Origin of the sequence: Parasulfuritortus cantonensis, from assembly GCF_004337445.1 — a bacterium.
Lineage (GTDB): Bacteria > Pseudomonadota > Gammaproteobacteria > Burkholderiales > Thiobacillaceae > Parasulfuritortus > Parasulfuritortus cantonensis.
The window spans coordinates 1-55,550 of record NZ_SJZB01000014.1 but is presented as its reverse complement, the minus strand read 5'-3'; the positions used below and the strand labels follow the sequence as shown (position 1 = coordinate 55,550).

The 55,550-nt window shown below is 67.9% G+C and carries 56 protein-coding genes (1 of these 56 running past the window's edge); 26 read left to right on the top strand and 30 right to left on the bottom strand.

Features of this window, described 5'->3' with window-relative positions:
- From gltB to EZJ19_RS04075, 3 genes are all read left to right on the top strand, one after another.
- On the top strand, positions 1-1,054 hold the 3' portion of the coding sequence (gene gltB, locus EZJ19_RS04085) for a glutamate synthase large subunit (RefSeq protein WP_131445023.1). Its footprint begins 3,401 nt before the window's first position; the window shows 1,054 of its 4,455 coding nt (coding positions 3,402-4,455); its start codon lies beyond the left edge, outside the window; the stop codon is at positions 1,052-1,054.
- 4 nt (positions 1,055-1,058) lie between these two features.
- Positions 1,059-2,462, top strand: coding sequence for an FAD-dependent oxidoreductase (locus EZJ19_RS04080; RefSeq protein WP_131445022.1), 1,404 nt, complete (start codon positions 1,059-1,061; stop codon positions 2,460-2,462).
- A gap of 209 nt (positions 2,463-2,671) precedes the next feature.
- On the top strand, positions 2,672-6,085 hold the full coding sequence (locus EZJ19_RS04075; protein WP_131445021.1) for an autotransporter domain-containing protein: 3,414 nt from the start codon (positions 2,672-2,674) through the stop codon (positions 6,083-6,085).
- Positions 6,086-6,092: 7 nt separating this feature from the next.
- On the opposite strand, the gene EZJ19_RS04070 is transcribed toward EZJ19_RS04075, so the two are convergent.
- Both EZJ19_RS04070 and EZJ19_RS04065 read right to left on the bottom strand, forming a co-directional pair.
- Complete coding sequence (locus EZJ19_RS04070; RefSeq protein WP_131445020.1) at positions 6,093-6,989, bottom strand: penta-EF hand family protein; 897 nt, start codon at positions 6,987-6,989, stop codon at positions 6,093-6,095.
- 13 nt (positions 6,990-7,002) lie between these two features.
- Positions 7,003-7,584, bottom strand: a complete 582-nt coding sequence (locus EZJ19_RS04065) for a LemA family protein (RefSeq protein WP_131445019.1) — start codon at positions 7,582-7,584, stop codon at positions 7,003-7,005.
- Positions 7,585-7,731: 147 nt separating this feature from the next.
- Here EZJ19_RS04065 and fusA point away from each other — a divergent pair, with 147 nt between their 5' ends.
- The gene (gene fusA / locus EZJ19_RS04060) at positions 7,732-9,777 is read left to right on the top strand and encodes an elongation factor G (RefSeq protein ID WP_131445018.1); all 2,046 of its coding nucleotides are present in this window, start codon (positions 7,732-7,734) and stop codon (positions 9,775-9,777) included.
- A gap of 70 nt (positions 9,778-9,847) precedes the next feature.
- On the top strand, positions 9,848-11,368 hold the full coding sequence (locus EZJ19_RS04055) for a fumarate hydratase (protein WP_131445017.1): 1,521 nt from the start codon (positions 9,848-9,850) through the stop codon (positions 11,366-11,368).
- A gap of 36 nt (positions 11,369-11,404) precedes the next feature.
- Here EZJ19_RS04055 and EZJ19_RS04050 read toward each other — a convergent pair whose 3' ends face one another.
- A complete protein-coding gene (locus tag EZJ19_RS04050) occupies positions 11,405-11,827 on the bottom strand; it encodes a rhodanese-like domain-containing protein (protein ID WP_131445016.1) in 423 nt (140 codons plus the stop codon).
- Positions 11,828-11,969: 142 nt separating this feature from the next.
- On the opposite strand from EZJ19_RS04050, the gene EZJ19_RS04045 reads away from it, so the two are divergent.
- From EZJ19_RS04045 to ccmI, 16 genes are all read left to right on the top strand, one after another.
- On the top strand, positions 11,970-12,413 hold the full coding sequence (locus EZJ19_RS04045; protein WP_131445015.1) for an NfeD family protein: 444 nt from the start codon (positions 11,970-11,972) through the stop codon (positions 12,411-12,413).
- A gap of 1 nt (position 12,414) precedes the next feature.
- Positions 12,415-13,266 carry an SPFH domain-containing protein gene (locus EZJ19_RS04040; protein ID WP_131445014.1) on the top strand — a complete coding sequence of 284 codons (852 nt, stop codon included), beginning with the start codon at positions 12,415-12,417 and terminating at the stop codon, positions 13,264-13,266.
- An 81-nt stretch (positions 13,267-13,347) separates the two neighbouring features.
- Complete coding sequence (locus EZJ19_RS04035; RefSeq protein ID WP_240754643.1) at positions 13,348-14,463, top strand: serine hydrolase; 1,116 nt, start codon at positions 13,348-13,350, stop codon at positions 14,461-14,463.
- 219 nt (positions 14,464-14,682) lie between these two features.
- Positions 14,683-15,261, top strand: a complete 579-nt coding sequence (locus EZJ19_RS04030) for a c-type cytochrome (RefSeq protein ID WP_131445013.1) — start codon at positions 14,683-14,685, stop codon at positions 15,259-15,261.
- 10 nt (positions 15,262-15,271) lie between these two features.
- Entirely contained in the window at positions 15,272-16,627 is a 1,356-nt protein-coding gene (locus EZJ19_RS04025; protein ID WP_131445012.1) for an NAD(P)/FAD-dependent oxidoreductase, read from the top strand.
- A 270-nt stretch (positions 16,628-16,897) separates the two neighbouring features.
- Complete coding sequence (locus tag EZJ19_RS04020) at positions 16,898-18,229, top strand: multiheme c-type cytochrome (protein ID WP_131445011.1); 1,332 nt, start codon at positions 16,898-16,900, stop codon at positions 18,227-18,229.
- A gap of 63 nt (positions 18,230-18,292) precedes the next feature.
- Positions 18,293-18,745, top strand: a complete 453-nt coding sequence (locus tag EZJ19_RS04015) for a tetratricopeptide repeat protein (protein ID WP_131445010.1) — start codon at positions 18,293-18,295, stop codon at positions 18,743-18,745.
- A gap of 128 nt (positions 18,746-18,873) precedes the next feature.
- Positions 18,874-19,563: a cytochrome c biogenesis heme-transporting ATPase CcmA gene (ccmA, locus tag EZJ19_RS04010; RefSeq protein WP_131445009.1), complete on the top strand. Its 690-nt coding sequence runs from the start codon at positions 18,874-18,876 to the stop codon at positions 19,561-19,563.
- Entirely contained in the window at positions 19,548-20,216 is a 669-nt protein-coding gene (gene ccmB, locus EZJ19_RS04005) for a heme exporter protein CcmB (protein ID WP_131445008.1), read from the top strand. The genes ccmA and ccmB overlap by 16 nt, the downstream gene beginning before the upstream one ends.
- A 5-nt stretch (positions 20,217-20,221) precedes the next feature.
- Positions 20,222-20,965 carry a heme ABC transporter permease CcmC gene (gene ccmC, locus EZJ19_RS04000; RefSeq protein WP_131445007.1) on the top strand — a complete coding sequence of 248 codons (744 nt, stop codon included), beginning with the start codon at positions 20,222-20,224 and terminating at the stop codon, positions 20,963-20,965.
- Positions 20,965-21,138 (top strand): heme exporter protein CcmD, encoded by a 174-nt coding sequence (gene ccmD, locus EZJ19_RS03995; protein WP_131445006.1) that lies wholly within the window; start codon positions 20,965-20,967, stop codon positions 21,136-21,138. The genes ccmC and ccmD overlap by 1 nt, the downstream gene beginning before the upstream one ends.
- A complete protein-coding gene (gene ccmE, locus EZJ19_RS03990; protein ID WP_131445005.1) occupies positions 21,135-21,596 on the top strand; it encodes a cytochrome c maturation protein CcmE in 462 nt (153 codons plus the stop codon). The genes ccmD and ccmE overlap by 4 nt, the downstream gene beginning before the upstream one ends.
- A 53-nt stretch (positions 21,597-21,649) precedes the next feature.
- Positions 21,650-23,641 carry a heme lyase CcmF/NrfE family subunit gene (locus tag EZJ19_RS03985; protein ID WP_131445004.1) on the top strand — a complete coding sequence of 664 codons (1,992 nt, stop codon included), beginning with the start codon at positions 21,650-21,652 and terminating at the stop codon, positions 23,639-23,641.
- Entirely contained in the window at positions 23,638-24,156 is a 519-nt protein-coding gene (locus tag EZJ19_RS03980) for a DsbE family thiol:disulfide interchange protein (RefSeq protein WP_131445003.1), read from the top strand. The genes EZJ19_RS03985 and EZJ19_RS03980 overlap by 4 nt, the downstream gene beginning before the upstream one ends.
- The gene (locus EZJ19_RS03975) at positions 24,153-24,611 is read left to right on the top strand and encodes a cytochrome c-type biogenesis protein (RefSeq protein ID WP_131445002.1); all 459 of its coding nucleotides are present in this window, start codon (positions 24,153-24,155) and stop codon (positions 24,609-24,611) included. The genes EZJ19_RS03980 and EZJ19_RS03975 overlap by 4 nt, the downstream gene beginning before the upstream one ends.
- Before the next feature lie 62 nt (positions 24,612-24,673).
- On the top strand, positions 24,674-25,900 hold the full coding sequence (gene ccmI, locus EZJ19_RS03970) for a c-type cytochrome biogenesis protein CcmI (protein ID WP_131445001.1): 1,227 nt from the start codon (positions 24,674-24,676) through the stop codon (positions 25,898-25,900).
- A gap of 34 nt (positions 25,901-25,934) precedes the next feature.
- On the opposite strand, the gene EZJ19_RS03965 is transcribed toward ccmI, so the two are convergent.
- The 18 genes from EZJ19_RS03965 to cutA all read right to left on the bottom strand — a co-directional run bounded on the left by EZJ19_RS03965 (position 25,935) and on the right by cutA (position 43,467).
- Positions 25,935-27,254, bottom strand: coding sequence for a chorismate-binding protein (locus EZJ19_RS03965; protein ID WP_131445000.1), 1,320 nt, complete (start codon positions 27,252-27,254; stop codon positions 25,935-25,937).
- Positions 27,255-27,405: 151 nt separating this feature from the next.
- Positions 27,406-29,103, bottom strand: coding sequence for an ATP-grasp domain-containing protein (locus EZJ19_RS03960; RefSeq protein WP_131444999.1), 1,698 nt, complete (start codon positions 29,101-29,103; stop codon positions 27,406-27,408).
- A 107-nt stretch (positions 29,104-29,210) separates the two neighbouring features.
- Entirely contained in the window at positions 29,211-31,022 is a 1,812-nt protein-coding gene (locus tag EZJ19_RS03955) for a sulfotransferase (protein WP_165873452.1), read from the bottom strand.
- Positions 31,023-31,114: 92 nt separating this feature from the next.
- Positions 31,115-32,227, bottom strand: coding sequence for a porin (locus EZJ19_RS03950; protein ID WP_131444997.1), 1,113 nt, complete (start codon positions 32,225-32,227; stop codon positions 31,115-31,117).
- 358 nt (positions 32,228-32,585) lie between these two features.
- Positions 32,586-33,704: a porin gene (locus tag EZJ19_RS03945; protein WP_165873451.1), complete on the bottom strand. Its 1,119-nt coding sequence runs from the start codon at positions 33,702-33,704 to the stop codon at positions 32,586-32,588.
- 212 nt (positions 33,705-33,916) lie between these two features.
- Positions 33,917-34,708, bottom strand: coding sequence for an indole-3-glycerol phosphate synthase TrpC (gene trpC / locus EZJ19_RS03940; RefSeq protein ID WP_131444995.1), 792 nt, complete (start codon positions 34,706-34,708; stop codon positions 33,917-33,919).
- 74 nt (positions 34,709-34,782) lie between these two features.
- Positions 34,783-35,073, bottom strand: coding sequence for a type II toxin-antitoxin system RelE/ParE family toxin (locus tag EZJ19_RS03935; protein ID WP_131444994.1), 291 nt, complete (start codon positions 35,071-35,073; stop codon positions 34,783-34,785).
- On the bottom strand, positions 35,061-35,351 hold the full coding sequence (locus EZJ19_RS03930) for a CopG family ribbon-helix-helix protein (RefSeq protein ID WP_131444993.1): 291 nt from the start codon (positions 35,349-35,351) through the stop codon (positions 35,061-35,063). Before EZJ19_RS03930 ends, EZJ19_RS03935 begins: the two co-directional genes overlap by 13 nt.
- Positions 35,352-35,409: 58 nt before the next feature.
- Positions 35,410-36,477: an alanine racemase gene (alr, locus tag EZJ19_RS03925; RefSeq protein ID WP_131444992.1), complete on the bottom strand. Its 1,068-nt coding sequence runs from the start codon at positions 36,475-36,477 to the stop codon at positions 35,410-35,412.
- 30 nt (positions 36,478-36,507) lie between these two features.
- A complete protein-coding gene (gene dnaB, locus EZJ19_RS03920; RefSeq protein ID WP_131444991.1) occupies positions 36,508-37,884 on the bottom strand; it encodes a replicative DNA helicase in 1,377 nt (458 codons plus the stop codon).
- Positions 37,885-37,975: 91 nt separating this feature from the next.
- Complete coding sequence (rplI, locus tag EZJ19_RS03915) at positions 37,976-38,425, bottom strand: 50S ribosomal protein L9 (protein WP_131444990.1); 450 nt, start codon at positions 38,423-38,425, stop codon at positions 37,976-37,978.
- Between the two features lie 12 nt (positions 38,426-38,437).
- Positions 38,438-38,713 carry a 30S ribosomal protein S18 gene (gene rpsR / locus EZJ19_RS03910; protein WP_131444989.1) on the bottom strand — a complete coding sequence of 92 codons (276 nt, stop codon included), beginning with the start codon at positions 38,711-38,713 and terminating at the stop codon, positions 38,438-38,440.
- A gap of 4 nt (positions 38,714-38,717) precedes the next feature.
- Positions 38,718-39,017, bottom strand: coding sequence for a primosomal replication protein N (priB, locus tag EZJ19_RS03905; RefSeq protein ID WP_206199309.1), 300 nt, complete (start codon positions 39,015-39,017; stop codon positions 38,718-38,720).
- 1 nt (position 39,018) lies between these two features.
- Positions 39,019-39,402 carry a 30S ribosomal protein S6 gene (gene rpsF / locus EZJ19_RS03900; RefSeq protein ID WP_131444988.1) on the bottom strand — a complete coding sequence of 128 codons (384 nt, stop codon included), beginning with the start codon at positions 39,400-39,402 and terminating at the stop codon, positions 39,019-39,021.
- A 136-nt stretch (positions 39,403-39,538) separates the two neighbouring features.
- A complete protein-coding gene (locus tag EZJ19_RS03895; protein ID WP_131444987.1) occupies positions 39,539-40,288 on the bottom strand; it encodes a tRNA 2-thiocytidine biosynthesis TtcA family protein in 750 nt (249 codons plus the stop codon).
- Positions 40,285-40,821 carry a TlpA family protein disulfide reductase gene (locus EZJ19_RS03890; protein ID WP_131444986.1) on the bottom strand — a complete coding sequence of 179 codons (537 nt, stop codon included), beginning with the start codon at positions 40,819-40,821 and terminating at the stop codon, positions 40,285-40,287. The genes EZJ19_RS03895 and EZJ19_RS03890 overlap by 4 nt, the downstream gene beginning before the upstream one ends.
- Before the next feature lies 1 nt (position 40,822).
- Positions 40,823-43,138: a protein-disulfide reductase DsbD gene (locus EZJ19_RS03885; protein ID WP_131444985.1), complete on the bottom strand. Its 2,316-nt coding sequence runs from the start codon at positions 43,136-43,138 to the stop codon at positions 40,823-40,825.
- Positions 43,135-43,467, bottom strand: coding sequence for a divalent-cation tolerance protein CutA (gene cutA / locus EZJ19_RS03880; RefSeq protein WP_131444984.1), 333 nt, complete (start codon positions 43,465-43,467; stop codon positions 43,135-43,137). The genes EZJ19_RS03885 and cutA overlap by 4 nt, the downstream gene beginning before the upstream one ends.
- Here cutA and EZJ19_RS03875 point away from each other — a divergent pair.
- Positions 43,466-43,882, top strand: a complete 417-nt coding sequence (locus EZJ19_RS03875; protein ID WP_131444983.1) for an FxsA family protein — start codon at positions 43,466-43,468, stop codon at positions 43,880-43,882. The two genes, cutA and EZJ19_RS03875, sit on opposite strands and share 2 nt — an antisense overlap.
- Before the next feature lie 2 nt (positions 43,883-43,884).
- Here the strand turns inward: EZJ19_RS03875 and EZJ19_RS03870 are convergent, their stop codons facing one another.
- Positions 43,885-44,913: a polysaccharide pyruvyl transferase family protein gene (locus EZJ19_RS03870; RefSeq protein ID WP_131444982.1), complete on the bottom strand. Its 1,029-nt coding sequence runs from the start codon at positions 44,911-44,913 to the stop codon at positions 43,885-43,887.
- A gap of 4 nt (positions 44,914-44,917) precedes the next feature.
- Positions 44,918-45,961, bottom strand: a complete 1,044-nt coding sequence (locus EZJ19_RS03865; RefSeq protein WP_131444981.1) for an AI-2E family transporter — start codon at positions 45,959-45,961, stop codon at positions 44,918-44,920.
- Positions 45,962-46,002: 41 nt separating this feature from the next.
- Between EZJ19_RS03865 and purM the strand changes: the two genes are divergently transcribed.
- The 3 genes from purM to EZJ19_RS03850 are packed head-to-tail and all read left to right on the top strand — an operon-like array spanning position 46,003 to position 48,736.
- On the top strand, positions 46,003-47,034 hold the full coding sequence (gene purM / locus EZJ19_RS03860; RefSeq protein WP_206199308.1) for a phosphoribosylformylglycinamidine cyclo-ligase: 1,032 nt from the start codon (positions 46,003-46,005) through the stop codon (positions 47,032-47,034).
- Positions 47,031-47,675: a phosphoribosylglycinamide formyltransferase gene (purN, locus tag EZJ19_RS03855; protein ID WP_131444979.1), complete on the top strand. Its 645-nt coding sequence runs from the start codon at positions 47,031-47,033 to the stop codon at positions 47,673-47,675. Before purM ends, purN begins: the two co-directional genes overlap by 4 nt.
- Positions 47,676-47,680: 5 nt before the next feature.
- Positions 47,681-48,736, top strand: a complete 1,056-nt coding sequence (locus EZJ19_RS03850; RefSeq protein ID WP_131444978.1) for a DUF3108 domain-containing protein — start codon at positions 47,681-47,683, stop codon at positions 48,734-48,736.
- Here EZJ19_RS03850 and EZJ19_RS03845 read toward each other — a convergent pair.
- The 6 genes from EZJ19_RS03845 to EZJ19_RS03820 form a co-directional block, all read right to left on the bottom strand.
- Positions 48,725-49,108, bottom strand: coding sequence for a hypothetical protein (locus EZJ19_RS03845; protein ID WP_131444977.1), 384 nt, complete (start codon positions 49,106-49,108; stop codon positions 48,725-48,727). The two genes, EZJ19_RS03850 and EZJ19_RS03845, sit on opposite strands and share 12 nt — an antisense overlap.
- A gap of 13 nt (positions 49,109-49,121) precedes the next feature.
- Positions 49,122-49,481 (bottom strand): hypothetical protein, encoded by a 360-nt coding sequence (locus EZJ19_RS03840; protein WP_131444976.1) that lies wholly within the window; start codon positions 49,479-49,481, stop codon positions 49,122-49,124.
- Between the two features lie 130 nt (positions 49,482-49,611).
- Positions 49,612-50,742: a 5-(carboxyamino)imidazole ribonucleotide synthase gene (locus EZJ19_RS03835; RefSeq protein ID WP_131445123.1), complete on the bottom strand. Its 1,131-nt coding sequence runs from the start codon at positions 50,740-50,742 to the stop codon at positions 49,612-49,614.
- Complete coding sequence (gene purE, locus EZJ19_RS03830) at positions 50,742-51,230, bottom strand: 5-(carboxyamino)imidazole ribonucleotide mutase (protein ID WP_131444975.1); 489 nt, start codon at positions 51,228-51,230, stop codon at positions 50,742-50,744. Before purE ends, EZJ19_RS03835 begins: the two co-directional genes overlap by 1 nt.
- A 53-nt stretch (positions 51,231-51,283) precedes the next feature.
- Positions 51,284-52,237, bottom strand: coding sequence for a magnesium and cobalt transport protein CorA (locus EZJ19_RS03825; RefSeq protein WP_131444974.1), 954 nt, complete (start codon positions 52,235-52,237; stop codon positions 51,284-51,286).
- A gap of 1 nt (position 52,238) precedes the next feature.
- On the bottom strand, positions 52,239-53,615 hold the full coding sequence (locus EZJ19_RS03820; protein WP_131444973.1) for a phosphomannomutase/phosphoglucomutase: 1,377 nt from the start codon (positions 53,613-53,615) through the stop codon (positions 52,239-52,241).
- 294 nt (positions 53,616-53,909) lie between these two features.
- Between EZJ19_RS03820 and hemN the strand changes: the two genes are divergently transcribed.
- The gene (gene hemN, locus EZJ19_RS03815) at positions 53,910-55,280 is read left to right on the top strand and encodes an oxygen-independent coproporphyrinogen III oxidase (RefSeq protein ID WP_131444972.1); all 1,371 of its coding nucleotides are present in this window, start codon (positions 53,910-53,912) and stop codon (positions 55,278-55,280) included.
- Positions 55,281-55,341: 61 nt separating this feature from the next.
- Here hemN and EZJ19_RS15750 read toward each other — a convergent pair.
- Positions 55,342-55,550 (bottom strand): DUF302 domain-containing protein (locus EZJ19_RS15750; RefSeq protein ID WP_165873450.1); only part of this gene is annotated, 209 nt, incomplete at its 5' end.

Genomic DNA, 55,550 nt, shown 5'->3' with positions numbered 1-55,550 from the left:
GGAACACTTCGTCGGCCTGCCCGACATGGTGGTGAACTTCTTCACCTTCGTCGCCATGGAGACCCGCGAGCTGATGGCCCAGCTGGGCATCCGCAAGTTCGAGGACCTGATCGGCCGCACCGACCTGCTGGAACTGCTGGAGGGCGAGTCGGACAAGCAGAAGCGCCTCAAGCTGGACATCCTGCTCAGCCAGGGCAGCATCGCCGAGACCGAGCCGCGCTACTGCGTCGAGGCCCGCAACCCGTCCTTCGACAAGGGCGAGCTGGCCGAGCAGATGGTCAAGGACGCCATCGACGGCATCAAGAGCAAGACGCCGCAGCGCCTGGAATACGCGGTACGCAACGTCAACCGCTCGATCGGTGCCCGCCTGTCCGGCGAGATCGCCAGGGCGCACGGCGCCGACGGCCTGCCGGACGATTGCCTGCACATCAAGCTGACCGGCTCGGCCGGCCAGAGCTTCGGGGTCTGGAACCACAAGGGCCTGACCCTCGAGATCGAAGGCGACGCCAACGACTACGTCGGCAAGGGCATGGCCGGCGGCCGCCTGGTCATCTACCCGCCCAAGGGTTCGGCCTTCGAGTCGCACAAGACCACCGCGCTGGGCAACACCTGCCTGTACGGCGCCACCGGCGGCGAGTTGTACGCCGCGGGCATCGCCGGCGAGCGCTTCGGGGTGCGCAACTCCGGCGCCCTGGCCGTGGTGGAAGGCGTCGGCGACCACTGCTGCGAGTACATGACCGGCGGCTGCATCATCGTCCTCGGCGACACCGGCCTGAACTTCGGCGCCGGCATGACCGGCGGCTTCGCCATGGTCTACGACGAGGGCAGCCACTTTGCCGAGCGCTACAACAACGAGCTGATCGACATCAACCGCATCAACGACGAGAAGACCAGCGAACACCGCGCCTTCCTGCGCGAGAAGCTGGACAAGCACCTGCGCCAGACCGGCTCCGCCCGCGCCGCCTGGATGCTGGAGCACTTCAACGACGTGGTGAACAAGTTCTGGCTGGTCAAATCCAAGGCCCTGAGCCTGGATAGCCTGTTGAAGGATTAATGCGATGTCCGACGTCTTCCAATTTATCAAGATCGCCCGCCGCGACGGCGCCAAGACCCCGGCCGAGGTGCGCAAGGCCGAGTTCAAGGAGATCTACGCCCAGATGGACGTGGACCAGGCCAAGGAACAGGCCGGGCGCTGCCTGGCCTGCGGCAACCCGTACTGCGAGTGGAAGTGCCCGGTGCACAACTACATCCCCAACTGGCTCAAGCTGGTCGACGAGGGGCGCCTGTTCGAGGCGGCCGAGCTGTCCCACCAGACCAACTCGCTGCCCGAGGTGTGCGGCCGGGTCTGCCCGCAGGACCGCCTGTGCGAGGGCTCCTGCACCCTGAACCAGTGCGACTTCGGTGCCGTCACCATCGGCCAGGTCGAACGCTACATCTCCGAGACGGCCTTTGCCCAGGGCTGGCGTCCGGACATGTCCAAGGTGGTGGCGAGCGGCAAGCGCGTCGCCATCGTCGGCGCCGGCCCGGCGGGACTGGCCTGCGCCGACGTCCTGGTGCGCAACGGCGTCCTGCCGGTGGTCTACGACCGCTACGAGGAGATCGGCGGCCTGCTCACCTTCGGTATCCCCGAATTCAAGATGGAAAAGACCATCATGATGCGTCGCCGCGAGGTCTTCCAGGGCATGGGCGTGGAGTTCCGCCTGGGCGTCGAGATTGGCAAGGACATCCCGTTCCGGCAACTGGTCGACGAGTACGACGCCGTGTTCATGGGCATGGGCACCTACACCTTCATGCAGGCCGGCATCCCCGGCGAAGACCTGCCCGGCGTCATGCCGGCGCTGCCGTTCCTGATCTCCAACGTCAAGCACTGCCTGGGCATGGCCCAGGACGAGTTCATCGACATGCAGGGCCAGCGCGTGGTGGTCCTGGGCGGCGGCGACACCGCCATGGACTGCAACCGCACCTCGATCCGCCAGGGCGCCGCCTCGGTGACCTGCGCCTACCGCCGCGACGAGGCCAACATGCCCGGCTCCAAGCGGGAAGTGGCCAACGCCAAGGAAGAGGGCGTGCAGTTCCTCTGGAACCGCCAGCCGGTCGAAGTCGTCGGCAACGGCAAGGTGGAGGGCATCAAGCTGGTCACCACCACCCTGGGCGAGCCGGACGCGCGCGGCCGCCGCTCGCCGGTGGTGGTCGAGGGCTCCGAGGAGATCGTGCCCTGCGACCGCATCCTGGTGGCCTTCGGCTTCCGGCCCAACCCGCAGCCCTGGTTCGCCGACTTCGGCATCACCACGGACCAGGCCGGCCGGGTCATCGCCAAGGGTCACGGCCATGCCATGCAAACCGCCAACGCGAAGATTTTCGCCGGCGGCGACATGGTGCGCGGCTCCGACCTGGTGGTCACCGCGGTCTGGGAAGGCCGCGAGGCCGCCAAGGGCATCCTGGAGTACCTCGACCTGGCCTGATCCGGGACCGGGCGCTGCGATGTCCCGGATCGTCCCCCCGCACGCGGCCGCCTAGACGGCCGCGTGTGTTTTCGGCTTGCCGCGCGCGGGCCCGAAACGGGCCGCATGTACGGGATTCCCGGACAGGCTTGTCCGGAATATGGGGCTAGACTCTTAAGCATTTCTTAAGTTGGCCGGGCGCATTGCTTCGCCCGCAACGAGGTGATGCCATGAGCCGATTCCGTTCCTCGCCCAGTCCGATCGTTCTGGCGATCGCCCTGGCCTTCAGCCCGGTCGCGCATGCGCTCGATAGCCACTGGACCGGCGCGACCGGCGACTGGTTCGACGCCGGCAATTGGGACAACGGTGTCCCCACCGGCCTCGACAGCGCAACCATCGGCAACGCCGGAACGGCGCAGGTGCCGGATGGGACGGCCGCCGAGGCGCAATACCTCACCGTGGGCGGGAGCGGCACGCTGGAGATCGTTGGTGCCGGTACCCTGGCGACAAGCTATGGCGTCACCCTCGGCAGTGCGAGCAGCGACGACGGCACGATCCGCGTGACCGGCGCGGGCGCATCGTGGAGCAACGGCGGCAGTTTCTTCGTCGGCCTGTACGGGACCGGCACGCTGACCGTCGACGGCGGCGGCACCCTGGAAAACACCAATCCGTCCCAACACGCCTACGTCGGCTATGGCGCCGGCAGCAGTGGGACGGTCAACGTCGACGGTGTCGGCTCGACCTGGGACAACGTCGCGGACATCTATCTGGGTCGCGACGGCAGCGGCACGCTGAACGTCTCGAACGGCGGCCAGGTGACCAGTGCCTACGGCACCCTGGCCCAGAGGACCGGCAGCACGGGCTCGGCGACGATCACCGGAAGCGGCTCCGGCTGGTCGGTCGCGAGCGGCCTTTACGTCGGCTCGGCCTCGAACGGCGAACTCGACATCCTGGACGGCGGCGCCGTCTCCGCCAGTTGGGGATATCTGGGCAATCAGGCCGACTCATACGGTGCGCTCACCGTATCCGGGCCGGGTTCGACCTGGACCGACACCAACGGCCTATACGTGGGCTTCCAGGGTGAAGGCGTGCTTGCCGTCGAAGACGGTGCTTCGGCGAACGGCAAGAACGGTTTCATCGGCTACGAATCGACCGGGGTCGGCACGGCTACGGTCACCGGCGCCGATTCGACGTGGACGAACAGCAACTGGCTGGCCGTCGGCATGTACGGCAACGGGACGCTGCGGGTCGAGGCCGGCGGCCGGGCCGAGAGCTACCTCGGCTATATCGCCTACGAGGCCGGCAGCACGGGGGCGGCGATTGTGAGCGGCAGCGGCTCGACCTGGGCGTCGGACTACCTCTATGTCGGCTGGGGCAGCAGCGGCACCCTGACGGTCGAGAACGGCGGCACCGTGACCGGCCTGTACGGCTATGTCGGCCGGACCGGCGGCGACGGCACGGCGTTGGTGACCGGCAGCGGCTCGAGCTGGGCGATCGTCAACCAGCTCGAGGTCGGCTCCTACGGTACCGGCGCCCTGACCATCGCGGACGGCGCGACGGTCAGCGACACCGACGGCATCGTCGGAAACCAGGCCGGCGTCACGGGCACGGTCCGGGTCGACGGCGGCACCTGGAGCAACAGCGGCTTCCTGCGCGTCGGCAACCTCGGCACTGGGACGCTGGACATCGTCAACGGCGGCGTGGTCACGAGCGGCCGGACCTTGATCGGCCTGTTCGGCGACGGCGTCGGCAGCGTCGACATCAGCGGCGCCGGCTCCCTGCTGGACACTGGCGGCAACGAACTCTACGTGGCCAGCGACGGTACGGCGACGCTGACGGTCGCGGCGGGCGGCGAGCTGCGCAGCGGCACGGCCTATATCGGCAGCAACTCGGGCAGCCAGGGCGAGGTCAGCGTGCTGGGCAGCGGGTCGAGCTGGACCAATGCCGGTGCCCTCTACGTCGGCCTCGATGGAACCGGCACCCTGACCGTCGGCAGCGGCGCCGAGGTGTCCAGCGGCAGCGCCTATGTCCATGGCTTGTTGAGCGTGGACGGCCTGTTCAGCGCCGCGACGACGAGCGTCCGGAGCGGGGGTACGGTGGCTGGCACGGGCACCTTGGCCGGCGACCTCGGTTTGGCTGGCGGCACCCTGGCGCCGGGCAATTCCATCGGTACCCTGACCGTGGCCGGCAACCTGGATTTCGATGCCGACAGCGTCTACGCGGTGGAAGTGGACGCCGCCGGCAATTCGGACCTGACCGTGGTGACCGGTACGGCGAGCCTGGCCGGCACCGTGCATGTCCTGCCGGAGCCGGGCAGCTACCAGGACGCCACGCAGTACACCATCCTGTCGGCGGCCGCGTTGTCGAGCAGCTTCGACGCCACCACCATCGACGCCGATTTCGCCTTCCTGACCCCCAGCCTGAGCCAGGACACCGGCAACGTCTACCTGACCCTGGTGCGCAACGACGTCAGCTATGCCGAGGCCGGCGACAGTCCCAACCAGCAGTCGGTGGGCGACGTGCTCGACCAACTGGCCGACAGCGACCCGGCCGCCGTCTCGGATATCCTCGACAACCTCAACGTGCTCGACAACGACGCCGTCGGCTACGCCCTCGACCGCCTGAGCGGCGTCCAGCTCGGCTTCTTCTCCGGCTTCGGGAGCGGCCAGGGCTGGCGCTTCCTGTCCCTGATCCTGGACCGCCTGTCCTCGGACCACGGTCCCTGGCGCAGCGCGGACGCCGAACCGGTGCGCGTCGCCAGTGCCTCGGACGCCTCCTTGCGCGGGCTGCTCGCCGGCGCCCCGGCCGCTCCGGAGCGCGGCCTCTGGGTCAAGGTGTTCGGCAGCCATGCCGAGATCGACGCCACGGCCGATGCCTACGGCGCCGATTCGGACACGCGCGGCTTCCTGCTCGGCGGCGACCGCCGCTTCGACGGCGACCTGCGCGCCGGCCTGGCCGTCGGCTACGCCGGCAGCGACGTGGACAGCACCGGTAGCCGCCTCGACATGGACAGCTACCAACTGGCCGCCTACCTGTCCTGGACGCCCGCCGACTATTACCTGGATGCCTCCGTCGGCTACGGCTGGCATGCCGCGGACAGCCGCCGTTCGGTGGTCGTCGGCAGCTATGCCGAGACCGCGTCGGCCGATTACGACGGCAACAGCCTGGCGCTCGGCGTCGAGGCCGGCCGGCTGTACAAGTGGGGCAGGAACGGCACCGTCGCCCCCTTCGTCGGGCTCGGCTACAACCGCTTCGAACGGGACGGCTTCACCGAGCACGGCGGCGGCCAGGCCGACCTGGCGGTGGCCGGTTCCACGGACGAGTCGGTCCGTTCCAGCCTCGGCCTGCAGTTCGGCTACGCCTATCGGAGTGACGGCGGCACCGGCGTCTGGTCGTCTCTGCGCGCCGCTTGGCTGCACGAATTCGCCGACACCGCGTCCCGGGTGACGGCCGGCTTTGCCGCCGCCCCGGACCTGACCTTCAGCGTGGCCGGTCCGGCCCTGGACCGCGACCGCCTGCAAGTGAGCGCCGACGTGAAGCTGGCGCTGTCCCGGCGCGACTGGCTGTCGTTCGCCTATACGGGGGAATTCGCCGGCTCCGACCATGGCCATGGCCTGACCTTCACCTACCGGCGCGAGTGGTGATCGGGCCCTAGACCGCCGTTTGCAGGGCGACGGCCAGGCCGACCAGGCTGGCCATGCCCGCGAGGCCGTGCAACCAGACCCGCAGCCGGTAGCGGCCGGCGAGTTGTTCGGGCGGGAAGGCGGCGACCAGGAAGGGCCGGCCGAAGCGCGGCCGGGTCAGGCGGTGGTTGACCACCCGGGCCAGCGTCGCGGCGCGCCGCCGTTCCATTTCCCGGCGCGCCTCGTCGAGCGCGCGTTGCCACTCCCGGTCATCGATGACGCCATCCCGGTCGAGGTCGAAGCGGCGCTTGAGGTCGTCCGGATAGGCCTTCCAGTCGTTCAGGATGTCCGCCAGCTCCTGGCGTTCGTCGAAGCGGACCTGCTCGGCGCCATCGCTGCTGAACTCGCCGATGGCGTAGAGCGGGTCGCCGGCCAGCAGCAGTTCCTCCTCGACCTTGTTGTCGCCGTCCAGGTAGGTCTCCTTGCGCTTGGCCGAGACCTCGGCCTCGCTCGGGTCGATCTGGCACAGGCCGGTGCCGTCGTCGAGCAGGAAGGGCGAGACGCTCTCGTCCATCTCGGTCTGCCGCCACTTGTCCTCGTTGTCCTTCACGAAGTGCCGGTAGCGATACCACAGGCAGGGCAGGCGATGGGTCGGGCTGAGGACGGGCAGGTCGGCATAGGCGCGGCCGCTGCCGACCAGTTCCACGTAGCCCTGCGCCGCCGAGGCGATGCGCGAGGTCGGGGTATCGGCGATGGCGCGCTGGCGGCGCAGGTTGGCCAGCCAGGCGAGCACGGCGAGCACCAGGATGGTGGCGGCGATGCCGACCCAGGCGAGGGCCGACTGGAACTGCAGGCCGGCCACCAGGAGCATCAGGTAACCGCCGCCGGACAGCCAGTCCTGCCAGTAGCGGCGCAGCCGGGCCATCGCTCAGGCCGGCTCAGGCATGGCCTCCGAACAGCTGCTTGATGTCGACGTCGGCCTTCTCGGCCTCGGCGAAGCGGAGCAGCTGGGCACGCTGGAAGCGGAACATCCCGGCGACGATGGAATCGGGGAACTGCTCGATGCGCACGTTGTTGATGTTGACGCTGTCGTTGTACAGCTCGCGCCGGTCGGCGATGGCGTTCTCCAGGGCGGTGATGCGCTGTTGCAGCTGCATGAACTGCTCGTTGGCCTTCAGGTCCGGATAGGCCTCGACCACCGCGAACAGCTGACCGAGGCCGGCGCGCAGGGCCCCCTCGGCCAGGCCGAGGCCGGCGACGTCGTGGTTCTCGCGCGCGGTCTGGACGCGGCTGCGCGCCTCGGTCACCTTCTCAAGGGTGGCCTGCTCGAATTCCTTGTACTGCCGGCAGGTCTCGACCAGCTTCGGCAGCTCGTCGTGGCGCTGCTTGAGCAGGACGTCGATGTTGGCCCAGGCCATGCTGACGTTGTGCTTGATCTGCACCAGGCTGTTGTAGATTGCGACGCCGTAGATCAGGGCCAGCAGCAACGACCCGAGGACGATGACGGTGACGACCAGCATGGCGGGGCCTCCTCGTTGGCAATGCCCGCATCATAGGGCAATCGGCCAGGCCCCGGGCTATTGAAGATGCTAATGTCCGTTGAAGGCGGCAGGCGGCCTCCCTATACTGCGCGAAACCGCACTCACAGCCCAAGCAGGAAAAACAACATGACAAACTACACTCCCGATAACGTTCGTACCTTAGCTTTCGTCGGCCATGGCGGGGCCGGCAAGACTTCCCTGATCGAGACCCTGTTGGCCAAGTCCGGCGCCATCGCTGCCGCGGGCAGCGTGGCCAAGGGCAGCACGGTGTGCGACTACGATCCGCTGGAGAAGGAACACCTGCATTCGGTCAAGCTGGCCGTGGCGCACCTGGAACACCTGGGTACCCGCGTGCACATGCTCGACACCCCGGGCTATCCCGATTTCATGGGCCAGGCCATGTGTGCCCTGGACGCGGTGGAAACGGTCGCCGTGGTGATCGACGCCCAGAAGGGGGTCGAACTGACGGCCAGCCGGATGATGCATTGGGCGCAGACGCGCAAGCTCGACCGCATGGTCGTGGTCAACAAGATCGACGCCCCAGGCGTCGACCTGCCGGGCCTGCTGGCCGACATCCAGGCCGCCTTCGGACGCGAGTGCCTGCCCATCAACCTGCCGGCGGCCGGCGGCAGCCAGGTCACCGACTGCTTCTTCAACCCCGGCGGCGAGGCCGATTTCTCCTCCGTCGCCGATGCCCACCGCGCCCTGGTCGACCAGGTCGTCGAGGTGGACGAGGAGTTGATGAACATCTACCTGGAACAGGGCGAGGTGCAGCCGGAACAGTTGCATGCCCCCTTCGAGCAGGCCCTGCGCGAGGGTCACCTGGTGCCGGTGTGCTTCGTCTCGGCCCAGACCGGCGCCGGCACCGCCGAGCTGCTCGACATCCTGGTCAAGCTGCTGCCTAACCCGACCGAGGGCAATCCGCCCCTGTTCGTCAAGGGCGAAGGCGACGCGGAGGAGCCGTTCAACTCCGAGCCCGACCCGGCCAAGCACGTCATCGCCCACATCTTCAAGGTCGAGATGGACCCCTACGTGGGCAAGACCTGCGTCCTGCGCGTGCACCAGGGCACCGTCACGCCGAACAGCCAGCTCTACATCGGCGAGGGCCGCAAGCCGTTCAAGGTCGGCCACCTGTACCTGCTCCAGGGCAAACAGCTCAGCGACCTGGACGCCGCCGTCCCGGGCGACATCTGCGCCGTCACCAAGGTCGAGGAACTGGGCTTCGACATGGTCCTGCACGACGCCGCCGACGACGACCACATCCACATGCGCGCGCTCGACTTCCCGCATGCCGTGTTCGGCCTCGCCGTGCGGCCGAAGAAGCAGGCCGACGCCTCCAAGCTGTCCGAGGTCCTGCACAAGCTGACCGCCGAGGATCCGGGCCTGCACGTCGAGCACGACGCCACCACGCACGAGGCGGTGATCCGCGGCCTGGGCGAGATGCACCTGGCCAACGTGCTGGAAAAGATGCGCGAGCAGTTCCGCCTCGAGGTCGATACCCATCCGCCGACCATCCCCTACCGCGAGACCATCCTGGCCCCCGCCGAGGGCCACCACCGGCACAAGAAGCAGTCCGGCGGCGCCGGCCAGTTCGGCGAGGTCTACCTGCGCGTCGAGCCGATGGAACGCGGCCTGGGCTTCGAGTTCGTCGACGCGGTCAAGGGCGGCGTCATCCCGGGGACCTTCATCCCGGCGGTGGAGAAGGGCGTGCGCCAGGCCATGGGCCTGGGCGCGGCGGCCGGCTTCCCGCTGCAGGACATCCGGGTCACCGTCTACGACGGCAAGAACCACCCGGTCGACGGCAAGGAGATCGCCTTCGTCACCGCCGGCAAGAAGGCCTTCCAGGACGCCATGGCGAAGGCCAAGCCGATCGTCCTGGAGCCCATCGTCAACATCGAGCTGACCGTGCCGGAGCCCTTCTTCGGCGACGTCAGCGGCGACCTGTCCGGGCGTCGCGGCCAGATCACCGGCAGCCAGCCGGGACGCGGCGGCATGATGATGCTGAACGGCCTGGTGCCGCTCGCCGAACTGGACAACTTCCAGCAGCGCCTGAAGGCGATCACCGGCGGCCAGGGTTCCTATACCCTGGAGCTGTCGCACTACGAGCAGGTGCCGCCCATGGTCCAGCAGCAGCTGGCGGCCCAGTTCAAGCCGGTCGAGGACGAGCAGTAACGCCGGAGCGGTAAGGGATGGGCAGGGGCGTTAGACTACGCCCCTGCCCATTTTCATTCGCGGCCCGCCCATGACCCTCATCAAACGGGAAGACCTGATCCAGTCGATCGCCGACGCCTTCCAGTTCATCTCCTACTATCACCCGCTCGACTTCGTCCGGGCCGTCAAGGCCGCCTACGACCGCGAGCAGTCGCCGGCCGCCAAGGATGCCCTGGCCCAGATCCTGGTGAACTCGCGCCTGGCCGCGGAAGGACACCGGCCGATCTGCCAGGACACCGGCATGGCCGTGGTCTTCATGCGGGTCGGCATGGAGGTCCGCTTCGAGCCGGGCATGAGCCTGCAGGCGATGGTCGACGAGGGCGTCCGGCGCGCCTACACGAACCCCGACAACCCCTTGCGCGCCTCCGTCCTGGCCGACCCGCTCGGTGCGCGCCGGAACACCCGCGACAACACCCCCGCGGTGCTGCACGTGGAACTGGTGCCCGGCGACCGGGTCGACGTACGCCTGGCCGCCAAGGGCGGCGGCTCGGAGAACAAGGCCCAGTTCGCCGTCCTCAACCCGTCCGACTCGCTGGTCGACTGGGTGCTCGAACGCATACCGGAGATGGGCGCGGGCTGGTGTCCGCCCGGCATCCTGGGCATCGGCGCCGGCGGCACCCCGGAGAAGGCCCTGGTCATGGCCAAGGAGGCGCTCATGGCGCCCGTCGACATCCAGGACCTGATCGCCCGCGGTCCGGCCAGCCGGGTCGAGGAACTGCGCCTGGAGCTGTACGACAAGGTCAACGCCCTGGGCATCGGCGCCCAGGGCCTGGGCGGCCTGACCACGGTGCTCGACGTCAAGATACTCGACTACCCCACCCATGCCGCTTCCCTGCCGGTGGCCATGATCCCGAACTGCGCCGCCACCCGGCACCTGCATTTCAGCCTGGACGGCAGCGGTCCGGCCCGCTTCGAGCCGCCGGCGCTGGCGGAATGGCCGGAGATCGCCTGGAACGGCCCGGCCGGTGCCCGCCGCGTCGACCTGGACACGCTCAGCGCGGCCGACACCGCCGCCTGGCGCGCCGGCGACGCCCTGCTCCTGTCGGGCCGGCTGCTCACCGGGCGCGACGCCGCGCACAAGCGCATCGCCGACCTGGTCGCCCGGGGCGAACCGCTGCCGGTCGATTTCCATGGCCGCTTCATCTATTACGTCGGCCCGGTCGACCCGGTGTCGGGCGAAGCGGTCGGCCCGGCCGGGCCGACCACGGCGACCCGCATGGACGCCTACACGGACCTGATGCTGGGCCCCGATGTCGGCCTCATCGGCATGGTCGGCAAGGCCGAGCGCGGCCCCGAGGCGATCGCCTCGATCCGCGCCCACGGCGCCGTCTACTGCATCGCCGTGGGCGGCGCCGCCTACCTGGTCGCCAAGGCGATCAAGGGCGCGCGCGTCCTGGCCTTCCCGGAGCTGGGCATGGAGGCGGTGTACGAGTTCGAGGTGGTGGACATGCCGGTGACCGTGGCGGTGGACGGCCGGGGCGATTCGGTGCACGAGGCGGGCCCGCGCGAGTGGCGGGCCAGGATCGCCAAGATCCCCCTGGCCCGGCATTGACGGCCGCCCGCCCGGGCGGGCGGCCGCCGGGCTGGCTCAGTAGGTCGCTTCCTGTTCCAGGGGCATGCCCTCGGCGACCCAGCGGGTATAGCCGCCGTCCAGGTTGATGACGTTCTTGAAACCCATCATCTGCAGCACCGCGGCCGCCATGGCGGAACGGCCGCTGGTGGCGCAGTAGACGACGATCTGGCGATCGCGCGCGGCGGCCAGTTCGGGCACGTGCTTGGGATAGGCCGGGTCGGCGGCGGCCTCGAGGATGCCGCGCGGCACCAGGTGGGCGCCCTTGATGTGGCCGTTGGCGAATTCGACGTGTTCGCGCACGTCGATCAGCAGCATGTCTTCCTTGGCGGCCATCTTTTCCAGCAGTTCGCGCGGCTGGATTTCCGTGATGCAGGACTTGGCGGCGCGGACGAAGTCCATCAGGCCCATGGGTTGTTCGGGTTTGAAGGTGTTGTACATCGGGTGGGCTCCATTGTTTGCGTGTGCCGACGGCACGGTGCCCGGAAAAATAACACATCCGGGCCGCTTGCCGCGCCGTGCCGCTTTGGCCACGGGCCGGGAAGTGGCAAAATGCCCGTTCGGACTGGCTGGGGCGCGCGGCATGGAATTGGCATGGTGGCATTGGTTGGTGATGGGCATGGTGCTGGTCGCACTGGAGATGCTCGTGCCCACCTTCTTCCTCATGTGGTTCGGCCTCGGTGCCCTGCTGGTGGGCGTGGTGGTGCTCTTCGCGACGCCCGGTTTCGCCGCCCAGCTGGTGCTTTGGGCGGTCGCATCGCTGGCCATGATGGGCATCTGGATCAAGTGGTTCAAGGTGCCGGACCGCAACCGCGCCGGCCAGGCCAAGGAGGGCGTGATCGGCATCGCCGGCCTGCTCACCCGGCCGGTGACCGATCTGGGCCAGGGCGAAATCCTGTTCCAGCGCCCGGTACTCGGGTCCGACCGTTGGCCCGTGGTGGCCGACAACCCGATCCCCGCCGGCGCCAAGGCCAAGGTGGTGGACGTGCTCGGGCAGACCTTGAAGGTAGAGAGGATGGGAGGCTGACATGGGTGGCGAGATCGTATCCGTCGTACTGATCGTTTTTCTGTTCGTCACGCTCTGGAAGGGCGTGCGCATCGTGCCCCAGGGCGAGGAATGGGTGGTCGAGCGCCTGGGCAAGTACCTGAAGACCCTGATGCCGGGCCTGCACGTCCTGATCCCCTACATCGACAACCTGGCCTACAAGGTCACCACCAAGGACCTGATCCTGGACATCCCGCAGCAGGAGGTGATCACCCGCGACAACGCGGTCCTGGTCACCAACGCCATCGCCTTCGTCAAGGTGACCGACACCCAGAGCGCGGTGTACGGCGTCACCAACTTCCAGCTCGCCGTGATGAACCTGATCCAGACCACCCTGCGCGCCATCATCGGCGCCATGGACCTGGACGAGGCGCTGTCGAGCCGCGACCAGATCAAGGCCAAGCTGAAGGAATCCATCTCCGACGACGTCTCCGACTGGGGCCTGACCCTGAAGTCGGTGGAGATCCAGGACATCTCGCCGTCGCCGACCATGCAGAAGTCGATGGAGATGCAGGCCGCCGCCGAGCGGGAGCGGAAGGCCACGGTGACCAAGGCGGAGGGCGACAAGCAGGCCGCCATCCTGGAGGCCGAGGCGCGCCTGGAGTCGGCCAAGCGCGATGCCGAGGCCCAGGTCCGCATGGCCGAGGCCTCGGCCGAGTCGATCCGGCGCATCTCGGCGGCCATCCCTGAGCAGGAATTGCCGGCCATGTTCATCCTGGGCGAGAAATACATCGGTTCCCTGAAGGAGATCGCCAGCGCGAACGGCAGCAAGACCGTGCTGCTGCCCGGCGACCTGATGAAGAGCCTGGAAGGTTTGTTGGGGCGGAAAGCTTGATGACTGTTAAAGTCTTTTCTAAAGTTTTGTGTGTAAGCGCCGATTATTGCGGCGTGCACGGATGACGTAGGGGTGGGTGCCGTGAAGAAACTACTTGCTTATCTGGTCTCGGCTTCGCTCGCGGTCGCCGCGCCGATGGCCCAGTCCGCCGGTACCGCGTCGGTCAAGCCCAGCGCCCAGGCGGGCAAGACGGTGGCCAAGGCCAAGAAGAAGGTCAGCCGGGTCACCAGCAAGAAGCGCTATCGCGCCCGTACCCACAAGCGTGTCGTGAGCGAGACCCAGGAACGCCGCCTGCACATGAGCCAGAGCCTGGCCCAGGCGCCGCTGGAGGTCTCCTACGGCGTCGTCGAGAGTTCCGCCCTGAACCTGCGCTCGGCCGCCGTCATGGTGGTCGACCAGAAGACCGGCGAAGCCCTCTACGCCAAGAACCCCGACGTGGCGACGCCGATCGCCTCGATCACCAAGTTGATGACCTCCATGGTCGTGCTCGATGCCGGCCTGCCGATGACGGAGGAGATCGTCATCGGCAACGAGGACGTCGACCGCCTGAAGGGGTCCAGTTCCCGGCTCGCCCTGGGCACCACCCTGAGCCGCGAGGAACTGCTCCACCTGGCCCTGATCGCCTCCGAGAACCGCGCCGCCTCGGCGTTGTCGCGCTCCTACCCGGGCGGTCGTCCGGCCTTCGTCCAGGCCATGAACGCCAAGGCCGCGGCGCTGGGCATGAGCCATACCTGGTTCGTCGACGGTACCGGCCTGGACAGCTCCAACCGCTCCACCGCCGCCGACCTCGTGAAGCTGGTCGACGCCGCGTCGAGCTATCCCCTCCTGCGCCAGATCACCTCGACCGGGCAATACGGCGTCACCATGCCGGGCCGCCAGGTGGTCCGGGTCAAGGACCACGGCCGGGTACGCCGGGTTTCGCGCGAGGTGATGCGCCAGGTCGCCTTCAACAATACCAATGCGCTGACCCGCAGCCCGAGCTGGAACATCGGCCTGTCCAAGACCGGCTACATCAACGAGGCCGGCCATTGCCTGGTCATGCAGGCCAACATCGCCGACCGCCCGGTCATCATGGTGTTGCTCGATTCCTGGGGCAAGCTGTCGCGCATCGGCGACGCCGCCCGGGTGCGCAAGTGGCTGGAAAGCCAGTTCTCCTCCGGTCGCCTGGCCAGGCTGGGCGACGACCCGTCGGTCTGACCGGCCCCTCCGGGCCGGCCTAGGCCCGCCCTCCGTCCCGCTGGCTCCTGCCGGCCATCCGCCCGGGTGGCCGGTGTCCGCTCGTGCCCGGGGTACACCATCCCGCAAGCGCCAAGAAACTTGATGGCTATCAAGGTTATTCTCCAGGTGCGTCTATACCATCCGCTACGGTGGATTGAGCAGTAAGCAGTCAGGGGACACCATCTGTCAGGAGGGGATATGCGCAAGCAGTTCGTCGTGGTCGGTGTGCTCGCCGGCCTGTCGTGTCTGGGTGTGGCCGAGGCGGCCGACAATATGGAAGGCCTGGCGCGCACCTGTTTCAACTGCCACGGTACCGGTGGCGTGAGTGCCGGCACCTCGATGCCGTCGATCGCGGGCCTGCCCGAGGCCTATCTCAAGAGCGTCATGCTGGAGTGGAAGCGCGGCGAACGGGCGTCGGCCAACATGACCCGCCTGGTCAAGGGCTACACGGACGACGAGATCGCCGGCCTGGCCGCCTATTTCGCCAAGCAGCCCTGGACCCCGGTGCCGCAGCCGGCCGCCAAGGCGGTCCTGGCCAAGGGCCGGAAGGCCACCGAGCGCTGCGAGTCCTGTCACGGCGCCACCGGCGGGCAGCCGGACGAGGACGACGTGCCGAAGCTGAACGGGCAGTGGGCCAAGTACCTGGAACTGGAACTGGCCAAGTACCGCGACGACAGCTTCCAGATGACCCACAAGAGAATGATCCGGAACGCCCGCAAGATGGGTGCCGGGGACGTCGAAGCGGCGGCCGGGTTCTACGGCGCCCAGGGCAAGTGAGGGGGACCAGATGAGCCAGATCAACCGTCGTGAATTCATCCGCGTCCTCGCCGCCGGCGGGGCGGCCAGCGCGTTCCCGGCCGTCGCCCGCGCGGCCGCCAAGGCCCGCGTCGTCGTCATCGGCGGCGGCTACGGCGGCGCCACGGCCGCCAAGTACCTCAAGCTGCTCGACCCGGCCATCGAGGTGACCCTGATCGAGCCGAACAAGTCCTACACGTCCTGCCCGCTGTCCAACGAGGTGATCGCCGGCTACCGCGACATCAAGACGCTGCAGGTCGGCTATGACGGGCTGCGCAAGCACGGCGTCGAGGTCGTCCAGGACCTGGTCACCGGCATCGACCGGGCCGCCAGGACCGTCACCACCCAGGGTGGCCGCAAGCTCGGCTACGACGCCATGGTCATGTCGCCCGGCGTGGAATTCCACTTCGAGGGCATCGAAGGCTACAGCGAGGCCCTGGTCGACCGCTTCCCGCATGCCTGGAAGGCCGGCCCGCAGACCCTGTTGCTCAAGAAGCAGCTGGAGGCGATGCCGGACGGCGGCAAGTTCGTCATCGTCGTGCCGCCGGGGCCGTTCCGCTGCCCGCCCGGGCCCTACGAGCGCGCCTCCCTGGTGGCCAGCTACCTCAAGCACCACGGCAAGACCAAGTCCAAGATCATCATCATGGATGCCAACGACAGCCACTCCAAAAAGGGCCTGTTCCAGCAGGCTTGGAAGAAGCTGTACGGATTCGAGAAGGAAGGCCTGGGCACCCACGGCATGATCGAGTGGGTGAAGGGTGCCGAAGGCGGCAAGGTGGTCAAGCTGGATGCCAAGACCAAGACGGTGTCGTCGGACTTCGTCGACATCAAGGCCGACGTCCTCAACATCATCCCGCCCCACAAGGCCGGCAAGATCGCGGTCGCCAGCGACCTGGCCAAGGCCGACGGCTGGTGCAAGGTCGTGCCGATGACCATGGCGTCCGCCGAGGACGAGGCGATCTACACCATCGGCGACAGCTGCGTCGCCGGCGAGATGGCCCTGTACGGCAATCCGGACGCCAACTTCGACATGCCCAAGTCCGCCCACATCGCCATGACCCAGGCCAAGGTGGCGGCGGCGGCCATCGTCGCCAAGGTCAACGGCCTGCCGGCGCCCCAGCCCTACTACGCCAACACCTGCTACAGCATCGTCGACGAGGGCTACGGCTTCTCGGTCGCCCACCTGTACCGGGTCGAGAACGGCACCTTCAAATACATCAAGGAAGGCAGCGGCATCTCGCCGGTCAAGATGCCCGACAACTCCGAGGTGCCGGCCCTGTACCGGAAGTTGGAGGCCGAATACGCCGACGGCTGGCTCCGGAACGTGATGGCGGATGCCTTCGGTTGATACGTGGTCGCACGCGTGAAGGGGAATCTATGACGGTACAGACAGGTTCGACAAGGCAGGTCTAGCCGGCGCCACCGGCGCCGGCGGAGTAGCGGGCGGTATTCGTCACCGGAAGAAGGGGAAAGTCATGATACGAAGGGAACACTCACCGGGCTGGTTCAGTGCCATGCTCATCGCCATGGTCTTGCTGTTCGGCGCCGGTACGGCCACGCGGCGAGCAAGAAGACGGCCGCCGACCGCGCCATCGGCGAAAAGTGCGTCAAGTGCCACATGGACGAGACGCCGGGGCTGGCCAGGGAATGGAAGAAGAGCACCCACGCCGGCAAGGACATCGACTGCTACGACTGCCACAAGGCCCTGCCGGGCGACAAGGACGGCTATCTGCACCACAAGGTGATGATCGCCACCATCGTCACGCCGAAGGACTGCGCCGCCTGCCACGAGAAGGAAGTGACCCAGCAGCAGCCCTCGCACCACGCCAAGGGCGGCCAGATACTCGCCTCGCTGGACAACCTGATGGGCGAGGTGATCGGCGGCCTGCCCGCCGTCAACGCCGGTTGCCGGCAGTGCCACGGTTCCGTCGTGGAACTCGACGCCAAGAACATGCCGACCGCCGAAACCTGGCCCAACACCGGTATCGGCCGCATCAACCTCGACGGCTCCAAGGGATCCTGCTCGGCCTGCCACGGCCGCCATCGCTTCTCCGCCGCCCAGGCGCGCGAGCCGGATACCTGCGGCAAGTGCCACCTGGGCCCCGACCATCCGCAGAAGGAGGTCTACGAGGAATCCAAGCACGGCATCCTGTTCGCGTCCTTCCGGGATGAGATGAACATGAAGTCGAAGAAGTGGGTGGTCGGCGTCGATTACACGGCGGCCCCGACCTGCGCGACCTGCCACATGAGCGCAACCCAGACCCAGGGCGTCACCCACGACGTCGGCGACCGCATCTCCTGGACCCTGCGCCCGCCCATCTCGCAGAAGCTGAACATGATCAAGCTCGAGAACGGCGACGAGTTCGACCTGCCGGCCAGCCAGCCGCTACCCAAGGTGGGTGACGCGGCCAAGGGCTCCACGGTCAAGCAGATCGTCTCCTGGCAGAAGCGGCGCGAGAAGATGAAGGACGTCTGCATGGCCTGCCACACCGACCGTCAGGTCAACCAGCACTACGAGCAGTTCGACAACCTGGTCGACCTCTACAACGACAAGTTCGCCAAGCCGATCGCGGCCATGATGGAGGAGTTGAAGAAGGCCGGCTACATCACCCCGGCGCCGTTCGACGAGAAGATCGAATGGACCTGGTGGGAGATCTGGCACCACGAAGGCCGCACCACCCGCCACGGCGCCGCCATGATGGGCCCGGACTACACCTGGTGGCACGGCATCTACGAGGTCGCCCAGCACACCTACTTCCTCTGGATTCCGGAGATGAAGGAAGTCGTGATGAAGAAGGACGGCAACACCAAGTTCGCCGACGACCTGCTGGCCAAGTACTTCAAGCCGATCGACGGCCATGACTGGTACTTCAACGGCCTCAGCAAGGAAGCCATCGACAAGGTGCGCAAGGGCTTCGAGGAGCGCTACGGCAAGGGCTCCCTGAAGTAACGAGGAAGTGCGGCCAGCCCTTCGGGGCCGGCCGCACGGCCGTGCAGAGAACAGGATGGAGACATGCGTAGACCGTTGATCAACTGCCTGGCGGGGCTGGCCTTCATGGTCGGTGCCGCCGCGGCCCACGCCAACGCGTCGGCCGACAAGTGGCTGGAGCAGGGCGACAGCCAATGGCGCCAGGGCCATACCGACCAGGCCATGAAGTCCTACGAGGCCGCCGAGAAGAGCGAGCCCAATTCCAGCCGGATACTGATGAAGAAGGCCGGGTTGTACCTGGCGACGCAGAACTTCGACTCGGCCATCCGCACCTACCAGAGCGTCATCGGTGCCGAGCCGGGCAACGCCGTCGCCTTCATCGGCATGGGCATCGCCTACCTGCACGGCGGCGACAACGACCTCGCGCGCGCCGCCTTCGAAGAAGCGCTCAGGCTCGAACCGAAGCGCAAGGCGCAGCTGGCGCCGGTGCTCGCCAGCCTGGACGAACAGGCGAACCGCCGCGTTTCGCCGCATTAAGCCAGGCTTCAGCTTCGTCGCCGACAATGGCGCCGGCCTCGAGCCGGCGCATTTTTTTCAACCCGCCCCGAAGTTGGAGAACCGGTGGATTGCCGGTATCCTCCGCCTGCTATCGATACCTCCATTCCATGTCCGACACCGCCGCCGTCCTCTCCGTACATGATCTTGCCTGTGCACGGGGCGAGCGCACGCTGTTCACGGGCATGAACTTCAGCCTGGGCCAGGGCCAGCTCCTCCTGGTACAGGGTGGCAACGGACGCGGCAAGACCAGCCTGCTGCGTCTCCTCACCGGCCTGGCGCACCCGCTCGCCGGCGAGATTCGCTGGCGCGGTCGCGCCCTGGCCGACGGCCGCGAGCTGTTTCACCGCGAGATGGCCTACCTGGGCCACCTGAACGGCATCAAGGACGAATTGACCCCGGTCGAGAACCTGCGCCTGGCCGGCGACCTGGAGGGGATGCCGATGGACCAGGCGACGGCCGAGCGGGCGCTCACCGACATCGGTCTCGCGCGCTGCCTCGACCTGCCCTGCCGGGTCCTGTCGTTCGGCCAGCGGCGCCGGGTGGCCCTGGCCGGCCTGGTCGCCTCCGGTTCCCTGCTCTGGATCCTCGACGAGCCGCTCACCGGCCTCGACGTGCACGGCGTCGCCATGGTCGAGGGGCTGCTGCGCGACCACGTCGGCGCCGGCGGCATGGTGGTCATGACCACCCATCAGCCGCTCGCCCTGGACGGCCTCGCCGTCGTCCCCCTGCTGGTCGGGCCCGCGCTGACCCGGCCGGAGCCGGGCAACCAGGAGGAGCCGGCATGCTGCGCTTCCTGATCGCCGTCATCCGCCGCGACCTCAAGCTGGCCGCCCGGCGCAAGGGCGACTGGCTGACCTCGCAGTTCTTCTTCGTCATGGTGGTCAGCATGTTCCCGCTCGGCATCGGTCCCGACCCCGCCATGCTCAGCAAGGTCGCCGGCGGCGTGCTCTGGGTGGCCGCCCTGCTCGCCGCCCTGCTGTCGCTGTCGCGCCTGTTCGCCGACGACCACCGCGACGGCAGCCTGGAACAGATGCTCCTGTCGCCCAACCCGCCGGTCCTGCTCGCTCTCGGCAAGGCGCTCGCCCACTGGCTGATCTACGGCATCCCGCTGCTCCTGATCGCCCCGGTGCTGGGCGTCCAGTTCGCCCTGCCCGGCGACGCCATCGGGGTCCTCATGCTGTCGCTCCTGGTCGGCACGCCGGTGCTGTCCCTGCTCGGCAGCGTCGGCGCCGCGCTGACCTTGGGCCTGCGCGGCGGAGGGGTATTGTTGACGTTGCTGATCCTGCCCTTGTATGTTCCGGCCCTGATCTTCGGCGCCGGCGCCGTCGATGCCACCCTGGCCGGCGTGGGCGCGGAAGCCAACCTGTCCCTGCTCGCCGCCTTCATGGTGATGACCCTACTGGTGTCGCCCTGGGTGGCGGCCGCCGCCCTGCGCGTTTCCATCGAGTGAATCCTATGTCGTCGTCCATCGCCTGGTTCAAATTCGCCGCCCCGATGACCTTCTACGGCCTGGCCGGCCGGCTCATCCCGTGGTTCGCCTGGAGCGCCGGCTTGCTGGCGGCGATCGGCGTCTACATCGCCTTTTTCGTCGCCCCCACGGACTTCCAGCAGGGCGAGGCCTACCGGGTCATCTTCATCCACGTGCCGGCGGCCTGGATGTCCATGTTCCTGTACCTGGTGATGGCCTTCTGGTCGGCGGTCGGCCTGGCCTGGAACACCCGGCTGTCGTTCATGATGTCGCGCGCCCTGGCGCCCACCGGGGCGCTGTTCGCCTTCCTGTCCCTGTGGACCGGAGCCCTCTGGGGCAAGCCGATGTGGGGCGCCTGGTGGGTCTGGGACGCCCGCCTGACCTCCTCGCTGATCCTGTTCTTCCTGTACGTCGGCATCATGGCCCTGTGGTCGGCCATCGACGACCCGCGCCGGGGCGACAAGGCCGGCGCCCTGCTGACCCTGATCGGCGCCATCAACGTGCCGATCATCTATTTTTCCGTGAAGTGGTGGAACACCCTGCACCAGGGCGCGTCCATCAGCCTGATGAAGGCGCCCACCATGGCCGCGACCATGGTCACCGGCATGCTGATCATGACCTTCGCGGCCTGGTTCTACGCCATCGCCGCGGCCATGATCCGGGTGCGCGGGATCATCCTGGAGCGCGAGCGGCACACCGAATGGGCCGCGGAAATCCTGGAGGGCAAGTGATGCATTGGGGCAGCTGGAGCGAGTTCTGGGCCATGGGTGGCTATGGCCTGTACGTATGGGGGTCGTACGGCGTCGCCTTTTTTGCCGTCTTGATTGAAATCATTTCCCTCATCCGCGGTCAGAAACACACTTTGCAACGCCTCAGGCGCATGAGGAACTGGGAATCGGAATGAAATCGCGCAACAAGAAACTCCTGGCCATCGGCCTGTCCGTCGTCGGCCTGGCCATCGCCGCCAGCCTGGTGCTCAATGCCTTCAAGAAGAATCTGGTGTTCTTCTTCTCGCCCACCCAGGTGGCCGCCGGCGAGGCGCCCAAGGACCGGGCCTTCCGGATCGGCGGCCTGGTCGAGTCGGGCAGCCTGAAGCGGTCCGAGGATGGCATGCTGGCCAGCTTCGTGGTCACCGATACCGCGAAATCCATCACCGTCCAATACAGCATCCGCGAATACGGCCCGTTGCCGGACCTGTTCAAGGAAGGCAAGGGCGTGGTCGCCGAAGGCAAGATGGGCGACGGCGGCGCCTTCCTGGCCACCCAGGTGCTGGCCAAGCACGACGAAAATTACATGCCTCCCGAGGCCGCCCACGCGCTCGAGCAGGCGCAGAAGGCCCAGCAGACGGTGGTGACGCAATGAGCCGCCAGGCGCTGTCGGCATGGGCCCCGGCCCGGAAATACTGAGGAGATACGATGATCCCCGAACTCGGCCAATTGGCCCTGATCCTGGCCCTGCTGCTGGCCCTCGCCCAAGGCATCCTGCCCATCCTGGGCGCGCACCGCGGCAATGCCACCCTGATGGCGGTGGCGCGCCCGGCGGCCCAGGGGCAGTTCGTCTTCGTGGCGATCGCCTTCGGCTGCCTGGCCTACGCCTTCCTGACCAACGACTTCTCGGTCGAGAACGTCGCCCGCAACTCCTTCTCGCAACTGCCCAAGATATATCGCTTCACCGCCACCTGGGGTTCGCACGAGGGTTCCATCCTGCTCTGGACCCTGGTCCTGGCCTTCTGGACCATGGCCGTGACGGTGTTCAGCCATCACCTGCCGGACGACATGTCGGCCCGCGTGATCGGCGTCATGGGCCTGGTCAGCTCGGGCTTCCTGGCCTTCATCCTGCTCACCTCCGACCCGTTCACGCGCCTGAACCCGATCCCGGCGGACGGCAACGACATGAACCCGCTCCTGCAGGACCCGGGCATGGTGTTCCACCCGCCCATGCTGTACATGGGCTACGTCGGCTTCTCGGTGGCCTTCGCCTTCGCCATCGCCGCCCTCCTGTCCGGGCGCTTCGACGCCGCCTGGGCGCGCTGGTCGCGGCCCTGGACCACGGTGGCCTGGGTGTTCCTGACCATCGGCATCACCGCCGGCAGCTGGTGGGCCTACAACGAACTGGGCTGGGGCGGCTGGTGGTTCTGGGACCCGACCGAGAACGCCTCCTTCATCCCCTGGCTGGCCGGCACCGCCCTGATCCATTCCCTGGCGGTGACCGAGAAGCGCGGCGCCTTCAAGGGCTGGACCGTCCTGCTCGCCATCATCGCCTTCTCCATGAGCCTGCTGGGCACCTTCCTGGTCCGTTCCGGCGTGCTCTCGTCGGTGCATGCCTTCGCCACCGACCCGACCCGCGGCATCTTCATCCTCGGCTTCCTGGGCGTGGTGATCGGCGGTTCCCTGGTCCTGTACGCCATCCGGGTACCCAAGATGGAGAGCGGCGGCAGCTTCACCTGGTTCTCGCGCGAGTCGCTCCTGCTCGCCAACAACGTGGTCCTGGTCGCCGCCCTCGGTTCGGTCCTGCTCGGCACCCTGTACCCCTTGTTCATGGACGCCATGGGCATGGGCAAGATTTCGGTCGGCCCGCCCTATTTCAACTCCGTGTTCGTGCCCCTGATCGCGCCCGCCATGTTCCTGGCCGGCGTCGGCCCCCTGGCACGCTGGAAGCAGGCCAGCCTGCCCGAGATGGCCAAGCGCCTGCGCATCGCCATGGCGGTTTCGGTGGCGAGCGCCCTGCTGTTGCCGCTCACCGTGGGCGGTTTCAACTGGATGGCGAGCGTCGGCATCGGCCTGGCGATGTGGATCGTGTTCACGGTCCTGATCGGCTTCGCGGAACGCCTCAAGCACGAGCAGGGCAGCAAGCTGGCCGCGCTGATGCGCCTGCCGCGCGGCTTCTGGGGCATGCAGCTGGGCCACTTCGGCCTCGCCTGGGTGGTCGCCGGCATCGCCCTCGTCTCCGCCTACGAGACCGAGCGCAACGTCAAGATGAACGTCGGCGACACGGTGCACCTGTCCGGCTACGCCTTCACCTTCATGGGCGTGGAGATGCGCGACGGTCCCAACTACCGCGCCGCGCGCGGCACCCTGGAGGTGAGTACGGGCGGCAAGCCGGCCTTCGTCCTGCATCCCGAGAAGCGCATCTACAACGCCTCCGGCATGCCGATGACCGAGGCCGCCATCAACTACGGCTTCACCCGCGACGTCTACGCCGCCCTGGGTGAGGAACTCGGTCCCAACGAGTGGACCGTGCGGGTGTTCTTCAAGCCCTTCGTCGGCTGGCTCTGGCTCGCCGGCGCCATGCTGACGCTGGGCGGCATCCTGGCCGCCTTCGACCGCCGCTACCTGATCGCGCTGCGCAAGACGGGCGCCGACACCAGCCCGGCCAAGGGCGCCGCCGTGCAGGGGGCCAAGGCATGAAACGCTGGTTGCCGCTGATCATCTTCGTGGCCCTGGCCGGCTTCTTCTATGTCGGGCTGCACCTCAACCCGCGCGAGGTGCCGTCGCCCTTCATCGGCAAGCCGGCGCCGGCCTTCACGCTGCCGGTCGTCGGCCAGGCCGGCGTGACCTTCGCGCCCGAGCAGAACAAGGGCAAGGTCTGGCTGTTCAACGTCTGGGCGCCCTGGTGCGTCGCCTGCCGCCAGGAACACGACGCCCTGATGCAGCTGTCCCAGGCCGGCGTGCCGATCTACGGCCTGAACTGGAAGGACAAGGATCGCGAGGCGGCCGCCCTGCTGGCGCGCGAGGGCAGTCCCTACGTGGTGACCGCCGACGACCTCGACGGCCGGGTCGGCATCGACTACGGCGTCACCGGCACGCCCGAGACCTTCGTCATCGACAAGCAGGGCATCATCCGCATGAAGCACATCGGCCCGATCGACGCGGATGCCTGGCAGAACAAGTTCCTGCCCCTGCTCAAGGAGTTGAACAAATGAAGCGCCTATTCCTGATCCTGCTCGCCAGCCTGGCCATGCCGGTCTGGGCCGCCGAGGCCGTGCCGGTGGGCGACGACCCGGCCATCGAGGCGCGCATGGTCAAGCTGGCGTCCGACCTGCGTTGCCTGGTCTGCCAGAACGAATCCCTGGCCGGCTCCCACGCCGAACTGGCCGAGGATCTCCGGCGCGAGATACGCGAGCTGATGCACCAGGGCAAGACCGACCAGCAGGTCATCACCTACCTGACCGACCGCTACGGCGACTTCGTCCTCTATCGGCCGCCCTTCCGCAGCTACACCGTGCTGCTCTGGCTGGGCCCGGCGCTCTTCCTGGCCATCGGCGGGGTGGCCTGGTACCTGACCCTGCGCCGGCGGCGCGCCATCCAGGCGGCCAGCCAGGTCAGCCCGGAAGCGCTCAAGCAGGCCGCCGACCTGCTCGACGAAAAGCAGGATTGATCTACACCTAATGGGCGAGCCGGGCGGGACCCGGCCGCCGCCGTCAGTTCGAGGAGCATCGATTGAATAGCACCTATGCCTTCTGGGCGCTCGCCGCCGTGTTCGTCGCGGTCGCCTTGGCCTTCCTGTTGCCGCCCCTGTTGCGCAAGCGCCCGGGTGCGGCGCACGCCGGGCGCAGCAGCATCAACATCGCCGTCTATCGCGACCAGTTGAAGGAGATGGAGGCGGACCACCGCAACGGCCTGCTCAGCGATGACCAGTTCGCCGCGGCCAAGATCGAGCTCGAGGCCCGCCTGGCCCAGGATGCCCTGGTGGTCGAGGACCCGGTGGCGCCTGCCCGGCGCGGCGGCCGCGTGCTGGGGGGCGTGCTGGCCGTCCTGGTGCCCGTGCTCGCGGTCGCCCTGTACCTGCAGGTTGGCACGCCCGACGCGCTGCTGCCGGCCGCCGTGCGCGGCGAGCACGACATCCAGGCGATGATCGACCAGGTCGAGGCGAAGACCCGCAGCGAACCCGGCAACGTCGACGCCTGGGCGATGCTGGCGCGCACCTACGCGGCCGTCGGCCGCTGGCAGGATGCCCTGGCCGCCTACGACAAGGCCAACACCCTGAAGCCGAACGTGCCGGCCGTCATGACCGGCTATGCCGAGGCGCTGGCGGTCAACAACGACCGCGTCCTGCAGGGCAAGCCGATGGAGTTGATCCTCAAGGCCCTGGAGATCGATCCCGAGGACATCAAGGGCCTGGAACTCGCCGGCATCGCCAGCTTCCAGACCAAGAACTACGCCAAGGCGGCGGACTACTTCGGCCGCCTGCTCAAGCTGGTGCCGCCGGAATCGCCCTACGCGCAGGACATCGCCCAGGCCGCCCAGGAGGCGCGCCGCCTGGCCCAGGGTGGCCCGGCGCACCTGGACAACCTGAGCGAGCCGAGCGGGGCCAAGGCCGCGCCGACGGCCCAGGTGGCCGGCCGGCTCGAGCTGGCACCGGCCCTGAAGGGCCAGGTGGCGCCGACCGACACGGTCTTCCTGTTCGCCCGCGGTGCCGGCGGCGGGGCCCCGGCGGCGGCGCTGCGCGCCAGCGTCGGCGACCTGCCGCTCGACTTCGCCCTGACCGACGCGATGGCCATGTCGGCCGACAACCGGCTGTCCAACCTGAAGGAAGTCGATCTGGTCGCGCGCATCGCCAAGTCGGGCGACATCAAGGGCGCGGCCGGCGACCTCGAGGGTCACCTGGCCAAGGTCAAGGTGGGCGCCAAGGGCGTCAAGCTGGTGATCGACACCGTCCGCAAGTAACGACGGCCCGCCATGCCCGCGGGGGCATGGCCGCCTAGCGGCCGGATTCCGTCTCCCACTCGGTCACCGCCTCCAGCAGCGAACGCAGCTTGTTGGCCACCTCCAGGGTTTCCTGCTGCGGTTTCGCTTCGGCGATCACGCCGACGCCGCCCTGGGTATGCAGGGTCCCGTTCAGCAGCAGGGCCGAACGCAGGTTGAGGAAGCAGGACACCTCGCTGCCGCCGGGCGCGGCGCGGCCGACGATGCCGGCGTAGTAGCGCAACGGCTGGGTGTCGGGGTCGGAGAGCGGGACCAGCTCCGCCGGGTAGGAACTGAGCGGAGGATAGCTCTCCTCCAGCAAATCCAGGAAGTCGATCCCCGGGCGCAGCCTGCCGGACAGCCGCGAGTGCAGATGCCGGACCCGGCGCAGGGTGCGCACCCCCATGAGCTGCTCCTCGCGGACCGAGCCGGCTTCGCACAGGCCGGCCAGGCGGATCCGGTAGCGTTCCAGCGCCATCAGGTGTTCGTGCCGTTCCTTGGCGTCGGTGAGCAGCTCCTGCAGCCAGCGGGCGTCGACCTCCGGATCCGGCGAGATGCCCCGGGTCGACGCAACGACGTCGAAACTGAGCTTGCCGTGATCGAGTTCGAACACGTTCTCGGGGCTGCAGCCCAGGGAGAAGGTGTCGCGGCCGAGGGCGGCGAAATGGGTGGCCGCGGCACCGCGTTCGTTGCCCGCGTAGATCTCGAACAGGCGGAAGGGATCGGCGCCCGGGCGCACGGGTTTGTCGTAGGCGCGGGTGATGATCATCTTGCCGACGACGGATTGCAGCGCCGCCACCGCTGCCTCGATGCGCTTGAGGAACTCGGCATCGGGTTCCGTATGCCAGGGGACCGGCGTGCCGGTCTGGGCCACCGGTTGCGGCTCGGCGACGCCTTCCGGCAACTCGGCCAGGAGCGTTTCCAGAGCCGACCGGTCGGCGCCGTCCGCTGCCAGGATGGCGACGCCGTCGGCGGACCCGAAGCGGGCCTCCATGGCCGGTTGGACGAATTCCATCAGGGGCAGGGCGGGGTCCCGGCTGCGGCGCTGGATATCCAGGCTGATCATGAAGAAACAGGGCCGCGCCGGGTCGATCAACTGGCGCAGGGTCTGGAACGGCCGGGCCCCTGCCGGCACGGTGGTGCGGACACCGCCCGCGTCGACCGCGAAGCCGTCCGCGCCGAGCGTGATGGTCCGCTCCGGCGCCACACCGAGCCAGGTCCTGCCCGATTCCGGAATGTGGAACAGATAGCCGGGGGCCAGGCCCGGGTCGCCGAGTTCCTGCATGCGCCGGTACAGCCGGCTGCCCTTGCTCAGTACGTCGTGTGTTTGGCTCATGGCGATCGATCCTCGATGGCAGTCCGGACCCCGAGGCGGGCCGGGCCGAATAACAACTCCGGGTTGCAGGTTATCCGATTCCACCGCGCTTGGGGGTATGGCAGTCGGCCTCCCGGCGGTCAGGCGTGGCCGAGGCCACGCGGTAGCGGTGCTACTTCAACAGCCCGTCGATATAGCTGCGCATGGCGGCCAGGGTACGCTGGTGGGCATGGTCCGGCGAACGGATGTCGGGGGCGGCGGCGGTGAACAGGCTCATGGAGGCGTTGGCCTCGTAGAAGACGAGGCGGCCGTCGGCCAGGACGTCGAAATCGATGCCGAATATGTCGAGCGGGATGCGTTCCCGGATGGCGTGCAGGGTCGCCATCACGCCGGCGCCCAGTTCCCGATCCGGGTCGGCGCAGAGGCGGTCCTCCTGGGCCAGCAGGTGGCGGTTGCTGCGGTAGAAGGCCACCCGTTCCTCGGACTTGCGGCCATGCACCATCCAGAAGGTATCCCAGTCGGCCCGCATGACGCCGATGTGGTCGCCCACCACCGCGGCGCGAATCTTGCGGTAGAAGCCGTCGGGGCCGCGGCTGTCGATGAACTCGGTGACGAAGAACTGCTCGGGCAGCCGCGTGGCGAGCGCGTCGAGCAACTGTGCGCGGTCGTCGATCCTGTGCATGCCCAGGCCTTGCTGGAGCTCTAGCGTGCGGGCGATCAGAGGGTAGGCGAACTGCGCTTCGATCGCGGCCGCGAGTTCGCTGCCGGTCTTGCCCGCCTTGTCGAAACGGCAGGTGCGGGGAACCAGGAGGTTGGCCAGGCCAGCCAACCGGGCGGCGTTTTCGTCACGGCCGGACTGGGCGATCTTGTCGGGATGGTTGATCACGGGAACGCCGAAGCTCGCGGCGAACTGCACGAGATCCTGCTGGCTGCCGCGCGCCGCCATGGCCTCGGCGCCGGCGATGTTGTTCAGGATCAAGGCGGGTGGCGGCAACTGCTCGCGCGCGGCGCGCCCGGCGGCTTCTTCGGCGAACACGGACATGAACCGATATTCGGCCGCCAGATGGGTGCTCAGTTGGCCGGGGAAATTACCCCCGAAGTGCAGCGCCCGTTCAGAGTCGATGTCGGCGAATTTCACCTTGTTGAATATCAGGATGTTGGCGCGTTGACCTGTCTGGGCAGGACTGACATAGACCGGCGATGCGGTCGCGAGCGTGGCGTGGATCGCGCGTACGGCCGCTTGATCGCCGCGTTCCATCGCGCACAGGCAGAGGTCGGTGAGCAGGGGGAAGCTGACGCGTGGCCGGAGCCGCTGCTCCGCCTGCTGGAGGGCCTGCCAGGCGGCACCGAGGTCGCCCCGGGCCAACTGGAGCTTGCCCAGGGCATGGTGCAAGACGCCGTCCTGGGCGAGGTGGCCGATGGCGCTGGTCAGCAGGTCGGCGGCCGCGTCGATCCGGCCCAGGTCGGCGAGCATGTCGGCCAGGGCGGGCAGCATCTGCCGCTCCTCCGGGTTCGGGATGCGCTGTTCAGGCCATTGCGGAACCGGGCGGCTGGCGTACTTCGCCGCCTCGGCGCGGGCGCCCTCCCTGAGCACGACGCTGAGCAGATTGAAGAGGTTGCGGAGATAGATCCAGGCAGGCGTCGGGTTGGCCAGGGCTTGTTCCCACAACTGCTTGGCCTTCTTGGTGTGCCGACGCTGGACTTCCAGCAGGGCCAGCAGGCCGAGCGCTTCGGGGTTGCCGCCGTCGCGATCCAGCAGTTGTCTCAGGGTACGCTCGCCTTCTTCCTGCCTGCCGGCGCGCAGCAGGTCCTTGGCGGTCTGGATCGGGTCGGGCCGGCCCGTTTGGGCGGAGATGAGGTGGGGGCGCATGGTCGATTTTCGCAGATCAGTTCCGGACGTGGCTGGCACTATAACGATAAAGCGGCGGCGTGGGCGGGCGAAGTCGCGATGCTCCCGCCCGCCTGGCCGCGCGGCCCCTAATCGGGGGCATACCTGAGCAGTTCGAGCAACGGCCCCAGGTGTTTCTCGTAGCGCCGCCAGCGTGCCTTGGATGTCGTGTAGATGGGTTGCCGGACCTGCCACTTGCTGGGCGTGAACACCGAGCGCGTCTGCTTGTAGAACTCCAACTGCCCCGGTTCCCAAGCCAGGCCGAGAAAGGTCATGAGGCGTCGCGATTCGCCTTCCAGGTCGTCGACCAGCTTCTCGTAGCGCAACTCGTACAGGTTTTCCGGGGGCAGTACGGCGCGCCAGTGCGCCATCAGTCGCTGGTAGGCTTCGTAGAAGACGACCAGGCCGGCCTCGTCCCACTTGTAGGCCTGCGAGCGGTCGAACAGTTGGAAATAGATCGACAGGCAGGCATCGATCGGATGGCGCTGGCAATGAACGATCCTGGCATTGGGAAACACCGAGAGGATGGTATCCAGGCACTGGTAGTTGAGCGGCTGTTTGTCGGTGATCCGGAGGGCGCCGGGGGCATGCCGGCGCAGGATGGCCAGATAGTCCTCGGCGAGGCGTTGGCGCTGGGCCTGGCTGTAGCCGTCCGGCGTACCCGCGATGCGGCCCCAGAAGTCGAGCTCGCCGGCCCCCGCCGCCTGCGAATGGCTGCTGATGATCTGTTCCACCAGGCTGGTGCCGGAGCGTGGCGTGCCGACGATCAGCACCGGCAGAGGGGAGTCGGAACCCGGGGCGGTGTCGTGGCCGCGCCTGCGCGCGATGATGGCTTCGGTCTCGGCCCGGAACGCCGTCGCGTCGAACGGCACCGTGGCCCGGACCAGATCGTTGCCGGTCTTGTAGTGCTGGAAAGCACGGTTATGCTCGCCCAGGTCCGCGTAGGCCTTGCCGAGCGCGAATTCCAGACGATGGCGGGCCGGTTCCTTGGCAACCCCGGCCAGCCGTTCCATGTTGGCCACCAGGTCGCGCTCGGTAGCCGAGAACTTGCACGCCGAAGAGAGGTGGTAATAGATCATTTCATCGTCGGGCGCGGCGGCCTGTGCCTGCTTGAGCCAGTACACGGCCTCGGCCATGTTGCCGGCAAGCAATTCGATCTGGCCGATTTCCCGCAGCAGGCCGACGTGGCCGGGGCCGGGCGTGTCGGCGACCGTCGTGCGCGCCCGCAGCGCATCCGCCTCGGCGATCCTGCCCTCCGCGCGTAACAGCAGGGCCTGCAGCAGTGCCGCCTGGGTGGCATCGAGCCCGAGTGCGACGGCGCGCTCGATCGCCGCCCTCGCGTCCGGCAACTCGTGCATGAGGTAGTGCGCCAAGGCCAGGTGGACGTAGGAGTCGCGTTCGTCCGGGGCGCGCCGGAGCGCCTGCCTGAACGACTCGATGGCCTCATACGGTTTTGCCGTGCTCAGTTGCACCTGGCCGAGGTTATGCCAGGCCTCGGCGAACGAGGGATCGAGCTCGACCGCGTGTCCGAATGCACGTTCCGCCTCGACGTAGCCTTCGTTGCGCCGCAAGCGGGCCTGGACTTGGCCGCGGAAATTCCACAGCCGGGAATCCTTGGGGTTGATCTCGATGGCCCGGCTGATGCAGGCGTTGGCGGCATCCAGCCGCCCCAGCCGGAACAAGGTCATGCCCTTGATGCCGAGCAGGCCGGGATCGTTGGGGGCCAGCGTCAGGGCCTGGCCGATCAGCCGCTCGGCCCGCGTCAGGTCGCCCTGTTCATAGGCCTGCAGCGTGGCGCCGACCAGTTGGCGCAGCGCCTGCGTGCGCTCATCCGACTTGGCCTGGGCACCGCAGCAACGCTTGTATTTCTTGCCGCTGCCGCAGGGGCAGGGCCCGTTCAAGGAAGGCTGTGCCATCTCGTCGTTCCCGATCGGAAATGAAAAACGGGCGCCCGTAGGCGCCCGTCAAGACTATGCCAATCCTGGGGACAGGATTAGAAGTCGTGGTTCAGGCCGATCGTGTAGATGTTGGCCTTCAGACCGTCGAACGCGCCCTTCTCGTACTTGTCGTGGTCGTACGCGAAGTAAGCGCTGGTGCGCTTGGAGAAGCCGTAGACGGCACCCAGGGTGTAGCGGGTCAGGTCGCTGTCGCCCAGGATGTTGTTGGCCTTGCTGTTCGGGTCACGCTTGCCGTATTGGGCGGCCAGGGTGATCGGGCCCATGCCGTAGGCGGCGGAAACCAGGTAGTTGGTGGACTTCATGCCCAGAACGCCGTCCTGGCTTTCGAAGGTGGCACCCAGCTTCAGGTCGCCGATGGCGTAGCCAGCGTTCAGCTTCCAGGCGGATTCGTTTTCGCTGATGCCGTTACCGGAACCGTAGATGCCGGTAGTGATGTCGTACACGATGTCCTTGGTGTGCATTTCGTAGCCCAGGCCCAGGCTCAGGGGGCCGTTGGCGTACAGCACGCCCAGGGAGTAGGCGTCGGCGATGCCGTTGGCCTTGCTGCCGGAGTCATAGGACTCGCCCGGAACCACGGCGCCGATGACGGTCACGCCGGAGAAGCTCGGGGAGACGTAGGCGATGGCGTTGGTGGCGCGGATGTCGAAGCCGCCGATGCCGTTCCAGTCCAGGTCGTAGCCGATGATGCCGCCCAGTTGGTTGCCGTTCTGGGAGTCAGCGGAGGTGTCGGCGAAGATGTCAGCGGAACCGACCAGCTTGTACGGGGTGTCGTGACGACCGGCCAGGACGGTACCGAAGTCGCCGGACAGGCCGACGAAGGTGTTACGGCCGGCCAGGGTGCCGCCGCCGATGTTGGAGAATTCGCCGCCGGCGGCAAATTCGTCGTAGCCGAACAGCTTGCCTTGGCTGCTCAGGGCTTGTTCGATTTGCCAGATGGCCTTCAGACCGCCGCCCAGGTCTTCGCTACCCTTGAAGCCGATGCGGGAGGTTTGGTCGTTCAGCTGCCAGCTGCTTTCCAGGCCGCCGTTCAGGTCGACGTAGTCCAGGGAGACGCGCAGCTTGCCGTAAACGTCGACGTTGCCGGTGGCGGCGAAGGCGGGAGCGGCGAAGGCGCCGGCAACAGCCAGGGCGATCAGAGACTTCTTCATTATGAACTCCTTAGTTCAAGTTAATAATTCCAGCTTTCGCGGAGAGGTCCGGGCCTGCCGGCCGGATCGCCTCCGCCTCGCTCCTCGCATCACCTTGCGGGTCTGCTTGCAGCGAGTGGGGTGAAAACAACCTCTCGCGCGAGAAGTTGAACGTATTGTGGCAAGCCCCGGGTTTCGGACCAAAGCATTCGGCGAATTCCGGATATGACGGTTGGATTATGTGTGGCGGGATTGCAACAGGGCGGTGCGATGCGCGTGGCGGTGGGGCTTGCAACCGGTCGGCAGCGACCTGCACAGGGCACCGGAAATGAAAACGGGCGCCCGCAGGCGCCCGTCCGGGAGAGGGCTCGGAACCGGATCAGAAGTCGTGGTTCAGGCCGACGGTGAAGATGTTGGCCTTGGTGTTGCCGTAGTACTTGTTCTCGTACTTGTCATGGTCGTAGGCGACGTAGGCGCTGGTCCGCATGGACAGGCCGTAGACGGCGCCGATGGTCCAGCGGGTCAGGTCCTGGGAGCCCCAGGTCTCGGCGTCGCTGTTGACGTTGCGCTTGCCGAACTGGCCGGCCAGGGTGATCGGGCCCATGCCATAGGCGGCGGACACCAGGTAGTTGGTGGACTTGTTGCCCATGACGCCGTCCTGCTGTTCGTAGGTGCCGCCCAGCTTGAGGTCGCCGATGGTGTAGCCGGCGTTGAGCTTCCAGGCCGATTCGTCGTCGTCGGTAGCACTGTAGGTGATGTCGTTGACCAAGTCGCCGGTGTGCATCTCGTAGCCGAGGCCGAGGTTGAGCGGGCCGTTCGCGTACAGGAGGCCGACCGAGTAGGCATCGGCGAGGCCGTTGGCCTTGCTGCCATTGGCGTAGGACTCGCCCGGCACGATGGCGGCGATGACGGTCAGGCCGGAGAAGGTCGGCGAGATGTAGGCGATGGCATTGGTGGCGCGCATGTCGAAGCCGCCCACCGGGTCGATGCCATTCGCCATGAGCGTCATGTCATCGACACCGTAGCCGATGATGCCGCCCAGCTGACTGGAGTTCTGCGAGTCCGCCGAGGTGTCGGCGAACAGGTCGGACGAGCCGACCAGCTTGTACGGGGTGTCGTGGCGGCCGACCAGGAAGGTCCCGAAATCGCCGGCCAGGCCGACGTAGGTGTTACGGCTGGCAAGCGTGCCGCCGCCGAAGTTGGAGAACTCGCCGCCGGTGGAGAAATCCATATCCTTGCCGTAAGGGATCGACCCTTGGCTGCTCAGGGCCTGCTCGATCTGCCAGATGGCGCGCAGGCCGCCGCCGAGGTCCTCGGTGCCCTTGAAGCCGATGCGCGAGGTCTGGTCGTTCAGTTGCCAATTCTTTTCCAGTCCGTCGACATCGACGTAGTCGAGGGAGACGCGCAGCTTGCCGTAGACGTCGACGTTACCGGTGGCGGCGAAGGCGGGGGTGGCGAAGGCGCTGGCCAGCGCCAGGGCGATCAGAGACTTTTTCATGGTGAACTCCTGGTCCGTGTTGATGACTCCAGCTTGTGCGGGCGGCACCCTTCGGTGCCCGCGACACCCGGCTCGGACAGCGGGTGGGTGCTGGACTTGCGCGTTCATTGTGGCAACGCAAGCCGCCCTGGGCCAGGCATACGGCCGATGTGGGCCGGGCGGATCGCCCGGGTGTGGCGCGATTGCGACGCCGAAAAGGGAACGGTTGCCGGCTAGCGGGCGAACAGCCGGCGCAGTTCCTCGCCCGGTTCGGCGGCGCGCATGAAGGCTTCGCCGACCAGGAAGGTGTCGACCCGGTGGCGCTGCATCAGGGCCACGTCGGCCGGGGCCAGGATGCCGCTTTCGGTGACCGGTATGCGATCCGGGCCGATGCGCGGCAGCAGGTCCAGGGTAGTCTCGAGGCGGGTCTCGAAGGTGCGCAGGTTGCGGTTGTTGATGCCGATCAGGGGCGTCTGGAGGCGCAAGGCCTGGTCGAGTTCGTCGCCGTCGTGGGATTCCACCAGCACCGCCATGCCGAGCTCCATGGCGATGGTCTCAAGTTCCTGCATCTGCGCCGGCGAGAGGGCGGCGACGATGAGCAGGATGCAGTCGGCGCCCATGGCCCTGGCCTCGTAGACCTGGTAGGCGTCGATCATGAAGTCCTTGCGCAGGACCGGCAGGTTGCAGGCGGCCCGGGCCTGCTGCAGGTATTCGGGGGCGCCTTGGAAGAACTGCCGGTCGGTCAACACGGACAGGCAGGCGGCACCGCCGCGGGCATAGCTGGCGGCGATCTCGGCCGGGCGGAAGTCGGGCCGGATGACGCCCTTGCTGGGGCTGGCCTTCTTGACCTCGGCGATCACGGCGGCCTCGCCGGCGGCGATCTTGGCGCGGATGGCGGCGACGAAGTCGCGGGCGGCGGGCTGCTCTTCCGCGGCTGCGCGGGTGGCGGCCAAGGAACGGGCGGCGCGGGCCGCGGCGACTTCTTCGGCCTTGACGGCCAGAATCTTGGTCAGGATGTCGGACATGGCGGCTCTCGGTTAGGTGTTTTGTCGTTCCCGCCTGGACGGGAACGATGAAGCCGGATGAAGGTATTGCCTATTCAATATCCGGCTTCCTTCTGGTGCCGGACTGCAAGGATGATTGCAGTCCGGCCGTCGTATCGGTACAGCGCGATATAGCCGCTGTCGCCAAAATCGACCAGCCATTCGCGGTATTCCGGGACCATGCCTTCTGCAGGGCGGCCGATTTCGGGATGCTTCTCGATGATTCGCATGCCTGCGCGGATCAGGCCGACCGCACGCCTAGCGGCATCCGGGTTTTTCTCGGCAAGGAAACGATACAGGCGCTGGACGTCGCGCAGCGCTGGCGGCGACCAGATCAGTCGTGGCATTCGGGCGGCTCGGCGTCAAGGCCCGCCTCCAATTGGGCAAGCCAGGCGTCGACTTCTTCGTGGTCCAGGTGCAGGCCGTTCGTCCGATATTCGTTCCAGGCCCGGATGCCGTCCTGGCGATAGCTTTCGCGCTGTTCCTCGCGTTCGACATATTGCTGGATGGCTTCACGCATCAACCAGTGTGGCGTGCGGTGGCGCGCCTCGGCCAGGCGCTTCAGGCGGTCCTTTATGTCTTGATCGATCTTGATGGCTACAGGGTGGGGGTGCGTTGCAGCCATGGCGGGCTCCCGGGTGGTATTGACGGGTATTACCATAGCATACCTGCCCGCTTGGGTTTCAACTTTCCTCGACGCGTACCCGCGGCGCGAGGGCGGTCAGCAGCTCGTAGGAGATGGTGCCGGCCGCCGCCGCCACCGTCTCGATGGGCACGCCGTCGCCCCAGAGGGTGACCGGGCTGCCGACATGGGCGTGGCCGATCTCTGACAGGTCGACGCAGAGCATGTCCATGGACACCCGGCCCAGGGTGCGGCTGGGCCGGCCCTCGACCAGGACCGGCGTGCCGGTGACGGCATGGCGCGGATAGCCGTCGGCGTAGCCGCAGGCGACCACGCCGACCCGCATGTCGCGCGGGGCGGTGAACAGGTGGCCGTAGCCGAGGCCCTCGCCCTTGCGCACGTTCTGCACGGCGATCAGCTTGCTTTCCAGGTGCATGACCGGGAGCAGGCCGATGTCCGCGCCGGTCTCGCCGGCGAACGGCGAGGCGCCGTACAGCATGATGCCCGGGCGCACCCAGTCGCCATGCGACTCCGGGTAGCGCAGGAGGGCGGCCGAGGCGGCCAGGCTGACCGGATGGGCCAGGCCCTGCGCCGCCTCCTTGAACGTGGCGAGCTGGCCGGCGACGCCGACCGCGGGATCGTCGGCTTGGGCGAAGTGGCTGATCAGGGTGATGTTGCCGACGTGCGGGATGGCGCGCAGCCGCTCCAGCGCCGCCAGCCAGGGCTTCCGGGCCAGGCCGAGCCGGTGCATGCCGGTGTCGAGCTTGAGGAAGACGTCGATCTTGTGGTCGACCCGGGCGCGCGCCAGGGCGTCGACCTGGTCTTCCCGGTGCAGCACGGGTTGCAGGCGGCGGCGGGCGATCTCGGCGATCTCGTCCGGGTGGAAGAAGCCTTCCAGCAGGACGATCGGGTGGCTCAGACCCTGGGCGCGCAGGGTGGCGGCCTCGTCCAGGCTCAGTACGGCGAAGCCGTCGGCCGCGCGCAGGGCCCGGCCGACGCGCGCCAGGCCGTGGCCGTAGCCGTTCGCCTTGACCACGGCGAGCACGCGGGCCGGCCCGGCCAGGCGCTTGGCGACCAACAGGTTGTGGGCGAGGGCGGCGGTGTCGATACGGGCGACGATGGGGCGCATGGTGAGGTGGCTAGGTTGGCGTGCCCGGGGTCAGGACGGATAGCCCAAGGCGCAATTCTCGAACTTGGTGTATTCGCCCAGGAAGGTCATGCGCACCATGCCGATCGGGCCGTTACGCTGCTTGCCGATGATGATCTCGGCGGTACCCTTGTCCGGGCTGTCCGGGTTGTAGACCTCGTCCCGGTAGATGAACAGGATGACGTCGGCGTCCTGCTCGATGGCGCCCGATTCGCGCAGGTCGGACATCACCGGGCGCTTGTTCGGACGCTGTTCGAGGGATCGGTTGAGCTGCGACAGGGCGATCACCGGCACGTGCAGTTCCTTGGCCAGGCCCTTGAGCGAGCGGGAGATCTCGGAGATTTCGGTGGCCCGGTTCTCGCCGCCGCCGCTGCCCGACATGAGCTGCAGGTAGTCGATCACGATCAGGCCCAGCTTGCCGTCGTTCTGGCGTGCCAGGCGGCGGGCGCGGGCGCGCACCTCCATGGCGGTCAGGCCGGGGGTCTCGTCGATGAACACGGGCGCCTCGTTCAGGCGGCCCAGGGCGCTGGTCAGCTTGTGCCAGTCGTCCTCGGCGATCTTGCCGGTGCGCAGCTTGTGCTGGTCCAGGCGGCCGATGGAGCCGAGCATGCGCATGACCAGTTGGGCGGCGCCCATTTCCATGGAGAAGACGGCCACCGGCAGGCTGGCGTCGAGGGCGACGTTCTCGGCGATGTTGAGGCTGAATGCGGTCTTGCCCATGGAGGGCCGGCCGGCGACGATGATCAGGTCGCCTGGTTGCAGGCCCGAGGTCTTGCTGTCCAGGTCGGCGAAGCCGGTGGCGATGCCGGTGACGTCGCTCGGGTTGTCGCGGCTGTACAGCTCGTCGATGCGGTTGACCACCTGCACCAGGAGCGGTTGCAGCGGCTGCCAGCCCTGGCTGGTCTTGGCGCCGGCCTCCTTGATCTGGAAGACCTTGGCCTCGGCCTGGTCGAGTATCTCGCCGGCGCTGCGGCCTTCCGGGTTGTAGGCGGATTCGGATATTTCCGAGCCGACCTCGGCCAGGTGGCGCAGCACGGCGCGCTCGCGGACGATCTCGGCATAGTGGCGGATATTGGCCGCCGACGGCGTGTTCTGGGCCAGGGCGGCCAGGTAGGCGAGGCCGCCGATGTCCTCGAGCTGGTTGCGCGAATCCAGGGCCTCGGCGACGGTAATCACGTCGGCGGGCTTGTTTTCGTTGATCAGGGCCGTGATCTGGCGCCAGATCGCCTTGTGGTCGGCGCGGTAGAAGTCCTGCTCGTTGATCAGGTCGGCGACCCGGTCGACGGCCGTGTTCTCGAGCATCAGGCCGCCGAGCACGGACTGCTCCGCCTCCACCGAATGGGGCGGCAGTTTGATGGCGGCGAGGTCGGAATCGAAGCGGGCGGACATAGGAGACGAATTCTAGCCCGGAAAAGACGAAGGCCGCTTGCGCGGCCTTCGTCTATCGTCATCCCCGCCTGGGCGGGGAAGGCGTGGCAGCTTACTGCTCGGCGACCACCGTCAGCTTGATCGTGGCGGTGACGTCGGTGTGCAGGCCGAGGACGACCTCGTACTCGCCGATGGCCTTGAACGGACCTTCCGGCAGGCGCACTTCAGCCTTGTTGACGTCGAAGCCTTGGGCTTGCAGGGCGTCGGCGATGTCGGTGTTGCCGACCGAGCCGAACAGGCGGCCGTCGACGCCCGCCTTCTGGGCGACGGTCAACTCGAAGCCTTCCAGCTTCTCGGCGCGGGCCTGGGCGGCGACCAGCTTCTCGGCGGCCAGCTTTTCCAGCTCGGCCTTCTTCTCTTCGAAGGCGGCCTTGTTGGCGGCGGTGGCGCGCTTGGCCATGCCCTGGGGAATCAGGTAGTTACGGGCGTAGCCGTCCTTGACCTTGACGATGTCGCCCAGGTTGCCCAGGTTGGCGACCTTGTCCATCAGGATGATTTCCATGGTGTCGACTCCTTACTCGTGCAGGTCGGTGTAGGGCAGCAGGGCCAGGAAGCGGGCGCGCTTGATGGCGACGCCGAGCTGGCGCTGGTAGTGGGCACGGGTGCCGGTGATGCGGCTGGGGATGATCTTGCCGTTCTCGGTGATGAAGTCCTTGAGGACGTCGACATCCTTGTAGTCGATCTCCTTGACCTTCTCGACCGTGAAGCGGCAGAACTTCTTGCGGCGGAACAGGGCGCCACCGGCGGGGCGGCGGTTCTTGTCCATGGGCTTGCGGCGAACGAATGCCATTTTGTTACTCCTTAATCTCGAATTCGGTGATGTGCAGTATCGGGCGGGGATCGCGCAGGCTCTTGCGTTCCAGGAAGCCGGCCAGTCCGACCGTTGCGCCTTCCGTCAGCGCCGCCAGTCTCATGGCGGGGTCGCCATAGGCGACGGCTTCCAGTTCGCATTGCACCTTCCGTTCATGCCCGGCTTCGCGTTGCGGCGACTCGTGTCCGAGGCGCAGGTTCAGGCTGGCCAGTCCGGCGGGGGTGCGGCGCAGTCCGTCGTTGGCGAGGACGCGGCCTTCGATCTCGACCCGATTACGCTCCAACTCAGGCGGCGGCGGCTTCGGCCGGGGCGGCTTCGGCGGTCTGCGGGGCCAGCAGGTTGCGGGCCTTCTCTTCCTTCATCATCGGCGACGGCGTGGTGATGGCCTCGTCGCGCTTGATGGTGAGGTGGCGCAGGATGGCGTCGTTGAAGCGGAAGCCGTGCTCCAGCTCGTCCATGGTCGGCTGGTCGCACTCGATGTTCATGAGCACGTAGTGGGCCTTGTGGACCTTCTGGATGGTGTAGGTCAGCTGGCGCCGGCCCCAGTCTTCCAGGCGGTGGATCTGGCCGCCGTTGCCGGTGATCAGGGTGCGGTAGCGCTCGATCATGGCGGGCACCTGCTCGCTCTGGTCCGGATGGACGATGAAAACGATCTCGTAGTGTCGCATTGAAGCTCCTTTTGGTTTGCAGCCCCCCGTGCGACCGGTGGGGCAAGGACGTGAAAAACCGGCCAGGCCGGGAAAGGGGCAGGATTCTAATGGAGAATCAGAAGGATAGCAACGCGCCCGGCGGACCCGGGCGGGTTCAGGCGCGGTCGCCGCGCTGCATCTCGCCCATGAGCGGGCGCATGGCGGTGAGCAGGTTGGCGAACAGTATCTTGTGCTGGCGTTCCTGCTCGGCCAGCAGGAGCTTCATCTGGTAACGCTGCATCGGCTTGGCGAAGCAGGCCGGGCAGTTCTCGGCGATCACCGGCAGGCCGGCGCTGAGCGCGAAGTCGCGGGTCTGGCGTTCGCGCACGTAGCAGAGCGGCCGGATCACCCGGATGTCGCCGGCGTCGTTCAGGTAATGGACCTTCATGGTGCGCAGCTTGCCGCCGAAGAAGGCCGACATCATGAAGGTCTCGGCCAGGTCGTCCAGGTGCTGGGCCAGGGCGAGGACGTTGTAGCCGTGCTCGCGCGCCGTCCGGTACAGGATGCCCCGCCGCATCCGGGAACAATAGGCGCAGAACGAATCGCCCTGCATGTGCCGGTCCGCCTCCTCGACGATGGGCTGGCTCTCGTAGAAATACGGGACGCCCAGCTCAGCCATGTAGGGCTTGAGCGGCGAGGGGTCGAATTCCGGCGACTGCGGGTCCACCGTGCAGGCGGCCAGCTCGAATTTGACCGGGGCGCGCTTCTGCAGATTGAGCAGGACGTGCAGCAGGGACAGGCTGTCCTTGCCGCCCGAGAGCCCGAGCAGGACGCGGTCGCCATCCCGGATCATGCCGTAGTCGCCGGCCGCGCGGCCGACTGCGCCGATCATCGCGCGGGAGGGGCGGGCGACTTCGGCATTCATAGCAGGGGCTTGACCAGGTCTTCCAGGCGCTCTTCGGCCAGGGCGCCGGTATGGCTGGCGACGGCGTTGCCGCGGCGGTCGAAGACCACGGTGTAGGGCAGGCCGCCCAGGTGGTTGCCGGCGGCGCGCGCCAGGCTCGCGGCGGCCTCGTCGCCGAGCAGGAGCGGGTACGGGATGCCGGCGGCGTCGGCATAGGCGGCCACCTTGTCCGGGGTGTCGAGGGCGACGCCGACGAACTGCAGGCCACGGCTGCCGTAGGCCTGCTGCAGGCGGATGAAGCCCGGAATCTCCCGCCGGCAGGGCGGGCACCAGGGCGCCCAGAAGTTCAGTACCAGCACCTTGCCGCGCCATTGGGCGAGCGGCTGGCTGCGGCCGCCCAGGTCGGGCAGGGCCGCGGCCCAGACGGCGCCGATCTCGACGGCCTCGACGCTGCTCGGCGCCGGCGGCGGCGGCAGGGCCAGGCGCAGGGCGCCGGTACTGACGAGGCCGAGCGCCAGGGCGGCCGCGACGGCGGTGGCGACGGGGTGTTTCAAGTCAGGGCGCGGCCTTGTCCAGGCTGGCGAGGAACTTCTCGGGCGGCTCGTAGCCGACCACCCGGTAGGCGACCTCGCGGCCGTTCTGGTCGAAGAAGATGATCCCGGGCGGCCCGAACAGGCTGAAACGCTTGAGCAGGGCCTTGTCCTCGGCCCGGTTGCCAGTGACGTCGGCCTGCAGCAGGACGGCGTCCTTCAGGCGCGCCTGGACGCGCGGGTCGGCGAAGGTGAGGTGCTCCATCTCCTTGCACGAGGTGCACCAGTCGGCATAGAAGTCGAGCATGACGTAGCGTCCCTGGGCGGCTTGCACCGCCTGGTCCAGTTCCGCCGTGCTGGCCACCCGCTTGAAGGTCAGGGCCGCGGCCGGTTGCGCCGCGCCGGCGACGCCGCCCTTGTAGACCGAGAGCGGTTGCAGCAGGTCGCGGCCGCCGCCCAGCGCCCCGAGCAGCAGGGCCATGCCGGCGACCAGGGTGATGATGCCGACGCCCTTCCAGAAGCGCTGCCAGCCGCCGGCGTGCGGCACCAGCGGGTCGACGGCGCGCAGGTAGACGCCGGAGATGATCAGCAGCGCGGCCCAGGCCAGCATCTGCACCAGTTCGGAGAGCAGCGGCGCGACCAGCCAGATGGCCACGGCCAGGAGCAGGACGCCGAAGAATTTCTTCACCGCCTCCATCCAGCCGCCCGCGCGCGGCAGCAGGGCGCCGGCCGAGAGGCCGACCAGGAGGAGCGGCACGCCCATGCCGAGGGCCAGGGAGAACAGCGAGATGCCACCCAGGACGACGTTGCTGGTCTGGCTGATGTAGAGCAGGGCGCCGGCCAGCGGGGCGGCCACGCAGGGGCCGACGATCAGGGCCGACAGGGCGCCCATCACGAACACCCCGACCATGTTGCCGCCCTTGATGCGGTTGCTGGCCTCGGTGAAGCGGCTTTGCAGGAAGCTGGGCAGCTGCAGGTCGTAGAAGCCGAACATGGAGAAGGCCAGGGCGACGAAGATGGCCGCCCCGGTGCCGAGCGCCCACGGGTTCTGCAGGGCATTGGAGATCAGGGTGCCGGACATGCCGGCGGCCACCCCGGCCAGCGCGTAGGTGATGGCCATGCCGAGCACGTAGGCCACGGAGAGCATGAAGCCCTTGCGCTTGGTCACCTGGTGGCCCTGGCCGACGATGATGCCGGACAGGATGGGGATCATCGGGAACACGCACGGGGTCAGGGCCAGGAGCAGGCCGAAGCCGAAGAAGCTGACCACCACCAGCCAGAAGTTGCCGCCCTGCAGCAGGGCCGCCACCTTGTCGGTCTCCGAGGCGGCCGGCGCCGTCGCCGCGTCCGCGGCGGGGGCCGCGGGGCCGGTCTGGGCGGCCGCGGGGGCCGGCGCCTGGGCGGCCGGTTCGGCGGCCGGCTCGGGGCTGGCGCCGGCACTGGGCATCACCGGCAGGGTGATGGTCTTGTCGATGGGCGGGTAGCAGATGCCCTTCTCGCTGCAGCCCTGGTAGCTGGCGTTGACCACCAGCGTGGCGCCACCGGCCGGCAGGCCGTTGAGCTTGGCGGCTGCGGTGAACGAGTGGTGGTAGATGTACATGCGGCCGAAGTTGGGATCGTCCTTCTCCTCGGCGGCGGGCAGCTGCGGGGCCGCCAAGTTGACGCCGGCCGGAGCCTGCAGGGCCAGCTTGATCTTGTCGCGGTACAGGTAGTGGCCCGGGGCGATGGTGAAGCTGGCCCGCAGGGTGCCGTCCGGTCCGGGTGCCAGGCGCAGTTGGAAGGCTTCGTCGGGGGGCAGGAAATCGGCGTTCGCCTGGCTGCCCGGATAGCCGCCCGACATCTGCTTCAGGCGCTGGATCAGGCCCGGGTCCTGGGCCGCGGCGGGCAGGCCGGACGGTTCCGCCTTGGCCGCGGCGGCGGCCGTGGCCGGCACGTTCAGGGTGATCGTGGAGTCGAGCGGCGGATAGCAGACGCCGACGGCGGCACAGCCCTGGTATTCGGCCTTGAGCGTGAACGACTTGCCCGGGGTGGCCTTGGCCAGCGGGATGCGGACGCGGAAATCGCCCGGATAGATCTCGACCCGGCCGAAGAACTCGTCCTCCTTGATCTTGCCGGCCGGGAACTGCGCCTGGCCGAGCTGGGCCGCTTCGGCGGCGAACTTGAGCTTGCTGCGGTACAGGTAATAACCGTCGGCGACCTTGAAGCGCGCCTCCACGGTCTTGTCGTCGACCATCGCCGCCGAGAACAGGAAGGCCTTCTCCGGTTCCAGCAGGTCGTCCTCGGCCGCCTTCAGCCAGGGCGAGGCCAAGACCAGCAGGGCTAGCAGGGCGATACGTATCATTTGGGCTCCATCGTCTCGGCGGCGATCCAGGCCAGGTAGCCCGGCAGGCCGCGCGTTATGTCTATGGCTACCAGTTCGGGCAGCTCATAGGGGTGGCTTTCCCGCACCAGGGCCTCGAGCCGGTCGTAGTTTTCGGCGCAGGTCTTGATAATGACGGGAATCTCCCCATCTTCGTTCAACTTGTCCTGCCAACGATAGATGGACTGGCAGGGCGACATCACGTTCACGCAGGCCGCCACGCGCGTCTCGACCAGCCTGCGCGCCAGTGCCCGGGCGGAGTCCGGGTCGGGCAACGTGGTGAAGACGATCAACGCCGAGGGTGTTTGCATGAACAATTCGCTGGCCAGATTCTGGCCGATTATAGCTTTGGCCTTCCCGGTCCTGGAAATCATCGGCATCGTCCGCATCTGGGACGCCGTGGGCATCTGGACCCTGGTCTGGCTGCTGCTCGACGTCGCCGCCGGGGCGGCCCTGATCGCCCTGGAACGGGCCGCCTTCATGCCGGTCATGGCGGCGACCATGATGGGCGGCGGCAATCCTTTCGAGGCACTCAAGGCCAGCGGCCTGCGCTTCCTGGCCGGGGTGATGCTGATCTTCCCGGGCCCGATCAGCGACGCCATCGCCCTGATCCTGCTGGTCTGGGCCGGTTTCCGGCCGCCGGTGCCGGAGCCGATCCGGCGGCCGCGCGGTGCCGCCGCCAACGACGACGTCATCGAGGGCGACTTTCGCCGCGTGGACGACTGAATTCAGGCCCAGGTGCGCCAGTAGGCCGCCTGTTTCTCGGCGCGTTCCGCAAGCGGAAACGGCAGTACCGTGACGCCGAAGGCACGCGCCACGATGCCGCCGTGCAGGCTGCTGCCGCAGTAGGCCTCGGCGCCGGCCAGCAGGGCGCAGACATCCCAGACGTTCAGCGATTCGAATAGGCGCAACGGCCGCTCCGGCAGTTTGCCGGCCAGGCGCCGGTAGACGTCGAGGTCGTCGTGCCAGGGTGCCGCGCCGGCCCGGAACAGGACGATGCCGGCCGGGGCCAGGCCGTCGAGGTGGGCGGCCAGCCGGTCCAGGCCGGCATCGTCGCCGCATTCGGCGGCGCATTGCACGGCCAGGTAGCCGGCCGGAAAAGCGGCCCGCACGGCGGCGGGCGCGCCTTGGCCGGCATGCCGGCGGATGTCGGTGCCGAACAGGGCCGCCACCCGGCCGACCGGGTCGGCTTCCAGCTCCGCCGCGATGCCGAGCCCGGCGACATGGCCAAGGCTGGTGCGCTCGCGCACCGAGACCCGGTCGGCCTCGGCCAGGCGCCGGCCCGCCTCGGCACGCGCCGGCGGCGGCAGGCGGTCGAATGCGACCCCGCCGACGGCGCGGTACTCGAAACGGCGCGGGCGGCGGAACAGTGATTTTTCGGCCAGATAAGGCAGCCGGGCGGCCAGGCCGAGTTCCCGCGCTGCCCAGTTCGAGCGGGCGGCGGGATCGGCGTCGTAGCGGGCGATGGCCGCCCTGGCGTCGGCGTCGGTCTGCAGCATCACGGCCGCCTCGTAGGCCGAACAGGTGAGCAGTTCGCCGCCGACGTGGAGCAGGTCGGCCGGCCGCTCGCCCCAGTCCTGCGCCAGGGCGGGCAGGGGCCGTACCCGGTGGCCGCCCCAGACGGTCAGGTCGCGCCCGGCCAGGCCGGCATGGATGGCCGGACGCGGTGCCGCCTCGGCCGCGGCAATGTGGCCGAGCAGGATGTCGCCCAGGTTGTGGCGGTCGAAGGCGCCGAACAGGATGAGCGGTTCGGCCACCGCTTCAGTCCGGGTCGAGGTGGGCCTTGAGGTGGCGGAAGGCGACCAGGAGGGCGGCCGAGGCCGGGATGGCGAGCAGGACGCCGAAGAAGCCGAACAACTGGCCGAAGGCCATCAGGGCGAAGATCACCGCGACCGGATGCAGGCCGACCCGGTCGCCGACCAGCCAGGGCGTCAGGAGCATGCCCTCGAGCAATTGGCCGAGGCCGAAGACGACCCATACCGGCAGCAGGGTGGCCAGGTCGCCGCCCTGGACCAAGCCGGCAAGGGTGCCGAGCAGGACCCCGACCACCACGCCCAAGTAGGGCACGAAGACCAGGATGCCGGCCACCATGCCCACCGCCAGGGCGTAGTCGAGGCCGGCCAGCCAGAGCGCCAGGCTGTAGAACAGGGCCATCAGCAGGATCACCGAGATCTGGCCGCGCGCGAACTCGGACAGCACGGCATCGACCTCGCGGGCCACCTCCGCCACCTGGGCGCGCATGGCGCTCGGCACCAGACGGCCGGTGCCGGCGACCAGGCGGTCCCAGTCGCGCAGCAGGTAGAAGGTGACCACGGGGATCAGCAGCAGGTTGGCCAGCCAGCCGAGCAGGGCCAGGCCCTGGTTGCCCACCGCGGGCAGGTAGGCGGTGAGCTTGGTCAGCTCGCCGGCATGGCCCTTCAGCCAGTCGAGTATCTCGGTCTGGCTACCCGCCAGGTCGATGCCGAGGCGGCTTTGCAGCCAGGGCAGGAGGCCCTCCTGGCCCCACTCCACCAGCCTGGGGATCTGGGTCATCAGCATGCGGGTCTGGGCCTGGAACAGCGGGGTCAGGATCAGGACCAGCAGGGCCACGGCCAGGGTGAGGCCGAGCAGGACCAGGAGCGTGCCCCAGGTGCGGCCGATCCGGCGCGCCTCCAGGCGGTCGACCAGGGGGTCGAACAGATAGGCCAGGGCGGCCGCGAACAGGAATGGCGTGAGGATGGGCGAGAGCAGGTAGAGCAGGTACAGGCCGCCCGCGCAGAGCAGCGTGTAGAGCAGGGAACGGTTGCCAGCAGGGTTGAGGTCCATTCGGCTAGAATAGCATCCTTCCCATTTGCCCCGATCCAGCCGTGAACAGCCAACTCTCATACCGCGATGCGGGCGTCGACATCGACGCCGGCGATGCCCTGGTCGAACGCATCAAGCCCCATGCACGCCGTACCATGCGCCCCGAGGTGCTGGGTGGCATCGGTGGTTTCGGCGCCCTGATGGAACTTCCGAAGAGCTACAAGGAGCCGGTCCTTATCTCCGGCACCGACGGCGTCGGGACCAAGCTGAAGCTGGCCTTCCAACTGAACAAGCACGACACCATCGGCCAGGACCTGGTCGCCATGAGCGTCAACGACATCCTGGTCCAGGGTGCCGAGCCGCTTTTCTTCCTCGATTACTTCGCCTGCGGCAAGCTGGACGTGGATACCGGCGAAGCGGTCGTCTCGGGCATCGCGCGCGGCTGCGAACTGTCCGGTTGCGCGCTCATCGGCGGCGAGACCGCCGAGATGCCCGGCATGTATCCGGCCGGCGAATACGACCTCGCCGGTTTCGCGGTGGGCGTGGCCGAGAAGTCCAAGCTGATCTCCGGGGCCGACATCAAGCCGGGCGACGCCGTCCTCGGCCTGGCCTCGAGCGGTCCGCACTCGAACGGCTATTCGCTGATCCGCAAGATCGTCGAGGTGGCGGGTGCCGACCTGGCCGGCGACTTCAACGGCCGCCCGCTCGGCCACGTCCTGCTCGAGCCGACCCGCATCTACGTGAAGCCGCTCCTGGCCCTGATGAAGCAACTCACGGTCAAGGGCATGGCCCACATCACCGGCGGCGGCCTGCTGGAGAACATCCCGCGTGTGCTGCCCGACACCACCGTGGCCGTGCTCGACAAGGCCGCCTGGACCCTGCCGCCGGTGTTCCAGTGGCTGATGGAGCAGGGCAACGTGGCCGAGCGCGAGATGCACCGCACCTTCAACTGCGGCATCGGGATGGTGGTCGTGGTGGCCGAGGCCGATGCCGAGGCGGCCATGCGCTTCCTCGCCGATCAGGGCGAGACGGTATACCGGCTGGGCGCGATCGCCGCCCGCCAGGGCGACGAGCACCAGACCATCATCCGTTGATGAAGGCGGTCGTCCTCATCTCCGGGCGCGGCTCCAACATGGAGGCGCTGCTCAAGGCCGGCTTGCCGGTCGAGTTCGCCTGCGTGATCAGCAACCGGCCCGACGCCCAGGGCCTGGCGGTCGCCGCCGGACTGGGCGTGGCGACCGCCGTGGTCGACCATAAGGGTCATGACGGCCGCGCCGCGTTCGACGCCGCGCTGGCGGCCGAGATCGACCGCCATGCCCCGGACCTGGTGATCCTGGCCGGCTTCATGCGGGTGCTGACCACGGACTTCGTGCGCCGTTACGCGGACCGCATGATCAACATCCATCCGGCCCTGCTGCCCGCCTTCCCGGGCCTGCACACCCATGCCCGCGCCTTGGCCGCCGGGGTTCGGGTACATGGTTGCACGGTGCATTTCGTCACGCCGGAAGTCGATGTCGGGCCGATCATCGTCCAGGCCGTGGTGCCGGTCCTCGCGGACGACGACGAGGCCAGCCTGGCGGCCCGGGTGCTGGCGCAGGAACACCGCATCTTCCCGCTCGCCGTACGCTGGTTCGCCGAGGGGCGCCTGCACGTCGGTGCCGATGCCCGGGTCCGGGTGGACGGCGTCGCCGGGGTTCCGGCCACCTTGATTTCGCCGCTGCCGGACGTCGGCTGACCCGCATGGCGCGCAAGGTCAAACGCACCTTGCTTGCCGCCGTGGCGCTATCCCTGGCGGTGCATCTGTTGCTGCTCGGCTACGCCGGGCGGTTCGGGTTCACCCCGGGTGCCGAACTGGATTTCCCGATCGAGGCCAGCCTGGCGCCCTTGGAGCCGGTTCCGCCGCCGCCACCGCCCCGGCGTCATCGCGTGCAAGCGGCGCCGACGGCCGAACAGCCCGTCCCCGCCCCGGTGCCGGAGCCGGCTCCGGCCTCCGAGAGCCTCCCCGAGGCGCCGCCTGCGGCAACCCTGGCGGACGCCGCGCCGGCCCAGGCGGCCGCCCCGGCCGAAACCGCCCCGGCCCAGGCGGAGGCCCCGGACACCGGCGACGGGCCTGCGCGCCCGATTCGCGCGGCCGTGCGCAACCTGGCCGATGCCTTCGTCGCCCGTTACAGCGTACAGACCGGCGAGGGCAGCAGCGGTTTCGTCGCCGGTCGCGCCACCTACATCTGGCAAAGCCGGGACGGCCACTACACGCTCGTCAGCACCCTGGAGGCCACCGGGCTGGCGTCGCTGTTCATCAGCGGCCGCATCGTCCAGGTCAGCGAGGGGGCCCTGGACGGAGCCGGCCTGCATCCGACCCAGTATCACCTGCAGCGCAATGAACGCAAACAGGACGTCGCCCGCTTCAACTGGAGCCAGAAGCGGCTGACTCTGGAGGACCGGCCCAGCATCGGCTTGACGGAGCAGGCGCAGGACCTGCTCAGCTTTCCTTTCCACCTGGCCATGACGGCGCGCGAAGGGGAGCCGGACTTTCAACTCGGCGTGACCAACGGTCGCAAGTTCAACGACTTCACGTTCCGGGTCCTGGGCCGGGAAACCGTCGAGGTGGCAGGAACGCCGGTCGATGCGCTGCACGTGCGCGGAGAGAAGGCCGGTGAAGGCAGCCTGGACGTCTGGCTCGACACCGCGCGTGCCGGCTTGCCCGTGCGGGTCCGCACCCTGGACCGCAAGGGCAAGGTGGCGGTGATGCAGCTGTTGGGGGTGGACGCGCCGGCCCGTCAGGGCTCAGGCGATTAAGCGCAGGGCCTGGGCGTTCGACGCCGCCTTGTCCTCCGCTTCGATCAGGGCGAGGCGGCCTTTCGACGGCACCTGATAGATGAGCACGCCCTTGCTGTCGTTCACCTTCACGACACGCCGGCTTTCCTCGTAGTCGAACTCGTAGCCACGGCTCCGGGCCACTTCGGTCTCCGTGGCCGTCCGGGCAGTATCGTTGGCCGCCCGCGCCGCGTTCTGGCGGCCGGTTTCCCGGGTATCGGTCGGTTGCCGCTGCCGGCTGGCGTTGGCGTCGGTGGCATCGAGCGTCCCCTGGCTGGTACGTGCACCACCCACCTGGCTCACAACCTGAGCCTGTGGAGAGTAGGCGACGTTGCTGGGGATGCTCAGGTCCATGGCGTGCTGTCAGTCAATACAGCTGTGACGTGCTCCGGTAGGCGTTGATGGCCTGGGCTACGGTACTCGCGCTGGCGGCTCGGGCCGCCTCCGGCGTGGCGTTCTGCTGCGGGTTGTTGTTCGCGCTGGCGCCGGCATTGGTAGGGTTGACCGCGGTCGTGCTGGTGGTCGGCGTCGTCGCCTGGGCGTTCAACTGCAGCGCGGCGCTGCTCAGGCTGACCTGCGTGCTGCGGCGCGTTTCCGTGGCCCGGTTCGGGTCGGCGGTCTCCGTGTCGCGGTCACCGTCGCGCGAACGCGAAACGGCTTGCTGCTGGCTGGCATAGGCGGCCGCGGCCATGGCCTGGCTTGAATTCATGCTGGTGGTGATTTCCATGAGGCCGCTCCTCGTTGGGTTACTTGATCGGTGCCGGAGGACAGGGCAGGCGCCCGTTTCCTCCGGTATTCAATTTAATTCTATAGATCAACCGCTTGCGTACGCAAGCCGGCGCCGATGGAAGGGGTATTCAGCCGCCGATGCCGAGTTCGGCCCGGGTCGTCTGCGCCAGGGCGATCGCCGCGTCGACGCTGCTCGCCAGGCAGTTGTAATGGCCCATTTTGCGGCCGGGCCGGGCCTCGGCCTTGCCGTACAGATGCAACTGCACCCCGGGATGGGCGAGCAGGCGGTCCCAGGCCGGCTCCGGGCGCCAGATGTCGCCCAGTATGTTGACCATGACCACGGGAGTGAGCAGCCGGCTGTCGCCCAGAGGGAGGCCGGCCAGGGCCCGGACCTGCTGCTGGAACTGGTCGGTGGCGCAGGCGTCCAGTGTGTAATGGCCGCTGTTGTGCGGCCGTGGCGCCATTTCGTTGAACACGATGCGGCCGTCGGCGAGGACGAAGAACTCGACCGCCATGACCCCGACGTAGTCGAGCCCGGCGGCGATGTGGCCGGCCATGTCGCGTGCCCGCGCTGCCAATTCCTCGGGCACCTGGGCCGGTACGACGCTGATGTCGAGGATGCCGTGCCGATGCCGGTTCTCGGCAACCGGGAAGAAGGCGATGTCGCCGCGCGCGTTGCGGGCCAGGACGACGGACACTTCCTGTTTGAGGTCCAGGCGTCCTTCCAGCAGGCACGGCACGCGGCCCAGGTGGTCGAATGCGGCGACCAGGCTGTCCAGGTCGTCGACCCGCGCCTGGCCCTTGCCGTCGTAGCCGAACCGGCGGGTCTTGAGCAGGGCCGGGCCATCGATGCGTGCCCAGGCGGCGACCAGTTCGCCTTCGTCCTCGATGTTGGCGAAGGGCGCCGTGTCGCAGCCGAATTCGCGGGCGCGGCTCTTCTCCAGGAGACGGTCCTGGGCCACGGCGACGGCGGCCGGGGAGGGCGCGACGAAACAGTGCTTGGCCAGCATCTCCAGGCTGTCGGCCGGGACGTTCTCGAATTCCGTGGTCACCGCGTCGCACAGGTTACCCATGTGCAGCAGGGCGGCGGCGTCGGTGTAGGCGGCCTTGAGGTGGATGTCGGCGACTTGGCCGGCCGGCGACTGGACGTCGGGGTCGAGCACCACCACCTTGTAGCCCATGACCCGGGCCGCGAGGGTGAACATGCGGCCGAGTTGGCCGCCCCCGAGGACGCCGAGCGTGGCACCGGGCAGCAGCATCATGCCTCCGGCAGCGTCATGGCCAGGACGCTCTCGGTCTGTTTCTTGCGGAAGGCGACCAGGCGCTCGCGGATGTCGGGGAACTCGTTGGCGAGCAGGGCGGCAGCGAACAGGGCGGTGTTGGCGGCACCCGCTTCGCCGATCGCGAAGGTGGCCACGGGCACGCCTTTGGGCATCTGGACGATGGAAAGCAGGGAATCGATGCCCTTCAGGGCGCGCGATTGTACCGGGACGCCCAGGACCGGCAGGTGGGTCTTGGCGGCGACCATGCCGGGCAGGTGGGCGGCACCGCCGGCCCCGGCGATGATGCACTTCAGGCCACGCTCGGCGGCGCGCTCGGCGTATTCGAACAGCAGGTCCGGGGTACGGTGGGCGGACACCACGCGCTTTTCGTACGGGATGCCCAATTCGTCGAGGAGGGCGGCGGCCTGGCGCATGGTCTCCCAGTCGCTCACGCTGCCCATGATGACGCCTACTAGGGGTGCCATGGTCGGTCCGGATCGAAGAAAAACAGAATGATACGCGTGGCTGGCCCCGGCCCTCAAATCCAGCCGCGCCTCTTGAGATGGCGGTAGAGGCCGTAGCAGACCGCGCCGGTGAGCAGCAGGACCGCGGGGTAGCCCCAAGGCAACGCCAATTCGGGCATGACATGGAAGTTCATGCCGTAGAGGCTGAATACCAGGGTGGGCACGGCCAGGATTGCGCCCCAGCCGGCCAGCTTCTGGACCGACTCGTTCTGGCGCAGGGACAGGGTGGCCAGGGTGACGTGCATGGCGTCGGAGAGCATTTCGCGCATCTGGAACATTTCCCGGTTCAGGCGGGTCAGGTGATCCTGGACGTCGCGGAAATAGGCCTTCAGACCCTTGTCGACCACGTCTGGGTGCATGCGGATGAGTTCGTGGACCATATCGGCCATCGGCTCCAGGGTCTGCGACAGCAACAGGGTCTGGCGCTTGAGGGCATAGATGTGGGGCAGGTTGCCTTCGGCCTGCTCGGTCTCCAGCAGCGTCGATTCGTATTGGTCGTAGCGGCTGCGCAGGCGGTCGGCGACCGGCCGGTAGGCGTCCACGATCAGGTCGAGCAGGCAATACAGGGCGCTACCCGCCGAGGGCGCGAAGCGGCCGCCCTTCAGGCGGGCCAGGGCGCGGCCGTAACCAGGGCCGTGGCCGTGCCGGACGGCGATCAGGTATTGCCGGCCGAGGAACACGTCGGTCTCGCCGTATTCGACCTGTTCCTGCCACTCCAGGGCGGTACGGATGGCCAGGAACAGGTGGTCGTTGGGATATTCCTCGATCTTCGGCCGCTGGTGTGCCGAGATCGCGTCCTCCAGGGCCAGTTCGTGAAAGTCCATGGCCCGGCCCAGGCGTTCCAGGTCCCTGAATTCGTCGCTCTGCAGTTCCAGCCAGGCGAAGCTGCCCGGCCGGGCGAGCTCGCCGGCCAGGCTGTCCGGCTCGATGGCCTGCCAGTGGGAGTCGCGGTAGAGCCAGCAGTCCATCTCAATAGGGCAGGCGGAGTTCCGGTGCGGCGGCCAGGAGCACGCGCCGGAACTGCTCCTGGATGCGTGCCAGGGCCGCGTCGTCGTTGGCCTCGAAGCGCAGGACGACGACCGGTGTGGTGTTGGAGGCGCGCATCAGGCCGAAGCCATCGGGATACTCGACCCGCAGGCCATCCAGGGCGATGATCTCGCGGGCGCCGTCGAAGCGTGCAGTGTCCTGCAGGCGCGCGATCAGGCGGTGCGGTTCGCCCTCCCGCATCTTGATGTGCAACTCGGGGGTGTTCACGCCGTCCGGCAGGCCGCCCAGGGTGGCGTCGATATCGGCCTGTTTCGACAGGTATTCGAGCAGGCGGGCGCCCGCGTAGAGGCCGTCGTCGAAGCCGTACCAGCGCTCCTTGAAGAAAATGTGGCCGCTCACCTCGCCGGCCAGCAGGGCCCCGGTCTCCCGCATGCGTGCCTTGATCAGCGAGTGGCCGGTCTTCCAGAGCATCGGCACGCCGCCGTGGCCACGGATCCAGTCGTACAGGTTGCCGGTCGACTTGACGTCGAAGATCACCGTGGCGCCGGGGTTGCGGGCAAGCACGTCGGCGGCGTACAGCATCAACTGACGGTCCGGATAGACGATGGTGCCGTCCTTGGCGACCACGCCCAGGCGGTCGCCGTCGCCGTCGAAGGCGAGGCCGATCTCGGCGTCGCTGTCCTGCAGGCGGGCGATCAGGTCGGCGAGGTTGTCCGGCACGGAAGGGTCCGGATGATGGTTCGGGAAGCGGCCGTCCACCTCGCAGTACATCTCCTCGACCTGGCAGCCCAAGGCCCGGAAGAGGGGCGGTGCGTAGGCCCCGGCGATGCCGTTGCCGGCGTCGATGACGATCTTCAGGGTCCGCGCCGGCTTGACGTCGCCGGCGATGCGGGCGACGTAGTCGGGGAAGATGTCGTGCCGACGGTAGCCGCCGTCCCCGTGTGCGAGGTCGCCAGACTCGACGCGCCGGCGCAACGCCTGGATCGCGTCGCCGGACAGCGTTTCCCCGGCCAGGACCACCTTGAGGCCGTTGTAGTCGGGCGGATTGTGGGAGCCGGTGACGACGGCCGCGCAATGCGTGCCCAGGTGGTGGGCGGCGAAATAGGCCATCGGGGTGGTCACGGGGCCGAGATCGACGACATCGGCCCCGGCGGCGCGGATGCCGGCAACCAGGGCGGCGCTGAGTTCCGGGCCGGACAGGCGGCCGTCGCGGCCGACGACGATCGTCTTGCCGCCGCGTGCCAGGGCCTCGCTGGCGACGGCGCGGCCGAGCGATTCGACGATCACCGGCGTCAGCGTCCGGCCGACGATGCCGCGGATGTCGTACGCCTTGAATATCTCGCTGGGAATATCGGACATGCCTGCCCCTCGGGAAACCCGGGGGATTATCCGGCGTTTGCGGACGCCCTGCCAGCCGGCAAAAAATGGGCGAAAAAAACGGCACTGGAACTCCAGTGCCGTGTAGAAAACCGCCATTGCGGCGGTCAGGGAGGTAGATTTCATTATGCCAAAAAAAATATGACTGTCCAGAAAAACTTATACTTTGGTTATATTCCTGCCGCCAGTAAGGGCATTCCCGCAACGCCGCAGTCGCCTTGCCTATTGCCGATCCGGCTGCCTACAATCCGATCAGTTTCCGATCGGCAGTTTCCTATGACCACCCTTACCTCGCTGCTGGAAAAGTACAGCAAGCCCGGCCCGCGCTATACCTCGTACCCGACCGCGCCGTACTTCCACGAAGGCTTCACGGAATCCGACTGGCGTGCCGAACTGGCTGCCTCCCAGGACCCCGCGCGCGGCCTGTCGCTGTATTTCCACATCCCGTTCTGCGACACGCTCTGCTATTACTGCGGCTGCAACATGGTCGCCACGGGTGACTACAACAAGGCCTACCAGTACCTCGACTTCCTGGACCGGGAGATGGCCCAGGTGGCGACCCTCGCCGATCCCTCCCGGCTGGTCAGGCAGCTGCACTTCGGCGGCGGTACGCCGACCTATCTGCGGCCCCAGGACATCCGGCGCCTGATGGGCATGATCCGCAACCGCTTCAACATCGCCGAGGATGCCGAGATGGGCTGCGAGACGGATCCGCGCGAGCTGACCCGGGAACACCTGGCGGCCCTGCGCGATACCGGCTTCAACCGGCTCTCGATCGGGGTCCAGGACCTCGACGACCGGGTCCAGAAGGCGGTCAACCGGGTCCAGCCCGAAGGCATGATCAAGGAGGTCTACGGCTGGGCGCGCGAGTTGGGCTTCGCCAGCATCAACATGGACCTCATCGTCGGCCTGCCGCACCAGTCGGTGGAGAGTTTCGCGCGCACCCTGGACAAGGTGACGGCCTGGTCGCCGGATCGCCTGGCGGTGTTCTCCTACGCCCACGTGCCCTGGATGAAGAAGCACCAGAAGCTGATCCTGGAGAAGGATTTGCCCGGATTCGCCACCCGTCTGGACCTGCAGCAGCTCATCCACGATCGCCTGGGCGCGGCGGGTTACGTCAACATCGGCCTCGACCACTTCGCCAAGCCGGACGACGAGATCGTCCGGGCGCAGAACCAGAAGACCCTGTGGCGCAACTTCCAGGGCTATACCACGCACAAGAACTGCGACATCTACGCTTTCGGCGCCTCCAGCATCAGCCAGACGCCGGACACCTACGTGCAGAACGAGAAGAACGTCAAACGCTACCAGGAACTGGTGGCCGACGGCCGCCTGCCGGTCGAGCGTGGCCTGCGCCTGACCCGCGACGACCAGATCCGGCGTGACGCCATCACCAAGGTGATGTGCGACCTGGAACTCGACAAGGCCGCCTTCTCGGCCACCTGGGGCATCGACTTCGACAGCTATTTCGCCGATGCCCTGGCGGACCTGAAGCCGCTCGCCGAGGACGGCTTCGTCATCGTCGAGGCCAATTACGTCCTGGTCACCGAACTCGGTCGCCTGTTCCTGCGCAACATCGCCATGTGCTTCGATGCCTACCTGAAGCAACCCGCGGAGTCCGGTCCGCGTTATTCGCGGACCGCCTGAGCCCGTCGGCCGGGCACGAAAAAGGCGCCCGCAGGCGCCTTTTTCAGCTCTGCAAGCCGGCCTACTCGGTGAACCCCTTTAGGATGGTGTCCTCGTCGTTGCCGATGAAGGCCATGAGCTTGGCCGGTTCGCCCTGCAGGCCTTTGGCCAGCATGTCCGACCGCATGCGCATGACGTAGGTCTTGCCGTCGCGGCCTTCCAGTACCGTGAACCGGCACGGATGCGGCGGCAGCTTGCCCTGGCCCGCCTGCGCCAGCTTGTCGTTGAAGC

Bases quoted from the DNA above. Each gene is read 5' to 3' on its own strand.
- EZJ19_RS04080 (WP_131445022.1), top strand. From the start codon at position 1,059: ATGTCCGACGTCTTCCAATTTATCAAGATCGCCCGCCGCGACGGCGCC.
- EZJ19_RS04075 (WP_131445021.1), top strand. From the start codon at position 2,672: ATGAGCCGATTCCGTTCCTCGCCCAGTCCGATCGTTCTGGCGATCGCC.
- EZJ19_RS04070 (WP_131445020.1), bottom strand. From the start codon at position 6,989: ATGGCCCGGCTGCGCCGCTACTGGCAGGACTGGCTGTCCGGCGGCGGT.
- EZJ19_RS04065 (WP_131445019.1), bottom strand. From the start codon at position 7,584: ATGCTGGTCGTCACCGTCATCGTCCTCGGGTCGTTGCTGCTGGCCCTG.
- fusA (WP_131445018.1), top strand. From the start codon at position 7,732: ATGACAAACTACACTCCCGATAACGTTCGTACCTTAGCTTTCGTCGGC.
- EZJ19_RS04055 (WP_131445017.1), top strand. From the start codon at position 9,848: ATGACCCTCATCAAACGGGAAGACCTGATCCAGTCGATCGCCGACGCC.
- EZJ19_RS04050 (WP_131445016.1), bottom strand. From the start codon at position 11,827: ATGTACAACACCTTCAAACCCGAACAACCCATGGGCCTGATGGACTTC.
- EZJ19_RS04045 (WP_131445015.1), top strand. From the start codon at position 11,970: ATGGAATTGGCATGGTGGCATTGGTTGGTGATGGGCATGGTGCTGGTC.
- EZJ19_RS04040 (WP_131445014.1), top strand. From the start codon at position 12,415: ATGGGTGGCGAGATCGTATCCGTCGTACTGATCGTTTTTCTGTTCGTC.
- EZJ19_RS04030 (WP_131445013.1), top strand. From the start codon at position 14,683: ATGCGCAAGCAGTTCGTCGTGGTCGGTGTGCTCGCCGGCCTGTCGTGT.
- EZJ19_RS04025 (WP_131445012.1), top strand. From the start codon at position 15,272: ATGAGCCAGATCAACCGTCGTGAATTCATCCGCGTCCTCGCCGCCGGC.
- EZJ19_RS04020 (WP_131445011.1), top strand. From the start codon at position 16,898: ATGGACGAGACGCCGGGGCTGGCCAGGGAATGGAAGAAGAGCACCCAC.
- EZJ19_RS04015 (WP_131445010.1), top strand. From the start codon at position 18,293: ATGCGTAGACCGTTGATCAACTGCCTGGCGGGGCTGGCCTTCATGGTC.
- ccmA (WP_131445009.1), top strand. From the start codon at position 18,874: ATGTCCGACACCGCCGCCGTCCTCTCCGTACATGATCTTGCCTGTGCA.
- ccmB (WP_131445008.1), top strand. From the start codon at position 19,548: ATGCTGCGCTTCCTGATCGCCGTCATCCGCCGCGACCTCAAGCTGGCC.
- ccmC (WP_131445007.1), top strand. From the start codon at position 20,222: ATGTCGTCGTCCATCGCCTGGTTCAAATTCGCCGCCCCGATGACCTTC.
- ccmD (WP_131445006.1), top strand. From the start codon at position 20,965: ATGCATTGGGGCAGCTGGAGCGAGTTCTGGGCCATGGGTGGCTATGGC.
- ccmE (WP_131445005.1), top strand. From the start codon at position 21,135: ATGAAATCGCGCAACAAGAAACTCCTGGCCATCGGCCTGTCCGTCGTC.
- EZJ19_RS03985 (WP_131445004.1), top strand. From the start codon at position 21,650: ATGATCCCCGAACTCGGCCAATTGGCCCTGATCCTGGCCCTGCTGCTG.
- EZJ19_RS03980 (WP_131445003.1), top strand. From the start codon at position 23,638: ATGAAACGCTGGTTGCCGCTGATCATCTTCGTGGCCCTGGCCGGCTTC.
- EZJ19_RS03975 (WP_131445002.1), top strand. From the start codon at position 24,153: ATGAAGCGCCTATTCCTGATCCTGCTCGCCAGCCTGGCCATGCCGGTC.
- EZJ19_RS03965 (WP_131445000.1), bottom strand. From the start codon at position 27,254: ATGAGCCAAACACACGACGTACTGAGCAAGGGCAGCCGGCTGTACCGG.
- EZJ19_RS03960 (WP_131444999.1), bottom strand. From the start codon at position 29,103: ATGCGCCCCCACCTCATCTCCGCCCAAACGGGCCGGCCCGACCCGATC.
- EZJ19_RS03950 (WP_131444997.1), bottom strand. From the start codon at position 32,227: ATGAAGAAGTCTCTGATCGCCCTGGCTGTTGCCGGCGCCTTCGCCGCT.
- EZJ19_RS03945 (WP_165873451.1), bottom strand. From the start codon at position 33,704: ATGAAAAAGTCTCTGATCGCCCTGGCGCTGGCCAGCGCCTTCGCCACC.
- trpC (WP_131444995.1), bottom strand. From the start codon at position 34,708: ATGTCCGACATCCTGACCAAGATTCTGGCCGTCAAGGCCGAAGAAGTC.
- EZJ19_RS03935 (WP_131444994.1), bottom strand. From the start codon at position 35,073: ATGCCACGACTGATCTGGTCGCCGCCAGCGCTGCGCGACGTCCAGCGC.
- EZJ19_RS03930 (WP_131444993.1), bottom strand. From the start codon at position 35,351: ATGGCTGCAACGCACCCCCACCCTGTAGCCATCAAGATCGATCAAGAC.
- alr (WP_131444992.1), bottom strand. From the start codon at position 36,477: ATGCGCCCCATCGTCGCCCGTATCGACACCGCCGCCCTCGCCCACAAC.
- dnaB (WP_131444991.1), bottom strand. From the start codon at position 37,884: ATGTCCGCCCGCTTCGATTCCGACCTCGCCGCCATCAAACTGCCGCCC.
- rplI (WP_131444990.1), bottom strand. From the start codon at position 38,425: ATGGAAATCATCCTGATGGACAAGGTCGCCAACCTGGGCAACCTGGGC.
- rpsR (WP_131444989.1), bottom strand. From the start codon at position 38,713: ATGGCATTCGTTCGCCGCAAGCCCATGGACAAGAACCGCCGCCCCGCC.
- rpsF (WP_131444988.1), bottom strand. From the start codon at position 39,402: ATGCGACACTACGAGATCGTTTTCATCGTCCATCCGGACCAGAGCGAG.
- EZJ19_RS03895 (WP_131444987.1), bottom strand. From the start codon at position 40,288: ATGAATGCCGAAGTCGCCCGCCCCTCCCGCGCGATGATCGGCGCAGTC.
- EZJ19_RS03885 (WP_131444985.1), bottom strand. From the start codon at position 43,138: ATGATACGTATCGCCCTGCTAGCCCTGCTGGTCTTGGCCTCGCCCTGG.
- EZJ19_RS03875 (WP_131444983.1), top strand. From the start codon at position 43,466: ATGAACAATTCGCTGGCCAGATTCTGGCCGATTATAGCTTTGGCCTTC.
- cutA (WP_131444984.1), bottom strand. From the start codon at position 43,467: ATGCAAACACCCTCGGCGTTGATCGTCTTCACCACGTTGCCCGACCCG.
- EZJ19_RS03865 (WP_131444981.1), bottom strand. From the start codon at position 45,961: ATGGACCTCAACCCTGCTGGCAACCGTTCCCTGCTCTACACGCTGCTC.
- EZJ19_RS03850 (WP_131444978.1), top strand. From the start codon at position 47,681: ATGGCGCGCAAGGTCAAACGCACCTTGCTTGCCGCCGTGGCGCTATCC.
- EZJ19_RS03845 (WP_131444977.1), bottom strand. From the start codon at position 49,108: ATGGACCTGAGCATCCCCAGCAACGTCGCCTACTCTCCACAGGCTCAG.
- EZJ19_RS03840 (WP_131444976.1), bottom strand. From the start codon at position 49,481: ATGGAAATCACCACCAGCATGAATTCAAGCCAGGCCATGGCCGCGGCC.
- EZJ19_RS03835 (WP_131445123.1), bottom strand. From the start codon at position 50,742: ATGCTGCTGCCCGGTGCCACGCTCGGCGTCCTCGGGGGCGGCCAACTC.
- purE (WP_131444975.1), bottom strand. From the start codon at position 51,230: ATGGCACCCCTAGTAGGCGTCATCATGGGCAGCGTGAGCGACTGGGAG.
- EZJ19_RS03825 (WP_131444974.1), bottom strand. From the start codon at position 52,237: ATGGACTGCTGGCTCTACCGCGACTCCCACTGGCAGGCCATCGAGCCG.
- EZJ19_RS03820 (WP_131444973.1), bottom strand. From the start codon at position 53,615: ATGTCCGATATTCCCAGCGAGATATTCAAGGCGTACGACATCCGCGGC.
- hemN (WP_131444972.1), top strand. From the start codon at position 53,910: ATGACCACCCTTACCTCGCTGCTGGAAAAGTACAGCAAGCCCGGCCCG.